The sequence below is a fragment of the Nocardioides sp. F233 genome, assembly GCF_057813895.1.
Genome location: NZ_JBVASH010000008.1, coordinates 53,967 through 111,637, shown reverse-complemented (window position 1 = coordinate 111,637; position 57,671 = coordinate 53,967). Strand labels below are relative to the sequence as shown.

At 71.6% G+C, this 57,671-nt stretch carries 54 protein-coding genes (2 of these 54 cut by a window edge); 46 read left to right on the top strand and 8 right to left on the bottom strand.

Going from position 1 to position 57,671, the window contains the following annotated elements; all coding sequences use genetic code 11:
* From ACZYRU_RS24970 to lon, 3 genes are all read left to right on the top strand, one after another.
* Positions 1-406: the 3' end of a DUF2786 domain-containing protein gene (locus tag ACZYRU_RS24970; RefSeq protein WP_488959812.1), read on the top strand. It extends 809 nt beyond the left edge of the window; 406 of the gene's 1,215 nt are visible here — the last part of the coding sequence; its start codon lies off the left edge, out of view; it ends in the stop codon at positions 404-406.
* 18 nt (positions 407-424) lie between these two features.
* Positions 425-964 carry a Uma2 family endonuclease gene (locus ACZYRU_RS24965; protein ID WP_488959811.1) on the top strand — a complete coding sequence of 180 codons (540 nt, stop codon included), beginning with the start codon at positions 425-427 and terminating at the stop codon, positions 962-964.
* An 80-nt stretch (positions 965-1,044) separates the two neighbouring features.
* Entirely contained in the window at positions 1,045-3,381 is a 2,337-nt protein-coding gene (lon, locus tag ACZYRU_RS24960; RefSeq protein ID WP_488959810.1) for an endopeptidase La, read from the top strand.
* Positions 3,382-3,459: 78 nt separating this feature from the next.
* Here the strand turns inward: lon and ACZYRU_RS24955 are convergent, their stop codons facing one another.
* Positions 3,460-5,118, bottom strand: coding sequence for a DNA repair helicase XPB (locus tag ACZYRU_RS24955; protein WP_488959809.1), 1,659 nt, complete (start codon positions 5,116-5,118; stop codon positions 3,460-3,462).
* Positions 5,119-5,250: 132 nt separating this feature from the next.
* The gene (locus tag ACZYRU_RS24950) at positions 5,251-7,539 is read right to left on the bottom strand and encodes a helicase-associated domain-containing protein (protein ID WP_488959808.1); all 2,289 of its coding nucleotides are present in this window, start codon (positions 7,537-7,539) and stop codon (positions 5,251-5,253) included.
* Positions 7,540-7,560: 21 nt separating this feature from the next.
* Between ACZYRU_RS24950 and ACZYRU_RS24945 the strand changes: the two genes are divergently transcribed.
* The 3 genes from ACZYRU_RS24945 to ACZYRU_RS24935 all read left to right on the top strand — a co-directional run bounded on the left by ACZYRU_RS24945 (position 7,561) and on the right by ACZYRU_RS24935 (position 11,229).
* Positions 7,561-8,400, top strand: coding sequence for a PP2C family protein-serine/threonine phosphatase (locus ACZYRU_RS24945; RefSeq protein WP_488959807.1), 840 nt, complete (start codon positions 7,561-7,563; stop codon positions 8,398-8,400).
* The gene (locus ACZYRU_RS24940; protein WP_488959806.1) at positions 8,397-9,887 is read left to right on the top strand and encodes an FHA domain-containing protein; all 1,491 of its coding nucleotides are present in this window, start codon (positions 8,397-8,399) and stop codon (positions 9,885-9,887) included. The genes ACZYRU_RS24945 and ACZYRU_RS24940 overlap by 4 nt, the downstream gene beginning before the upstream one ends.
* 187 nt (positions 9,888-10,074) lie before the next feature.
* Positions 10,075-11,229, top strand: coding sequence for an RDD family protein (locus ACZYRU_RS24935; RefSeq protein ID WP_488959805.1), 1,155 nt, complete (start codon positions 10,075-10,077; stop codon positions 11,227-11,229).
* A gap of 10 nt (positions 11,230-11,239) precedes the next feature.
* On the opposite strand, the gene ACZYRU_RS24930 is transcribed toward ACZYRU_RS24935, so the two are convergent.
* Positions 11,240-11,836, bottom strand: a complete 597-nt coding sequence (locus tag ACZYRU_RS24930) for a GNAT family N-acetyltransferase (RefSeq protein ID WP_488959804.1) — start codon at positions 11,834-11,836, stop codon at positions 11,240-11,242.
* Between the two features lie 96 nt (positions 11,837-11,932).
* Between ACZYRU_RS24930 and ACZYRU_RS24925 the strand changes: the two genes are divergently transcribed.
* Positions 11,933-12,328, top strand: coding sequence for a cold-shock protein (locus ACZYRU_RS24925; RefSeq protein WP_139624783.1), 396 nt, complete (start codon positions 11,933-11,935; stop codon positions 12,326-12,328).
* A gap of 19 nt (positions 12,329-12,347) precedes the next feature.
* Here ACZYRU_RS24925 and ACZYRU_RS24920 read toward each other — a convergent pair whose 3' ends face one another.
* Positions 12,348-13,793, bottom strand: a complete 1,446-nt coding sequence (locus ACZYRU_RS24920) for an MFS transporter (RefSeq protein WP_488959803.1) — start codon at positions 13,791-13,793, stop codon at positions 12,348-12,350.
* A 59-nt stretch (positions 13,794-13,852) separates the two neighbouring features.
* Here ACZYRU_RS24920 and ACZYRU_RS24915 point away from each other — a divergent pair, with 59 nt between their 5' ends.
* The gene (locus ACZYRU_RS24915) at positions 13,853-14,629 is read left to right on the top strand and encodes a DUF3027 domain-containing protein (RefSeq protein WP_488959802.1); all 777 of its coding nucleotides are present in this window, start codon (positions 13,853-13,855) and stop codon (positions 14,627-14,629) included.
* Positions 14,630-14,849: 220 nt separating this feature from the next.
* On the opposite strand, the gene ACZYRU_RS24910 is transcribed toward ACZYRU_RS24915, so the two are convergent.
* Positions 14,850-15,476: a class I SAM-dependent methyltransferase gene (locus tag ACZYRU_RS24910; RefSeq protein ID WP_488959801.1), complete on the bottom strand. Its 627-nt coding sequence runs from the start codon at positions 15,474-15,476 to the stop codon at positions 14,850-14,852.
* The gene (locus tag ACZYRU_RS24905; RefSeq protein WP_488959800.1) at positions 15,469-15,780 is read right to left on the bottom strand and encodes a DUF2530 domain-containing protein; all 312 of its coding nucleotides are present in this window, start codon (positions 15,778-15,780) and stop codon (positions 15,469-15,471) included. The genes ACZYRU_RS24910 and ACZYRU_RS24905 overlap by 8 nt, the downstream gene beginning before the upstream one ends.
* A gap of 58 nt (positions 15,781-15,838) precedes the next feature.
* On the opposite strand from ACZYRU_RS24905, the gene ACZYRU_RS24900 reads away from it, so the two are divergent.
* The 15 genes from ACZYRU_RS24900 (at position 15,839) to ACZYRU_RS24830 (ending at position 33,964) form a co-directional block, all read left to right on the top strand.
* Positions 15,839-16,288: a MarR family winged helix-turn-helix transcriptional regulator gene (locus ACZYRU_RS24900; protein WP_488959799.1), complete on the top strand. Its 450-nt coding sequence runs from the start codon at positions 15,839-15,841 to the stop codon at positions 16,286-16,288.
* Positions 16,289-16,334: 46 nt separating this feature from the next.
* Positions 16,335-17,585, top strand: a complete 1,251-nt coding sequence (locus tag ACZYRU_RS24895; RefSeq protein WP_488959850.1) for an MFS transporter — start codon at positions 16,335-16,337, stop codon at positions 17,583-17,585.
* On the top strand, positions 17,582-19,039 hold the full coding sequence (locus ACZYRU_RS24890; RefSeq protein ID WP_488959798.1) for an NCS2 family permease: 1,458 nt from the start codon (positions 17,582-17,584) through the stop codon (positions 19,037-19,039). Before ACZYRU_RS24895 ends, ACZYRU_RS24890 begins: the two co-directional genes overlap by 4 nt.
* A gap of 224 nt (positions 19,040-19,263) precedes the next feature.
* Positions 19,264-19,638, top strand: coding sequence for a 30S ribosomal protein S12 (rpsL, locus tag ACZYRU_RS24885; RefSeq protein ID WP_038677267.1), 375 nt, complete (start codon positions 19,264-19,266; stop codon positions 19,636-19,638).
* 1 nt (position 19,639) lies between these two features.
* Positions 19,640-20,110, top strand: coding sequence for a 30S ribosomal protein S7 (rpsG, locus tag ACZYRU_RS24880; RefSeq protein ID WP_141800194.1), 471 nt, complete (start codon positions 19,640-19,642; stop codon positions 20,108-20,110).
* 134 nt (positions 20,111-20,244) lie between these two features.
* The gene (gene fusA, locus ACZYRU_RS24875) at positions 20,245-22,317 is read left to right on the top strand and encodes an elongation factor G (protein ID WP_488959849.1); all 2,073 of its coding nucleotides are present in this window, start codon (positions 20,245-20,247) and stop codon (positions 22,315-22,317) included.
* Between the two features lie 86 nt (positions 22,318-22,403).
* The gene (gene tuf, locus ACZYRU_RS24870; RefSeq protein ID WP_488959797.1) at positions 22,404-23,597 is read left to right on the top strand and encodes an elongation factor Tu; all 1,194 of its coding nucleotides are present in this window, start codon (positions 22,404-22,406) and stop codon (positions 23,595-23,597) included.
* 107 nt (positions 23,598-23,704) lie between these two features.
* A complete protein-coding gene (gene trmB, locus ACZYRU_RS24865; protein WP_488959796.1) occupies positions 23,705-24,430 on the top strand; it encodes a tRNA (guanosine(46)-N7)-methyltransferase TrmB in 726 nt (241 codons plus the stop codon).
* Between the two features lie 195 nt (positions 24,431-24,625).
* Positions 24,626-25,957 carry an RNA 5'-3' helicase PhoH2 gene (gene phoH2 / locus ACZYRU_RS24860; protein WP_488959795.1) on the top strand — a complete coding sequence of 444 codons (1,332 nt, stop codon included), beginning with the start codon at positions 24,626-24,628 and terminating at the stop codon, positions 25,955-25,957.
* 276 nt (positions 25,958-26,233) lie between these two features.
* Positions 26,234-26,896 carry an aggregation-promoting factor C-terminal-like domain-containing protein gene (locus tag ACZYRU_RS24855; protein ID WP_488959794.1) on the top strand — a complete coding sequence of 221 codons (663 nt, stop codon included), beginning with the start codon at positions 26,234-26,236 and terminating at the stop codon, positions 26,894-26,896.
* 755 nt (positions 26,897-27,651) lie between these two features.
* Entirely contained in the window at positions 27,652-28,686 is a 1,035-nt protein-coding gene (locus ACZYRU_RS24850) for an ABC transporter permease (protein WP_488959793.1), read from the top strand.
* Positions 28,687-28,727: 41 nt separating this feature from the next.
* A complete protein-coding gene (locus ACZYRU_RS24845) occupies positions 28,728-29,861 on the top strand; it encodes a sugar ABC transporter substrate-binding protein (RefSeq protein ID WP_488959792.1) in 1,134 nt (377 codons plus the stop codon).
* Positions 29,858-31,366 (top strand): sugar ABC transporter ATP-binding protein, encoded by a 1,509-nt coding sequence (locus ACZYRU_RS24840; protein WP_488959791.1) that lies wholly within the window; start codon positions 29,858-29,860, stop codon positions 31,364-31,366. Before ACZYRU_RS24845 ends, ACZYRU_RS24840 begins: the two co-directional genes overlap by 4 nt.
* Positions 31,367-31,386: 20 nt before the next feature.
* Complete coding sequence (locus ACZYRU_RS24835; RefSeq protein WP_488959790.1) at positions 31,387-32,529, top strand: M24 family metallopeptidase; 1,143 nt, start codon at positions 31,387-31,389, stop codon at positions 32,527-32,529.
* 16 nt (positions 32,530-32,545) lie between these two features.
* On the top strand, positions 32,546-33,964 hold the full coding sequence (locus ACZYRU_RS24830; RefSeq protein ID WP_488959789.1) for an amidase: 1,419 nt from the start codon (positions 32,546-32,548) through the stop codon (positions 33,962-33,964).
* A 9-nt stretch (positions 33,965-33,973) separates the two neighbouring features.
* Here ACZYRU_RS24830 and ACZYRU_RS24825 read toward each other — a convergent pair whose 3' ends face one another.
* On the bottom strand, positions 33,974-34,756 hold the full coding sequence (locus tag ACZYRU_RS24825) for an IclR family transcriptional regulator (RefSeq protein WP_488959788.1): 783 nt from the start codon (positions 34,754-34,756) through the stop codon (positions 33,974-33,976).
* Positions 34,753-35,784: an acetamidase/formamidase family protein gene (locus ACZYRU_RS24820; RefSeq protein ID WP_488959787.1), complete on the bottom strand. Its 1,032-nt coding sequence runs from the start codon at positions 35,782-35,784 to the stop codon at positions 34,753-34,755. Before ACZYRU_RS24820 ends, ACZYRU_RS24825 begins: the two co-directional genes overlap by 4 nt.
* A gap of 308 nt (positions 35,785-36,092) precedes the next feature.
* On the opposite strand from ACZYRU_RS24820, the gene ACZYRU_RS24815 reads away from it, so the two are divergent.
* The 23 genes from ACZYRU_RS24815 to ACZYRU_RS24705 form a co-directional block, all read left to right on the top strand.
* A complete protein-coding gene (locus tag ACZYRU_RS24815) occupies positions 36,093-37,409 on the top strand; it encodes an NADH-ubiquinone oxidoreductase-F iron-sulfur binding region domain-containing protein (protein ID WP_488959786.1) in 1,317 nt (438 codons plus the stop codon).
* On the top strand, positions 37,406-37,600 hold the full coding sequence (locus ACZYRU_RS24810) for a ferredoxin (RefSeq protein WP_488959785.1): 195 nt from the start codon (positions 37,406-37,408) through the stop codon (positions 37,598-37,600). The genes ACZYRU_RS24815 and ACZYRU_RS24810 overlap by 4 nt, the downstream gene beginning before the upstream one ends.
* Before the next feature lie 42 nt (positions 37,601-37,642).
* On the top strand, positions 37,643-38,665 hold the full coding sequence (locus ACZYRU_RS24805; RefSeq protein WP_488959784.1) for a dihydrodipicolinate synthase family protein: 1,023 nt from the start codon (positions 37,643-37,645) through the stop codon (positions 38,663-38,665).
* Complete coding sequence (locus tag ACZYRU_RS24800) at positions 38,662-39,648, top strand: ornithine cyclodeaminase (RefSeq protein ID WP_488959783.1); 987 nt, start codon at positions 38,662-38,664, stop codon at positions 39,646-39,648. Before ACZYRU_RS24805 ends, ACZYRU_RS24800 begins: the two co-directional genes overlap by 4 nt.
* Entirely contained in the window at positions 39,645-41,120 is a 1,476-nt protein-coding gene (locus ACZYRU_RS24795; RefSeq protein WP_488959782.1) for an NAD-dependent succinate-semialdehyde dehydrogenase, read from the top strand. Before ACZYRU_RS24800 ends, ACZYRU_RS24795 begins: the two co-directional genes overlap by 4 nt.
* 16 nt (positions 41,121-41,136) lie before the next feature.
* The gene (locus ACZYRU_RS24790) at positions 41,137-42,054 is read left to right on the top strand and encodes a VOC family protein (RefSeq protein WP_488959781.1); all 918 of its coding nucleotides are present in this window, start codon (positions 41,137-41,139) and stop codon (positions 42,052-42,054) included.
* Complete coding sequence (locus ACZYRU_RS24785) at positions 42,048-42,815, top strand: SDR family oxidoreductase (protein WP_488959780.1); 768 nt, start codon at positions 42,048-42,050, stop codon at positions 42,813-42,815. Before ACZYRU_RS24790 ends, ACZYRU_RS24785 begins: the two co-directional genes overlap by 7 nt.
* Positions 42,816-42,940: 125 nt before the next feature.
* Positions 42,941-44,242, top strand: a complete 1,302-nt coding sequence (locus ACZYRU_RS24780; protein ID WP_488959779.1) for an aromatic ring-hydroxylating oxygenase subunit alpha — start codon at positions 42,941-42,943, stop codon at positions 44,240-44,242.
* Entirely contained in the window at positions 44,239-44,733 is a 495-nt protein-coding gene (locus tag ACZYRU_RS24775; RefSeq protein WP_488959778.1) for an aromatic-ring-hydroxylating dioxygenase subunit beta, read from the top strand. The genes ACZYRU_RS24780 and ACZYRU_RS24775 overlap by 4 nt, the downstream gene beginning before the upstream one ends.
* Before the next feature lie 11 nt (positions 44,734-44,744).
* Positions 44,745-44,993, top strand: coding sequence for a hypothetical protein (locus ACZYRU_RS24770; RefSeq protein ID WP_488959777.1), 249 nt, complete (start codon positions 44,745-44,747; stop codon positions 44,991-44,993).
* Positions 44,990-45,853 carry an FAD binding domain-containing protein gene (locus ACZYRU_RS24765; protein WP_488959776.1) on the top strand — a complete coding sequence of 288 codons (864 nt, stop codon included), beginning with the start codon at positions 44,990-44,992 and terminating at the stop codon, positions 45,851-45,853. The genes ACZYRU_RS24770 and ACZYRU_RS24765 overlap by 4 nt, the downstream gene beginning before the upstream one ends.
* Positions 45,850-46,311 (top strand): (2Fe-2S)-binding protein, encoded by a 462-nt coding sequence (locus ACZYRU_RS24760; protein WP_488959775.1) that lies wholly within the window; start codon positions 45,850-45,852, stop codon positions 46,309-46,311. Before ACZYRU_RS24765 ends, ACZYRU_RS24760 begins: the two co-directional genes overlap by 4 nt.
* On the top strand, positions 46,308-48,575 hold the full coding sequence (locus tag ACZYRU_RS24755; protein WP_488959774.1) for a xanthine dehydrogenase family protein molybdopterin-binding subunit: 2,268 nt from the start codon (positions 46,308-46,310) through the stop codon (positions 48,573-48,575). Before ACZYRU_RS24760 ends, ACZYRU_RS24755 begins: the two co-directional genes overlap by 4 nt.
* Before the next feature lie 6 nt (positions 48,576-48,581).
* Positions 48,582-49,130, top strand: a complete 549-nt coding sequence (locus tag ACZYRU_RS24750; RefSeq protein WP_488959773.1) for a hypothetical protein — start codon at positions 48,582-48,584, stop codon at positions 49,128-49,130.
* On the top strand, positions 49,127-49,741 hold the full coding sequence (locus tag ACZYRU_RS24745) for a thiamine pyrophosphate-dependent enzyme (protein WP_488959772.1): 615 nt from the start codon (positions 49,127-49,129) through the stop codon (positions 49,739-49,741). The genes ACZYRU_RS24750 and ACZYRU_RS24745 overlap by 4 nt, the downstream gene beginning before the upstream one ends.
* 145 nt (positions 49,742-49,886) lie before the next feature.
* Positions 49,887-50,921 carry an ABC transporter substrate-binding protein gene (locus ACZYRU_RS24740; protein ID WP_488959771.1) on the top strand — a complete coding sequence of 345 codons (1,035 nt, stop codon included), beginning with the start codon at positions 49,887-49,889 and terminating at the stop codon, positions 50,919-50,921.
* Positions 50,918-51,694 (top strand): ABC transporter ATP-binding protein, encoded by a 777-nt coding sequence (locus tag ACZYRU_RS24735; protein ID WP_488959770.1) that lies wholly within the window; start codon positions 50,918-50,920, stop codon positions 51,692-51,694. Before ACZYRU_RS24740 ends, ACZYRU_RS24735 begins: the two co-directional genes overlap by 4 nt.
* On the top strand, positions 51,687-52,472 hold the full coding sequence (locus ACZYRU_RS24730; RefSeq protein ID WP_488959769.1) for an ABC transporter permease: 786 nt from the start codon (positions 51,687-51,689) through the stop codon (positions 52,470-52,472). Before ACZYRU_RS24735 ends, ACZYRU_RS24730 begins: the two co-directional genes overlap by 8 nt.
* Positions 52,473-52,599: 127 nt before the next feature.
* Positions 52,600-53,883 (top strand): aromatic ring-hydroxylating oxygenase subunit alpha, encoded by a 1,284-nt coding sequence (locus tag ACZYRU_RS24725; protein ID WP_488959768.1) that lies wholly within the window; start codon positions 52,600-52,602, stop codon positions 53,881-53,883.
* A complete protein-coding gene (locus ACZYRU_RS24720) occupies positions 53,880-54,425 on the top strand; it encodes an aromatic-ring-hydroxylating dioxygenase subunit beta (protein WP_488959767.1) in 546 nt (181 codons plus the stop codon). The genes ACZYRU_RS24725 and ACZYRU_RS24720 overlap by 4 nt, the downstream gene beginning before the upstream one ends.
* Complete coding sequence (locus tag ACZYRU_RS24715; RefSeq protein WP_488959766.1) at positions 54,425-54,652, top strand: hypothetical protein; 228 nt, start codon at positions 54,425-54,427, stop codon at positions 54,650-54,652. Before ACZYRU_RS24720 ends, ACZYRU_RS24715 begins: the two co-directional genes overlap by 1 nt.
* 145 nt (positions 54,653-54,797) lie before the next feature.
* Complete coding sequence (locus ACZYRU_RS24710) at positions 54,798-55,838, top strand: fumarylacetoacetate hydrolase family protein (protein WP_488959765.1); 1,041 nt, start codon at positions 54,798-54,800, stop codon at positions 55,836-55,838.
* 12 nt (positions 55,839-55,850) lie between these two features.
* Positions 55,851-57,671, top strand: the 5' portion of a protein-coding gene (locus ACZYRU_RS24705; RefSeq protein WP_488959764.1) for a molybdopterin cofactor-binding domain-containing protein. 1,536 nt of this gene lie beyond the right edge of the window; the window shows 1,821 of its 3,357 coding nt (coding positions 1-1,821); the start codon lies at positions 55,851-55,853; the stop codon falls past the right edge of the window.

The window sequence follows — 57,671 nt, the reverse complement described above, 5'->3', positions numbered from 1 at the left end:
GGCTGCCGTCGTCGGGCACGCGGAGGACCTCGCCACGGTCGAGATCCTGTTCACCTCCCTGCTCGTCCAGGCGGGCAACGCACTCGCCGCTGCTGCCCACGGTGCAGGCAGCGGGGAACGCACCCGATCGGCCGCCTACCGGCAGTCATTCCACCTCGGCTTCGCGGCCCGAGTCCGGGAGCGGCTGCTCGCCGTCGAGGCCGAGGTGCTCGCCGAGCCGGGATCCTCCGGCGCTCTCCCGGTCCTGCGCTCGCGCGTCGCCGCCGTCGAGGACGAGTTCGACCGGCTGTTCGCCGGACGCCTGCGTGATCGCAACGTCGGCGGCCGTTACGACGCCCTCGGTGCGGCGCAGGGCCGCTCCGCGGCCGACCGAGCCCGGTTGCACGCTGGCGAGCTCTCCGCATGAGGAGGCACGATGAGACGTATGACGACCCCGACCCTCGGCCCTGGGCACACCCGGGACGACCTCGACCGGATGCCCGACGACGGCAACCGCTACGAGCTGCTCGAGGGTGAGATCGTCATGTCACCGGCACCCTCCTACGACCACCAGCGGATGTCAGGAGCCCTGCACGTCGCACTGCACCTGGCCCGACCCGAGGGACTCGTCGTCCTTGCCGCACCCTTCGACGTGCAGCTGGAGGAGCTGTCGGTGGTCGAGCCCGACCTGCTGGTCGTGGAGCGGGACCGTCCCGAGCAGCGAGGGTTGACCGGCGCCCCGCCCCTGGTCGTCGAGATCCTCTCGCCGACCAGTCGTGGCCGTGACCAGGTGCGCAAGAAGCGGATCTACGAGCGGGCCGGCGTCGCGTCGTACTGGATCCTCGATCCCGAGGTGCCGAGCCTCACCGCGTGGGAGCTGCGGGACGGCCGCTACGAGGTGGCCGCACTGGTCGCCGGCGACGAGGAGTGGACCGCGGCCGCGCCGTACGACCTCACCCTCGTCCCGGCGCGACTGCTGGACTGAACGCAGACCGTCGGAGAGTTCCCCAGTTCGCCCACCGCGAACACCGGAACACCGCAGCCCCGGAAGGCATTGGAAGGGGCATGACGAACCCGATCCAGCTTCCGGTGCTGTTCCTCTCCGATGTGGTGGTGCTCCCCGGGATGGTGGTCCGGGTCGAGCTCGACGAGCCCGCCCGAGCCGCCATCGACGCCGCTCAGCTTGCCTCGCGGGAGTCCGGTGAGGTCGCTCAGGTCCTGGTCGCTCCGCGCCTCGAGGACCGCTACGCGTCGTACGGCGTCGTGGCCAGCGTCGAGAAGGTCGGCCGGTTCTCCGGTGGTGAGCCGGCGGCCGTGCTCAAGGCCGGCGGGCGTGCCCGCATCGGCAGCGGCGTGACCGGTCCCGGCGCGGCCCTGTGGGTCGAGGTCGAGCCGGTCGACGGCGGGGTCGTGGACGACGACGTCCGCGCGCTCGCCGAGGACTACCGCAAGCTCGTCGTGGGCCTGCTGCAGCGTCGCGAGGCCTGGCAGGTCGCCGACCAGGTGACCCGGATCGACGACCCGGCGGCGCTGGCCGACACGGCCGGCTACGCGCCGTACCTCTCCGACGACCGCAAGCGCCAGCTCCTCGAGACCCCCGAGGTCGCCGAGCGGCTCCGGCTGCTCGTGGAGTGGACCCGCGACTTCGTCGCGGAGTCCGAGGTCAGCGACAAGATCGACGCCGACGTGCGCGAGTCGTTGGAGAAGAACCAGCGCGAGTTCCTGCTGCGCCAGCAGCTCGCCGCGATCCGCAAGGAGCTCGGCGAGGGCGACCCCGAGGGTGGCGACGACTACCGTGCCCGCGTCGAGGCCGCCGACGTCCCCGACAGCGTCCGCGAGGCGCTGCTGCGCGAGGTCGACAAGCTCGAGCGCTCCAGCGACCAGAACCCCGAGGCCGGCTGGATCCGCACGTGGCTCGACACCGTCCTCGACCTGCCGTGGAACGTCACGACCGAGGACGACACCGACGTCGTCGCGGCGCGTGCCGTCCTCGACGCCGACCACCACGGGCTCGACGAGGTGAAGGACCGGATCACCGAGTACCTCGCCGTCCGGGCCCGCCGTGCCGAGCGCGGCCTCGAGGTCGTCGGCGGTCGCGGCTCCGGCGCCGTCGTGCTGCTGGCCGGGCCTCCGGGCGTCGGCAAGACGTCGCTCGGCGAGTCCGTCGCGCGGGCCCTCGGGCGGAAGTTCGTCCGGGTCGCCCTCGGTGGTGTCCGTGACGAGGCGGAGATCCGCGGTCACCGGCGCACGTACGTCGGCGCGCTGCCCGGTCGCGTCGTGCGGGCGATCAAGGAGGCCGGCTCGATGAACCCGGTCGTGCTGCTCGACGAGGTCGACAAGGTCGGCTCCGACTACCGGGGCGACCCGGCTGCCGCCCTGCTCGAGGTCCTCGACCCGGCGCAGAACCACACCTTCCGCGACCACTACCTCGAGCTCGACCTCGACCTGTCCGACGTGCTGTTCATCGCGACGGCCAACGACATCGGCTCGATCCCGGCCGCCCTGCTCGACCGGATGGAGCTGGTCTCCATCGACGGCTACACCGAGGAGGACAAGGTGGCGATCGCCCGCGACTTCCTGGTCCCGCGGCAGCTCGAGCGGGCCGCCCTGTCCGCCGACGAGGTGAGCATCAGCGACGAGGCGCTGCGCGAGATCGCGGCGAACTACACCCGCGAGGCGGGCGTCCGCCAGGTCGAGCGACTCCTCGCCAAGGCGTTCCGCAAGGCCACGGCCCGGCTCGCGTCGGGCTCGGTGGACCGCGTCGACATCGGCGTCGACTCACTGGTGGAGCTGATCGGACGGCCGCGGTTCACCCCGGACGTCGAGGAGCGTACGTCGGTCCCCGGCGTCGCCACCGGGCTCGCCGTGACCGGCATGGGCGGTGACGTGCTGTACGTCGAGACCTCGGTCGCTCCGGGGGAGACGGGGCTGACCGTGACCGGTCAGCTGGGCGACGTGATGAAGGAGTCGGCACGGATCGCGCTCTCGTGGGTGCGCTCGCACGCCGCCGAGCTCGCCATCCCGGCCGAGGCCTTCGAGAAGTCGATCCACGTGCACTTCCCCGCGGGCGCCGTACCCAAGGACGGCCCGTCCGCGGGCGTCACCATGGTCACCGCGCTGGTCTCGCTGCTCACCGGTCGCCCGGTCCGCTCGGACATCGCGATGACCGGCGAGGTCACGCTGTCCGGCCGGGTGCTCCCGATCGGCGGCGTGAAGCAGAAGCTGCTCGCCGCCCAGCGTGCCGGCGTCACCGAGGTGTTCATCCCCGAGCGCAACCGGCCCGACCTGGACGACGTCCCGGCCGAGATCCTCGCGGCGCTGACGGTCACCCCCGTCGGTGCGGTCACCGAGATCCTGGAGCGGGCGCTCGTCGTCACGGAGGCCTCGACGGTCGCGGCCTGATCTGTGTGCGTCGCAACGACCGGATTTGTCGTCGGACCGCCCGGCTGGCGACGAATTCGGTCGTTGCGACGTCCACACTCAGGCGCCGGCGAGGTCCTCGGCATCGATGATCCGGTACGCGTAGCCCTGCTCGGCCAGGAAGCGCTGCCGGTTCTGGGCGAACTCGGCGTCGACGGTGTCGCGGGCGACGATCGTGTAGAAGTGCGCGACCTTCCGCTCGCCGTCCGGTCCGGGCTCGCCGGGGCGGAGCAGGCGGCCCAGCCGCTGCGCCTCCTCCTGCCGGGACCCGAACGACCCCGACACCTGGATCGCGACCTCCGCCGAGGGCAGGTCGATGGAGAAGTTCGCGACCTTCGACACCACCAGCAGCCCGATCTCGCCGGACCGGAAGCCCTCGAACAGCCGCTGCCGCTCCTTGACCGTCGTCTGCCCGGTGATGACCGGCGCGTCCAGCGCGGTCGCGAGCTCGTCGAGCTGCTCGAGGTACTGCCCGATGACCAGCGTCGGCTGCCCTGCGTGCTTCGTCACGAGGTCGCGTACGACGCCCAGCTTCTCCGGGGTGCACGCCGCCAGCCGGTAGCGCTCCTCCGGGTCCGCGGTCGCGTACGACATCCGTGACGCGTCCGGCAGCGAGACCCGGACCTCGATGCAGTCGGCGGGCGCGATCCAGCCCTGCGCCTCGATGTCCTTCCACGGGGCGTCGTACCGCTTGGGGCCGATCAGCGAGAACACGTCGCCCTCGCGACCGTCCTCGCGCACGAGCGTCGCGGTCAGCCCGATCCGGCGGCGCGCCTGCAGGTCCGCGGTCATCCGGAAGATCGGCGCCGGGAGGAGGTGCACCTCGTCGTACACGATCAGGCCCCAGTCGCGCGCGTCGAACAGCTCGAGGTGCGGGTAGACACCCTTCCGCTTGGTCGTGACGACCTGGTACGTCGCGATGGTGACCGGTCGGATCTCCTTGACGGTGCCGGAGTACTCGCCGATCTCGTCCTCCGTCAGGGAGGTACGACGTACGAGCTCGTCCTTCCACTGCCGGGCGCTCACCGTGTTGGTGACCAGGATCAGCGTGGTCGCCTGTGCGTGCGCCATGGCCGCGGCACCCACCAGCGTCTTGCCGGCGCCGCAGGGGAGGACGACGACGCCGGACCCGCCGTGCCAGAACGACTCGGCCGCGTCGCGCTGGTAGTCGCGCAGCGTCCAGTCCTCCTCGGCCAGAGCGATCGGGTGCGCCTCGCCGTCGACGTAGCCGGCGTAGTCCTCGGCCGGCCAGCCGATCTTGAGCAGCGCCTGCTTGAGGTTGCCGCGCTCGGAGGGGTGAACCGCGACGGTGTCGTCGTCGATCCGCGCGCCGAGCATGCCGGCGATCTTCTTGGCGCGCAGCACCTCCTCGAGCACCGGCCGGTCGCTGGAGGCCAGCACCAGCCCGTGCACGGGGTGCTTCTCGAGCCGCAGCCGGCCGTAGCGCGCCATCGTCTCGGCGACGTCGACCAGCAAGGCATGGGGGACCGGGTAGCGCGACCAGGTCAGCAGCGTGTCGACGACCTGCTCCGCGTCGTGGCCCGCGGCCCGCGCGTTCCACAGCCCCAGCGGGGTCAGCCGGTAGGTGTGGATGTGCTCGGGGGAGCGCTCCAACTCGGCGAACGGTGCGATCGCCTTGCGGCACTCCGCGGCCTGCGGGTGGTCGACCTCCAGCAGCAGCGACTTGTCCGACTGCACGATCAGGGGTCCGTCTGTCACCGCACGAGTTTACTGGGCGTCGGTGGGCGCGGCTTCATCACGGGATGTAGCCGAAGCGGAGGTTCTGTAGCGGAACTCCGCTACAGAACCGACCACTCACCTACATCCCGTGATGAAGCCGAGGTCGGCAGGTCACCCCACAGGGATGACCCGGCTGATCCGGTGCACGGCGTACCGGCGCTCGGCGTCGGGGTCGTCCTCGTCCGCGTCGGCGTCGAACGCGGTCAGCTGGCCGCCCTCCACGACGAGCGGGCGTACGGCCCGCTCGGACACCACGCCCTGGTTGTCGGTGAACCCGATGAGCACGGCGCCGCCGCGCTCGATCGCTTCACGCAGCGCCGACAGCACGCCGCCGCCAGCGGCGGTCGCCGTCGCCGGACGCGACCGGGCGGCCTCGTCGCCCTCGCGCAGCGTCGCGACCGCGGACACGACCTGGGCGGCCTGCCGGGCCGTCGCCCGGGCCGCGTCGGCGCTCTCCCGGGTCCGCGGAGTGCGGGCACGCAGCGAGTCGGGGGTGCCGACCCGGACCACGCCGTCGGGTCCCTCGACCACCGGCGCCAGGCCGAGCTCGCGCAGCCGCGGGAGCAGGACGTCGATCGGCAGCGTCGAGACCACCACGGTCGGCGCGATCCGCTGCAGCCCGAGTCCCGCGGCCTTCGGGTGGTTGACCAGCGCCGCCAGCGCGGCCTCGTCCTCGGAGCGCACGAAGGACGACGCCAACCCGACGCGCAGCCGGCCGAAGGACCGGACCACGTCGTCGATCAGGTAGCTGAGCGGCTGGGGGACCGGTGTGCGCGACGCGGCGAGCACGAAGGCGTGCAGCTCGGCCGCGGTCCAGCCGGAGTCCAGCGCGCGTCGTACGGAGTCGGTGGTGAAGCGGTAGACCGTCGCGGCGCCGTGCGAGTCGACGTCGGCGACCTGCTGCAGCTGCCGAGCCAGGTCCGGCTCGAGCGGGCCGGGCGCGACAGCGGTCAGGTCGGCCTGGATCAGCACGTGGTCGACCGGCGGCGGCAGCAGCTCGGCCAGCGCGGGTGCCGGGTCCTCGCCGGCCAGCAGCAGTCGGGCGTACGACGCCAGCACGTCCGCGCCCGTCAGGCCGAGGACCGCCGCCTCGGCGACCGCCCACGCCACCAGGTCGGGACGCGTCCGGGGCCGGCGCGGACGTTCCCACGCGACTCGCGCGACCACGGACGGCAGGCCGGTGCCGGCAGAGAGACCGTGCCCCTCGGGCAGGCCGGCCAGGACCGCGAGCGCCATCGCCTTCGCCTCCGGCATCCCGGCAGCCGACAGCTCGGGGGTCAGCGCGTTCCACGGCTTCTGGTCCGGTCCGCGCTCGCCGACCAGCGACGGCAGCCGCGGGCTCGACAGCCAGGCCCGCGCCAGCACGGTCCACCGCTCGGCGACCGGCCGCTCGGCCCACTCGTCGAACGCCGACGTCGGCACCCACACCGGGTTGCCGTCCGCGTCCGCACGCGTGCCGGCCAGCCCGGCCTCGTGCGCGAGCTCGACGATCAGCGCCGCCTCGGGCTCCGACACCTGCAGCTGGGTCGCGGCCGCCTTGAGCTCACGGACCCCGAGGCCGGTGGTGCGCAGCGCGGCCGCCGGGCGGGTGCCCCACCACTCGAGGAGCAGCCCGACGCGTCGTACGACGTCCGTGGCGGCGCCCAGGGCGGCACTCGCCGCCAGCCGCGGCGACCGCTCCTCCGACGCGACCGCCGGCGCGACGTCGACCGGCTCGGTCGTCGTGCGGCCCTCGCGGACCGCGAGTCCGACCTCGCCGGGCACGACCAGCAGCCCGGGCAGGAAGGACCCGCCGGGGACCAGCAGCCGGTGCGCGACGAGCAGCTCGGCGGGCGTCTCCGCGTCCTCGGGGCGCAGCCCGACCCGCACCGACCCGGACTTCGCCGTACCGCCTTCCGCGATGACGTGGTCGAGCAGCGCGCGGGCGCCCGACGGCAGCGCCGCCAGCGCCTCCGCGATCTCCTCGGGCGGACGCGGGGCCGCCGTCCTCGGCCGCAGCCCGCTGACCCCGGCGTCCGGTCCGCCGACCATCGCGTCGGCCACGCCGCTCAGCGCCCGCAGCCCCTCGGGGGAGTCCCAGGCGACCGCGAGATCGCGCAGCCGGGCGAGCGTCGCGGCGACGTACGCCGGCTCGGCGCGGACGATCGCGGCGACTTCCGGATCGGTGGTTTGGCCGGCGACGACGAGGGCATCCAGTACCGAGAGCTCGCCTCGGGTGAGGCTGTCGAGCGCGCGAGCGATCGAGTTCCTCACCGCAGCGCGGGACGCAAGTTGTCCGAAGTCGTGAGGGGCAGGGGTGGCCAGGTCGGGACGAGCGGTGAGCAGGCGCTGGAGCCGATCGTCGGGCCACGACCGCAGCTGGTCGGCCAACGACCGGTGTCCGCTCGGTCCCGCTCCCACGGGGCCAACGCTAGGGCACGCATGAACCGCGTCGAGCTGCAGCACGGTGCCGCGACCGACGTCGGGCGGGTCCGGAAGGTCAACGAGGACGCCTTCCTCGCCGATCCGCCCGTCTTCGTGGTGGCCGACGGCATGGGCGGGCACGACCGCGGTGACGTCGCCAGCAGGTACGCCGTCGAGGAGCTCGCGCGCCTGTCCCGCCGCAGCTACGAGCTCGAGGACGGGACCACGGCCGTCGACGCCGCGCTCCAGGCCGCCCAGGACCGCCTCCTCGCCTACGACGAGGAGCAGCGCGCCGCCGGCGCCGGTGACGACTTCGCGGCCGGGACGACCGTCGTGCTCGCCCTGCTCGTGGAGTCCGTGGACGGGCCCCACTGGTTGCTGGCCAACGTCGGCGACTCCCGGATCTACCGGTGGAACGAGGGCGAGCTCGAGCAGGTCAGCGTCGACCACAGCCTGGTCCAGGAGCTCGTCGACGCCGGCCGGATCTCACCCGACGACGCGGCCGTGCACCCGAACCGCAACGTCATCACCCGCGCCCTCGGCGGAGCGGCGATGCCGGGCGCCGTCAGCGGCGCCGCCGACTACTACCTGCTGCCCCTCGCCGCCGCCGAACGCCTGCTGCTGTGCTCCGACGGGGTCAGTGGCATGGTGGACGACGTGACCATCGCCTCGATCCTCGCGGAGCACGACGACCCGCGCGACGCCGCGGACGCCCTCGTCGCCGCTGCGGTCACCGCGGGCGGGTACGACAACGCCACGGCGGTCGTGGTCGATGTGGTGGGATTGGCACACGTTGACCCGTACGACTCGCGCACGCAGCGGCTGAGTCTGGAGCAGAAGTTGGGGGCACTCCCATGACCGAGAGCGGCACTGCCACTGCCTGGTCGTACCGCAGCGGTGCGTGGTTCGCGGTCTTCGGGCCCGAGGCCGCCATCGTGCTGCCGGAGTCGCAGAAGGACCAGGTCGTCGCTCTCTGGGCGATGGTCGACGGCGGCGCCGGCTTCGACGACGTCCTCGACGGGCTGCTCGCCTCGGGGCTGAGCCGGATCCCCGGCTTCGTGCTGGTCAGCACCGACCAGGGCCCGACCCGCTTCCTGCTGCGCGGCGCCGACGTGGTCGCCACCGTCACCGCCGCCGGTGAGACCGTGACCGTCGACGGCGGCGCCAGCCACACCTGGGTCGAGCGCAGCCTCGACGACGTCACCGCGTTGAGCATCAGCCTCCCGGCTGGTGAGGGCGAGGTCGACGACACCGACTTCCCGATCCTCACCGGACTGGTCCGGGTGGGCCGGATCGACCGTCCCGCGGTGGTGGCCGCCGTCGCTGCTCCCGAGCCGGTCGTCGAGCCGGAGGCGGCAGCTGAGCCGGAGCCGGTCGCTGAGCCGGAGCCGGTCGTCGAGCCCGAGCCGGAGCCCGTGCCCTCGTTGGGTGGCGCGCACCTCGCCCTCGACGAGCCCAGCCCCCTCGACGAGGGCGGAGCGGCGGTGACCGAGGCGGCATACCTCGACGACGGCCCCGCCACCGAGGTGATGGACGTCGTCGACGAGTCGATGGACGAGCCGCTCGCCGAGGCGCCCCAGGAGCCCGCGCCCGACGGCTGGGTGACCCCGTGGGACACCCCGGCCGCCGACGACGCAGCCGACGACGCCGACACTGCGGCCGAGCCCGCCGACGGTGACCCGCTCGACGAGGCGCCGACGCCCGCCGTACCCGCGCCGTCGTTCCCGCCGCTGGGCGGTCCGACCGAGGTCGCGCCGCCGGGCTGGGTGCCGCCCCCGCCGCCGGGACCGCCCGCGCCCCCCGCCCCGGGTGCGCCCGAGCTGCCCGACGCACCTCCGCTGCCGGTCGGCTCGTGGGAGCCGGTGGGCGGGGTCTCCGCACCGCCCGGACCCGGCATCGAGCACGACGGCTTCACCGTCGCGGGTGCCGGCGAGCCGCCGGCGCCGCTGGTCCCGCCCGTGCCCGGTACCCCGGCCGCGCCGCCGGTCACCCAGCCGGTCGCCAAGCTCCTCGTCTCCGACGGTCAGTCGATCATCGTCGACCGCGCGGTCCTGATCGGCCGGGCGCCGGAGGCCCGCCGGTTCACCTCGACCGAGCAGCCGACGCTCGTCACGGTGCCCAGCCGGCTCCACGAGATCTCCTCCACGCACGTCGAGGTCCGTCCCGGCACCGGCGCCGATCTCGGCACGGCCGTGGTGACCGACATGGGCTCGACCAACGGCACCGTCCTGGTGCAGCCGGGCCTGGGCCCGGAGGACCTCAAGCCCGGTATCGCCGTCCAGCTGATCCCCGGCGCCACCATCAACCTCGGTGACGGGATCACGATCCAGGTCACCCGTCCCTGACCTAGATGATGGACGACGAGGACTCGCGCGCTACGCAGCGCTCACCACGCACGCTGGCGGCGTTGCCGATGCTCGAAAGACGATCAGTCTGCCGTCGCCTCGGCGCCTTGCCATCGCACGCGTTGAGCGCCGCTCGCCTGCCCGATTCCTCGTCGTCCATCATCTGCCGCTACTCGGAGCGCTGAGCATGTCGCACGTCCCCACCCCGCCGCCCCTCGCCGCCGGTGACCTCCGTCCGGCGGAGATGGAGCGACGGTTCACCGCCTTCGTCATCGACCGGGCGGTGGGCTGGGGCATCGGCGCCGCGGCCGCCGTCGGCGTGTGGAAGCTGGTCGACCCCGACAACGGTGCGGTCGTCGTGCTCACCTTCGTGGGCGTCGCGGCCCTGGTCGGGCTGGTGCTCGCCGTCCTCGTCGGTACGACGGGCCTGACCCCGGGCAAGGCCGCCACCGGCCTGCGCGTGCTGCGGCGTACGACGGGCCGCCCGATCGGCGTCGGCGCCGCGCTGGTGCGGGCGATCGTGCTCGGTGTCGCCGGGCTGCCGACGGCCGGGCTCGGCCTGGCCACCTTCGCCTGGACCGCCGCGATGGACCCCGCACGCCAGCGCCGCGGGCTGCACGACCGGATCGGCGACGCGATGGTCGTCGACGTCCGGCCGCTCGAGGTCGAGGCGGCACCGGTGGTCGAGCGGCCGCAGCAGATCGTGAACCTCACCGCGATGCGGCTGCTGCCCTCGCCGGTCGAGGAGCACCCCACGCCGATCCCGGAGCCGACGCCCACCCCGACGCCGGTACCCGCCCCGGTTGCGGCACCAGCGCCGGTTCTCGCGCCCGTCCCGGCTCCCGCGCCCGCCCCGGCTCCGCAGGCCCGCCCGACCCCGCCGCCCCCGCCGACCCCGCCGCCGGCCGCACCCGCGGCGCCCGCAGGTCCCCGGGTCCCGGTCGAGCAGACCCGGGTCCGCCCCGAGCCCGGCAGCGACCCGGCGGCGGTGCCGCCGAGCCCCGCGACCGTGCGGTGGCGGGTGGCGTTCGACACCGGGGAGGCGTTCGTCGTCGAGGGCCTCGCGCTCGTCGGCCGGCGCCCGGAGCCCCGGCCGGGGGAGGAGGCGCGGCACGTCGTACCCCTGCGCTCCTCCGACATGTCGCTCTCGAAGACCCACGCCCAGTTCCAGGTCGCCGCGGACGGCGCGCTCGTGGTGATGGACCGCGGGTCGACCAACGGCTCCTACGTCATCCGCAAGGGCATGTCCCGCTCGCTGTCGCCCGGTCGGCCGAGCACGCTGCTCGCCGGCGACGAGGTCCGCTTCGGCGACCGCACGATGCGGGTCGAGCGCGAGGCCTGACTCCCGGCGCTCAGGCCGCGGCCCACTCCCGGCGCAGCAGCCCGTAGACCGCGGTGTCGCTCCACGTCCCGTCGCGGTCGGCGTAGTCCTCGCGGGTGTGTGCCTCGTGGCGCATGCCGAGCCGCTCGCACAGTCGCGCCGAGGCGAGGTTGCGCGGGTCGAGCCGCGCCATCAGCCGGTGCAGCGGGTAGTGCGTGAACGCCAGGTCCACCAGCGCCCGGGCCGCCTCGGTCGCGAACCCGCGGCCGGCGTGCTCCGGCGCGAACACCCAGCCCAGCTCGCCGATCCCCGGCGGGTCGCACTCGCCGTGCCGGTCGGTGAAGCGCAGCATCAGGTCGCCGACGAGCACGCCCTCGTGGACCGCGGCCAGCGCCAGGATCTCGCCGGGCACCGACGGCGCCGTACCGGCCACCAGTCGTTCCATCCGGCCGGCCAGGCCCTCGGCGTCGAGCGCGGGGAACGGCAGGTAGCGGGTCACCTCGGGATCGGAGCAGTACGCGCCGATCGCCGCGCTGTCCGAGGGCACGACGGTCCGCAGCACCAGCCGCTCGGTCGTGAGGGGCAGGGGCGGTGCCGGCAGCACGGGGGCCGTCAATTCGGTTGCCACGTCGGTGAGAATAGGTGGCGGCACGGACACTACGATGTGCCGCGCGTGCGCCCGACCGGTGCGCACGCCTGCGATGACGAGAGGTTGGGCGGACCCGTGCCGACTGGCAAGGTGAAGTGGTACGACGCGGAGAAGGGCTTCGGCTTCCTCTCCCAGCAGGGCGGCGAGGACGTCTACGTCCGCGCCGACGCACTGCCCGAGGGCGTGACCACCCTCAAGGCGGGCACCCGCGTCGAGTTCGGCATCGCCCAGGGGCGTCGCGGCGAGCAGGCCCTCCAGGTCCGCGTCCTCGACGCGCCCGCCTCGGTCTCGCGCAACCAGCAGCAGGCCAAGCGCAAGAAGCCGGAGGAGATGGTCCCGATCGTCGAGGACCTGATCCGCCTGCTCGACGGCGTCGGCGAGGCCTACCGTCACGGGCGTCACCCCGACCGTCGTACGGCGCAGCCGGTGGCCAAGCTGCTGCGCGCGCTGGCCGACGAGCTGGAGTCCTGAGCCCGAGCGCTGAGCTCGGTCAGGCAGCCCGCGCCGGCTTCGGTGCGGGACGCTGGGGCCGGCTTCGCAGCACGAAGACCGCCCAGGCCGTCAGCAGCACGGCGGCGAACGCCAGCCCGACCCCGTTGACGGCGGGGTAGGACATCACGACGCCGAGGAAGCCGCCGAACACCCACGCCAGCTGCAGGGTGGTGTCGCCCTTGGCGAACGCGCTGGCGTGCGCGCGCACGGGGACGCCGCTCTGGATCGTGGAGTCCAGGGACACCTTCGCGAGGTACTGCATCAGCCCGACCGTCAGGCCCAGCGCCAGCAGGGGGAGCAGGCCGTAGAACACCGTCGCCAGCACCAGCGCGACGATGTCGGCGACGAGGGCGACCACGACCATCACGGCCGGGTTGATCCTGCGGGCGAGCGAGGCGACCACGATCCCGATCGTGTTGCCGAGCCCGGCGGCACCGATCACCAGGCCGACGAGCAGCGTGGATCGGGTCTTGGTCTCCCAGCCGTCGAGCGGCTCGGTGGCCAGCACGAACGTCATGAACATGGTCAGGAAGCCCGACAGCAGCCGGGGCCCGCAATTGGCGCGCAGGGCGAACGCGACCTTCGGGGGCAGGCCGCTGCGTCGTACGCCGGCCCCCGGCCCACCGAGGGACTCCTCGCCGGACGAGGCGTCGACCCGGTTGGGCAGCAGGATCGCGGCGATCGTGCCGACCGTGAACACCACGAAGGCGTAGCGGCAGGCCCACTCCGGACCGATCCAGTACGCCGCGCCGGCGAGCGGCCCCGACACGCAGGCACCGACCACGCCGGCGAGGGCCACCCGGCCGTTGGCCTTGACCAGGGTGATCTCGCTGGGGAGCAGGCGGGGGACCGCGGCGGCCTTCGCGACGCCGTACGCCTTGGAGGAGACGAGGACGCCGAGCGCGGCGACGTAGAACCAGGGCGAGCCGTCGCCCAGGGTGCCGGCCAGCACCCAGCACAGGAATGCACGCAGCGCGAAGGTGGCGCCGATCGCCCAGCGGCGGCCGTGGCTGAACCGGTCGAGGAAGGGTCCGATCAGCGGCGCCACGATCGCGAACGGGACCATGGTGAGGCCGAGGAACAGCAGCACCGGGCCGCGTTCGCCGCTGGTCGCGCCGGCGAAGAAGACGGTGCCGGCGAGCGCGATCGCGAACGCCGAGTCGCCGGCCGCGTTGGCGGCGTGCAGCTCGATCAGCCGGTTCAACCCGGAGCGCTCGGCACCCTGCGCGCCGGCGGCCTTGCGGGCCTGGCGCACGGTCGCCCGGCTGGCCCGACCGGTCACCGCAGCGAATCCCCTGAGCCCGCGAGCGGTCGCCTTGGCGCCGCTGCCGATGCTGGAGCCCACGGCCCGCATCGAGCCGGTCTCGGTGAGCTCGGGGCTCGGTCCGCTCCCGGCGCCCGGTGGGCTGGCCGGCGGGCGCTGGTCCGGACCGTGCGTGCTCACGGTCCTATCTTGCCTGCCCCGACGTGACGATCGCCGGTGGCATGGGGGATGCTGTGCCGGTGTCCACCCTGGAGCGCAAGCTGACCGACGCCGCCACCGCCGATGCCGTGGACGCGGCGCGCGCTGCGCTGCTCGAGGAGGTCGACGCCTCCGACGTGGGTGAGCACACCGGCCACCAGGTCGACGGGCTCCGGGTCGTCACCCACCTCTTCGAGTGCTCCCGCAAGGGCTACCGCGGCTGGCACTGGGCGGTCACGCTCACCCGGGCCTCCCGTCAGCGCAAGGTGACCGTGGTCGAGGTCGTGCTGCTGCCCGGCCCCGACGCGATCGTCGCCCCCGCCTGGGTGCCCTACCGCGACCGCCTGCGCCCCGGCGACATGTCGCCCGGCGACCTGCTGCCCGTCTCCGACGACGACGCGCGCCTGGTGCCGACGTACTCCTTCGGTGACGACGCGCTCGACACCGACGAGAAGACCCAGGTCCGTGCGGTCGCCAAGGACCTCGGCCTCGGCCGGGTCCGCGTCCTGTCCCCGGAGGGCCGCGACGCCGCCGCCGAGCGCTGGTACGACGGCGAGGCCGGCCCCGATGCCCCGATCGCCAAGTCCGCGCCGCACCACTGCTACTCCTGTGGCTTCCTGGTCCGCCTCAACGGCCCGCTGTCCGAGCTGTTCGGCGTGTGCGCCAACGGCGACGCCAACGACGACGGTCGCGTCGTCGCGCTCCAGCACGGCTGCGGTGGGCACTCCGAGGTGCGCCTGACCAAGCGGCAGCAGCCCCAGCCGCCCGCTCCGCCGGTCATCGACACGATCTCGCTGGACGACCTCGAGAAGTTCTGAGCCGCGCCCGCGCTTGTAACTAAGTGTTACAGCGCGAAAACCGGTACAACAACGCCCGGGTTGTGGTCCTAACACCCGGGTAGATGCCGCGGATTGGCTGTGCGGCCCGAATCTGGGCGTCGGCGTACGTCGAACACGCCTACCCGGGTGCAGTTGCTAGTTCCCGGGTGCTGTGGCACCGAAAACCGTTCTGTAACCCTTAGTTACAAGGCGGCGCGCGTCAGCCGGGGGTCAGGATGGCCACCGAGTAGAGGTCGTCGACCGGGCGCAGGTCGTAACCACCGAACCGGTGCTGCACGACCAGCCCGGCAGCCGCGACGTCGGCGGCGAACTCCTCCGGTGCGTACGCCCGCGCGGTGGCAGGCCCCTGCTGCAGGTGGAAGCCGACCAGGATCCGGCCGCCCGGCGCGAGCAGTGAGGCGAGGCGGCGGAGCACGGCGACCTCGGTGTCCTCGGCGACGAACGTGAGCACGTTGCCGACGCAGACGACCAGGTCGTAGGCGACGGGTGCGCCGGCGGCGGCGAGTGCCTCGGGGGAGAGCGCGAGGATCTCCAGGGGCACGACCGGCAGCTCGGGGAACGTACGACGCGACTGCTCGACGAGCACCGGGTCGGGCTCGGCGGCGGTGACCCGGTGACCCAGGGAGAGCAGGTGGGCGCCGATCCGGCCCATGCCGGAGCCGGCGTCGAGGATCGTGGCGCCGCGCTCGACGAGGGTGTCGGCCAGCCGCGCCTCGCCGACCACGTCGGCGCCGTCGGCGATCAGCTCGGCGAACCGCTCGCCGTACCCCGACGTCCTCGCGCCGCCCAGCGCCCACCGGGTGGGCGGCAGGGGAGCGTCACTCATCGACGTCGACGTCGCCGTCGACAGCGAGCTCGCGCTCGGCGCGGACCTGGCGCCGGCGCTTGCAGTACTCCGAGCCGAGCAGGCCGAGGCCGACCCCGGTCAGGCACATCCACAGCAGCCAGGTGCGGCCGTCCTCCTCGAGCCGGCCGTAGAACGGCAGCAGGCCGATGAAGGCGACGAGGAACAGCACGGTGCCGACCTGGACCGTTCGTACGCCGTCGACGTCGAGCGGCTCGACGGGGGCGATCAGGTAGGTCCGGTTGCCGAACTCGTGCTGGGTCGGCTGGTCGTCGCGGAGCTCCACGGAGATCACTCTACTCCCGGCGGAATGATTACCGAAGGTAATGACTTATGCTAACGACATGCCGACTCTGGAGAAGCACGTGCGCAGCAATGCGGGGCTCGCCACCGAGCTCCGGTTCGCGGTCATGCGCCTGCGGCGCCGGCTCGCCCGCGAGCGGCACCCCGACAACGACCTCAGCGTCTCGTCGATGGCGGTGCTCTTCGCGCTCACCAGGCACGGCGACCTCACCGTCGGCGCGCTGGCTGCGCGCGAGCAGGTGCAGCCGCCGAGCATGACCCGCACCGTCACCGCGCTCGCCGACATCGGCCTGGTCGAGCGGTGCGCCCACCCGACCGACGGCCGGCAGGTCGTCGTACGCGTCACCGACGAGGGCCGTGCCGTCGTCGCCGCCGACCTCACCCGTCGCGACCGGTGGCTCTCGCGCCGCCTCGAGGACCTGACCGCCGAGGAGCGCGACGTGCTGCGCCGCGCCGCCCCCATCCTGCAGCGCCTGGCCGAAGCCGACTGACGCCGACCGACCCGAAGGAGATCCCACGAGCCCCCGATTCCGCTCCCTGTCCCACCCCAACTACCGGCTGTACTTCGCCGGCAGTCTGGTTTCCAACGTCGGCACGTGGATGCAGCGCGTCGCCCAGGACTGGCTGGTCCTGACCATCCCCGGCAACGGCGGCGCCGCGCTCGGCATCACGACCGGCCTCCAGTTCCTGCCGGTCCTGCTGCTCTCGCCGTACGCCGGCGTCCTCGCCGACCGCATCTCCAAGCGGGTCCTGCTCCAGGTCACCCAGGCGATGATGGCCCTCGCCTCGCTCGCGCTCGGCCTGATCGCGGTGCTCGGCGTCGCCGAGACCTGGCACGTCTACGTCATCGCGTTCGTCTTCGGCATCGGCGCGGCCTTCGACGCGCCCGCCCGGCAGGCGTTCGTGTCCGAGATGGTCGGCGCCGACGACCTGACCAACGCCGTCAGCCTCAACTCCGCCGCGTTCAACGCCGCGCGGCTGATCGGCCCCGGTCTGGCCGGCCTGCTGATCGGCCTCGGCGGGGGCGGGATGCGCGCGACGGGCTGGGTCATCCTCGCCAACGCGCTGTCCTACCTGGCGGTGATCGCCCAGCTGCGCCGGATGGACGCCTCGGCGCTCCACTCGCCGCGCCCCGCCGCCCGCACTCCCGGCATGCTGCGCGAGGGCGTCACCTACCTGCGCGGCCAGCCGAAGATGCTGATGATCCTGGTCCTCGTCTTCTTCATCGGCACCTTCGGGATGAACTTCCAGATCACCTCGGCGCTGATGGCCACCGAGGTCTTCGGCAAGGGAGCCAGGGAGTACGGCGTGCTCGGCTCCGCCCTCGCCATCGGCTCGCTCACCGGCGCCCTGGTCGCGGCCGGCCGGTCCCAGGTCCGGGTCCGGCTGCTCATGGGTGCTGCCGTCGCGTTCGGGGTGCTCGAGATCGCGGCCGGCCTGGTCCCGACGTACCTCACCTTCGTGCTGCTGTGCCCCCTGCTCGGCTTCTCGGTGATCACGGTCCTCAACTCCTGCAACGCGCTGCTGCAGACCGAGTCCGAGCCGGCGCTGCGCGGTCGGGTGATGGCGATCTATATGACCATCGTGATGGGCGGCACTCCGCTGGGCTCGCCGGTCATCGGCTGGATCGGCGACCAGTTCGGTGCGCGGTGGACCCTGGTCGTCGGTGGGGCCCTGGTGCTGGCCGGCGTGGGGCTCGCGGTCGTCGTACGCCGGGCTGCCGTGGCACGCCTCGAGCCGACCACCTGCTCGACCCCGGTCGTGGCGCCTGCCATGCTTCGGCCGTGAACTCGGCCGAATCCTTCGCCCCCGCGAACCCGATCGACCGCTTCTTCCGCATCTCCGAACGGGGCTCCAGCCTCGGCCAGGAGCTCCGCGGAGGCGTGGTCACCTTCTTCACGATGGCCTACATCGTGGTGCTCAACCCGCTGATCCTCGGGTACGCGACCGACATCGACGGCAAGTACCTCGGCGGCGGCAGCGCCCCGAACCTCGCGGCCATCGCCGCCGGTACGGCGCTGGTGGCGGGCGTGCTGACGATCCTGATGGGCGTCGTCGCCAACTACCCGCTCGCGCTGGCCACGGGCCTGGGCCTCAACGCCTTCCTCGCGTTCGCCGTCGCCAGCCAGATGACCTGGGCCGACGCGATGGGTCTGGTGGTGATCGAGGGTGTGCTGATCCTGGTCCTCGTCCTCACCGGGTTCCGTACGGCGGTCTTCCGGGCCGTCCCCGCGCAGCTCAAGGTGGCGATCTCGGTCGGTATCGGCCTGTTCATCGCGCTGATCGGCTTCGTCGACGCCGGCGTGGTGAAGCGGATCCCCGACGCTGCCAAGACGACCGTGCCTGTCCAGCTGGGCGCCGACGGCAGCCTGAGCGGCTGGCCGGTCCTGGTCTTCGTGGTCGGCCTGCTGCTGATGCTGGCCCTGTGGGTGCGCAAGGTCCGCGGGTCGATCCTGATCTCGATCGTCGTGATGACGGTGGTCGCGATGGTCGTGGAGGCGATCGGCGACCTCGGCCGGGCCTCGGAGAAGGCCGGCGGCTGGGCGCTCACCGTCCCCGCGTGGACCGGCGACTTCCATGCGCCCGACTTCGGCACCCTGGGCGAGTTCAACCTGTTCGGCTCGTGGGACAAGGTCGGCGTCGTCACCGTCCTGCTGCTCGTCTTCTCGCTGATGCTCGCCGACTTCTTCGACACCATGGGCACGATGACCGCCATCGGCGCGGAGGCCAACCTCCTCGACGAGGAGGGCATGCCGCCCCACGCCGACCGGATCCTGGTCGTCGACTCGGTCGCCGCGATCGCCGGCGGTGCGGCCGGCGTCTCGTCGAACACGTCCTACATCGAGTCGGCCTCGGGCGTCGGCGAGGGTGCCCGCACGGGCCTGGCGTCCGTGGTCACCGGTGCGCTCTTCCTGGTGACGATCTTCGGCGCGCCGCTGGTCGCGATGATCCCGTCCGAGGCCGCGGTCCCGGCCCTGGTCCTGGTCGGCTTCCTGATGATGCAGCAGATCACCGGCATCTCCTGGGACGACGTCGAGATCGCGATCCCGGCCTTCCTGACCATCGTCCTGATGCCGTTCACGTACTCGATCTCGGTCGGCATCGGCGCCGGATTCGTGTCCTACGCGTTCCTCAAGGTGGTCCGCGGGAAGGCCCGCGAACTGCACCCGCTGCTGTGGGTCGTGGCCGGCCTGTTCGTCATCTACTTCGCGATCGACCCGATCACCCGGTGGTTGACCTGAGCTCACCCCGCTCAGGCGTGCGCCCCGGGTTTTGACCCGCCTTCGGGGCGGCCGGTAATCTCGAATCTCGTGTCTGGGGCCACCCGGCACGTCGAGCCTGCCCTCAGTCCCCCGCCCTCACCGGCGTGGCGAGCGGGGGAGCGCTCCGGCACTCCGCATCAACGCTTCACCCCGAGCCCGGCACCGTGCCAGGCCGTGACCAGAAACGGAAAGGGAACCACCAGGTGCCCACCATCAATCAGTTGGTCCGCAAGGGCCGCCAGGACAAGGTGTCGAAGACCAAGACGCCTGCCCTGAAGGGTTCGCCCCAGCGACGCGGTGTGTGCACCCGCGTCTACACCACCACCCCCAAGAAGCCGAACTCCGCCCTCCGGAAGGTCGCCCGCGTGCGCCTCTCCAGCGGCGTCGAGGTCACCGCCTACATCCCGGGTGAGGGTCACAACCTGCAGGAGCACTCGATCGTGCTCGTCCGCGGCGGTCGTGTGAAGGACCTGCCCGGTGTTCGCTACAAGGTCATCCGCGGCGCTCTGGACACCCAGGCCGTGAAGAACCGTAAGCAGGCTCGCAGCCGCTACGGCGCCAAGAAGGAGAAGAGCTGACATGCCGCGCAAGGGCCCCGCGCCGAAGCGCCCGATCGACGTCGACCCGGTCTACGGTTCGCAGCTGGTGACCCAGCTGGTGTCGAAGGTGCTCCAGGACGGCAAGAAGCAGGTCGCTCAGCGGATCGTCTACTCCGCTCTCGAGGGCACCCGCGAGAAGACGGGCGTCGACCCGGTCATCACCCTCAAGCGTGCGCTCGACAACGTGCGCCCCGCGCTCGAGGTCAAGTCCCGCCGCGTCGGTGGCGCGACCTACCAGGTCCCGATCGAGGTCAAGGGCAACCGCGGCACCACGCTGTCGCTGCGCTGGCTCGTCGGCTACGCCCAGGAGCGTCGCGAGAAGACCATGGCCGAGCGCCTCCAGAACGAGATCCTCGACGCTGCCAACGGCCTCGGTGCCGCGGTGAAGAAGCGCGAGGACACCCACAAGATGGCCGAGTCCAACAAGGCCTTCGCTCACTACCGCTGGTGATCTTCGTCGGAGCGGGCCCGTCGCCACGGTGCCCGCTCCGACACCACCGGCTCCATCCCCATACCTAAGGAACGCTGACTCACGTGGCAGTCGACATCACGACGGACCTGAACGTCGTCCGCAACATCGGCATCATGGCGCACATCGACGCCGGCAAGACCACCACCACCGAGCGCATCCTGTTCTACACCGGCATCACCTACAAGATCGGTGAGGTCCACGATGGCGGCGCCACGATGGACTGGATGGAGCAGGAGCAGGAGCGCGGCATCACGATCACGTCGGCCGCGACGACCTGCTGGTGGAAGAAGCACCAGATCAACATCATCGACACCCCCGGACACGTGGACTTCACGGTCGAGGTCGAGCGCTCGCTGCGCGTCCTCGACGGTGCCGTCGCGGTGTTCGACGGTGTGGCCGGCGTGGAGCCGCAGACCATGACGGTGTGGCGCCAGGCCAACAAGTACGCCGTCCCGCGGATGTGCTTCGTCAACAAGCTCGACCGGACCGGCGCGGACTTCTACCGCGTCGTCGACTCGATCGTGCAGAAGCTCAACTCCACCCCGTTGGTGCTGCAGCTCCCGATCGGCGCCGAGGGCGACTTCATCGGCATCGTCGACCTGGTCGAGATGAACGCCAAGGTGTGGCGTGGCGAGACCGAGCAGGGCGAGGACTACGTCGTCGAGGAGATCCCCGCCGACCTGGCGGACAAGGCTGCGGAGTACCGCGAGAAGCTCGTCGAGACCCTCGCCGAGGCCGACGACGAGATCATGGAGGTCTACCTCGAGGACGGCGACACGTTCGACGTGCCGACCCTCAAGGCCGCCATCCGTCGCGCGACCCTGGCCGACAAGGTCAACCCGATCCTCACCGGCACCGCGTTCAAGAACAAGGGCGTCCAGCCCCTGCTCGACGCGATCGTCGACTACCTCCCCTCGCCGCTCGACGTGGACGGCATCGTCGGTCACAAGCCGGGCGCGGAGGAGACCGAGGAGAACGAGGTCGTTCGCAAGCCCTCGTCCGAGGAGCCCCTCGCTGCGCTGGCGTTCAAGATCGCCGCTGACCCGCACCTGGGCAAGCTGACCTTCGTCCGCGTCTACTCGGGCAAGCTCGAGGCCGGCGGCACCGTGCTCAACACGAGCAACGGCCGCAAGGAGCGGATCGGCAAGGTCTACCAGATGCACGCCAACAAGCGTGAGGAGATCGCCTCGGTCGGCGCCGGCCAGATCGTCGCCGTCATGGGCCTCAAGGACACCCGGACCGGGCACACGCTCTCCGACAACGCCAAGCCGGTGGTGCTGGAGTCGATGACCTTCCCGGCCCCGGTGATCTCGGTCGCCATCGAGCCGAAGACCAAGGCCGACCAGGAGAAGCTCGGTGTCGCGATCGGTCGTCTGGCCGAGGAGGACCCCACCTTCGTCGTCAAGACCGACGAGGAGACCGGCCAGACCATCATCTCCGGCATGGGCGAGCTCCACCTGGAGATCCTCGTCGACCGGATGAAGCGCGAGTTCAAGGTCGAGGCCACCGTCGGCAAGCCGCAGGTCGCCTACCGCGAGACCATCCGCGGCACCGTCTCGAACCACAGCTACACCCACAAGAAGCAGACCGGTGGTTCGGGTCAGTTCGCCAAGGTCGTCATCTCGATCGAGCCGAACATCGACCCCGAGACCGGTCTCGGTGCGGGCTACGAGTTCGTCAACAATGTCTCGGGTGGCCGCGTGCCGCGCGAGTACATCCCGTCGGTCGACAACGGCGGCCAGGAGGCCATGGAGTTCGGCGTCCTCGCCGGGTACCCGATGGTCGACGTCAAGTTCTCGCTCGAGGACGGCGCCTACCACGACGTCGACTCCTCCGAGCTCGCGTTCAAGATCGCCGGCATCCAGTCCTTCAAGGAGGCCGCTCGCAAGGCGAACCCGTGCCTCCTCGAGCCGGTGTTCGCCGTCGAGGTGACCACGCCCGAGGACTACCTCGGCACGGTCATCGGCGACATCAACAGCCGTCGCGGTCAGATCCGCGCGCAGGAGGAGCGTCACGGCGACATCGTCGTGGCTGCCCTCGTGCCGCTGTCCGAGATGTTCGGGTACGTTGGCGACCTGAGGTCCAAGACCTCCGGTCAGGCGTCGTACTCGATGGAGTTCGACTCGTACGCCGAGGTTCCCACGAACATCGCCGACGAGATCATCAAGAAGGCGCGCGGCGAGTAGTCCCCACCCGGGACTGCTCGACGCAGACCCTCGGCGCACCACCCCTTTAGTACGAGTCAAGTAACAACACACCAGGAGGAGCCCCAGTGGCTAAGGCGAAGTTCGAGCGGACCAAGCCGCACGTCAACATCGGCACGATCGGTCACATCGACCACGGCAAGACCACGCTGACGGCGGCCATTTCGAAGGTCCTGCACGACGCGTACCCGGACCTCAACGAGGCCTCGCCGTTCGACCAGATCGACAAGGCTCCCGAGGAGCGCCAGCGCGGTATCACGATCTCGATCGCGCACATCGAGTACCAGACCGAGGCGCGCCACTACGCGCACGTCGACTGCCCCGGTCACGCGGACTACATCAAGAACATGATCACCGGTGCCGCCCAGATGGACGGCGCGATCCTCGTGGTTGCCGCGACCGACGGTCCGATGCCGCAGACCCGTGAGCACGTGCTGCTCGCGCGCCAGGTCGGCGTCCCCGCCCTGGTCGTCGCGCTCAACAAGTGCGACATGGTCGACGACGACGAGCTCATCGAGCTCGTCGAGATGGAGGTGCGCGAGCTCCTCTCCGAGTACGAGTACCCGGGCGACGACGTTCCGGTCGTGCGCGTTGCTGCCTTCCCGGCGCTCAACGGCGACGAGAAGTGGGGCAAGTCGGTCCTCGAGCTCATGTCGGCCGTCGACGAGTACATCCCGCAGCCCGAGCGTGAGGTCGACAAGCCGTTCCTCATGCCCGTCGAGGACGTCTTCACGATCACCGGTCGTGGCACCGTCATCACCGGTCGTATCGAGCGCGGCATCGTCAAGGTCAACGAGGAGGTCGAGATCATCGGCATCCGCGAGGCCTCGATCAAGTCGACCGTCACCGGTGTCGAGATGTTCCGCAAGCTGCTCGACGAGGGCCAGGCCGGTGAGAACGTCGGTCTGCTCCTCCGTGGCACCAAGCGCGAGGACGTCGAGCGCGGCATGGTCGTGGTGAAGCCGGGTACCACCACCCCGCACACTAACTTCGAGGCCAGCGTCTACATCCTCTCGAAGGAGGAGGGCGGCCGTCACACGCCGTTCTTCAACAACTACCGTCCGCAGTTCTACTTCCGGACCACCGACGTGACCGGCGTCGTGACCCTTCCCGAGGGCACCGAGATGGTCATGCCGGGCGACAACACGGACATGACGGTCGAGCTCATCCAGCCGATCGCCATGGACGAGGGTCTGAAGTTCGCGATCCGTGAGGGTGGCCGCACCGTCGGCGCCGGCCGGGTCACGAAGATCACCAAGTGATCTGACCTGCTTCGGGGAAGCCCCCGCTGCCTTCGGGCAGCGGGGGCTTCCTGCATTTCGCGGCACCTGATTTCTGGGCGCGGGCACCGAGCCGGGAGAATGGCTGCGTGAACGAGGGAGTACGGCCGGCACGACCGCACCACAAGGAGACCGACGACGGTCGGCGGATGCGTGAGGTGCTCACCTACACCCGCCGTGGCAGCCGGCTGTCCCCGAAGCAGCAGACCGCGTGGGACACGTACGCCCAGCAGTGGGTGATCCCCGACGAGGCGGTCGACCTACCGGACTTCTCCTTGGCCGAGTGGTTCGGCCGTGAGGCGCCGCTCGTCGTCGAGATCGGCGGCGGTGTCGGCGAGGCGACCGCGGCGCTCGCGGCGACCCGTCCCGAGGTCAACGTCCTCGCGCTGGAGGTCTGGGGCCCCGGAGTCGCCGAGGGCCTGGGCCGGGTGGGGGAGGCCGGCGCCACCAACGTCCGGTTCAGCAGCGTCGACGCCGTGTGGACCCTCGAGCACCTCATCGCGCCCGACTCGATCAGCGAGCTGTGGACCTTCTTCCCCGACCCATGGCACAAGAAGCGGCACCACAAGCGACGCCTGGTCAATCCCGAGTACGCCGCGATGATCGCCTCGCGGCTCGCGCCCGGAGGGCTGTGGCGCCTGGCCACCGACTGGGCCGACTACGCCGAGCAGATGGTCGAGGTGCTCGACGCCGAGCCGAGGCTGGAGGGCGGCGTCGTCGAGCGCTGGGCCGAGCGGCCGGTCACGAAGTTCGAGCGCAAGGGCATCGCGAAGGACCGCGTGATCACCGACCTGACGTACCGACGCGTCACCTGACATTAACGTCGCCGACGCGGCGTGGCGCCCGAAACCGACCTCCCCCCGGCGTACTTTCCGTGGCAGTGGCAGGTGGGGAAGCCGGCCACATCGGGAGGCCGGACGTGAAGATCCACGAACGCGCAGCCCGGTCCGTCTACCAGGGATAGGGCCGGGCAGCCCCTGGCGGGCGCGTGCGGTCCGGTGAGGTGAGTCGTGGAAACCAGTCACGATGGGGCACAGACCAGCGCGCAGCGCCGTACGTACGTCCTCGACACCAGCGTGCTGCTGGCCGATCCGGGCGCGCTGCGCCGGTTCGCCGAGCACGAGGTCGTCCTTCCGGTGGTCGTGATCACCGAGCTCGAGGGCAAGCGGCACCACCCCGAGCTGGGCTACTTCGCGCGCAGCGCGCTGCGGGCGCTCGATGAGATGCGGGTCAGCCACGGCCGGCTCGACACTCCTGTCCCGGTCGGGGAGGAGGGCGGCAGCGTCCGGGTCGAGCTCAACCACACGGACGCGGCTTCGCTGCCGTCGGGCTTCCGCCTCGGCGACAACGACACCCGGATCCTCGCGGTCGCGCGCAACCTCGCCGACGAGGGGCACGACGTCACGCTGGTCTCCAAGGACCTGCCGATGCGGATCAAGGCCTCGGCCGTCGGCCTGGCGGCCGAGGAGTACCGCGGCGAGACGATCAGCGACTCCGACACCGGCTACTCCGGCATGGCCGAGATGGAGGTGAGCGCCGACGACCTCGACGAGCTGTACGACGACGCCACCCTCGACCTCGCCGACGCCCGCGAGCTGCCCTGCCACACCGGCCTGGTGCTGCTCTCCGAGCGAGGCACCGCCCTGGGCCGGGTCGGGCCCGACAAGCAGGTCCACCTGGTCCGCGGCGACCGGGAGGCCTTTGGCATCCACGGTCGCAGCGCCGAGCAGCGGGTCGCCCTCGACCTGCTGCTCGACCCCGAGGTCGGCATCGTCTCCCTCGGTGGGCGCGCGGGCACCGGCAAGTCGGCGCTCGCCCTGTGTGCCGGCCTCGAGGCGGTGATGGAGCGTCAGCAGCACAAGAAGGTCGTCGTCTTCCGCCCGCTGTTCGCCGTCGGCGGCCAGGAACTCGGCTATCTGCCCGGCTCGGAGTCGGAGAAGATGTCGCCCTGGGGCCAGGCGGTCTTCGACACCCTCGGCGCCCTGACCTCCAAGGACGTGGTCGACGAGATCCTCGACCGCGGCATGCTCGAGGTGCTCCCGCTGACCCACATCCGCGGCCGCTCGCTGCACGACTCGTTCGTGATCGTCGACGAGGCGCAGTCGCTCGAGCGCAACGTCCTCCTCACCGTGCTCTCGCGCATCGGCGCCAACTCGAAGGTCGTGCTCACCCACGACGTCGCCCAGCGCGACAACCTGCGCGTGGGCCGTCACGACGGCGTGGTCGCGGTCGTCGAGAAGCTCAAGGGCCACCCACTCTTCGCCCACGTCACGCTCACCCGGTCCGAGCGCTCGCCGATCGCGGCGCTGGTCACCGAGATGCTGGAGAACGTCGCCGTGTGACCGGTCCGAGGTCGTTGCGGCCCGCTCGGCGTCGTCCCGTGCCCGGGGCGGCGCCGAGCGTCGTACGGGACCTGGTCCCGATCCTGAGGCCCCTGTGACTCGTGTGAACGATGGGTCGACGGGTTCCTGAGAAGGGCTGGGGAAAACGGCCGTTCGGTTTGCCTGAGCCCTCCCCGTCAGGCATGGTGGTCGCTGGCCGCTGGCGGTGATGACAGCGAAGTCGAGCCGGATCGGGCGGTGGCCGCCCCCCATGCAGTCGAGCCTGAATACGAGCACTTGTCGAATCACGCGAAGCCGGCGCCCAAGCACCGCGGTGCGCCGAAGCACGCCCACATCGCACACGCGCCCCGCAAGGCCGCTCGCAATGTCGTGGTCCTCTCGTCGGTCGCAGTCGCCGTCACGGGTGTCTCCGTCGCCGCCGGCCTGGCCGGTCAGCAGGCCACCCCGCCCGCCGCGAGTGCCGCTGACGTCGACGCCTTCACCAACGTGGGTGCCAGCGCGCTGCCGACCGACACCACCGAGCGTCGTGAGCCCGTCATCTCGCGCGACGACCGCCGGCCCGAGGCCGTCCCGGCCAAGTCGATCGACCTCGCCGGCTCCCGCACCGCCGCGATGACCGACAGCCGCGAGCTCTCCGACTCCGACCCCCGTGACATCGCGCGGGCCCTGCTCGGCGAGTTCGGCTTCTCGTCGGGCCAGTTCGGCTGCCTCGACTCGCTGTGGACCCGTGAGTCCAACTGGCGGGTCAACGCCGACAACCCGAGCTCGAGCGCGTACGGCATCCCGCAGGCGCTCCCCGGCTCCAAGATGTCCACCGCCGGCCCCGACTGGGCGCACAACGCGGAGACCCAGATCCGCTGGGGCCTCGGCTACATCAAGTCCCGCTACGGCAGCCCCTGCGGCGCCTGGGGCCACTCGGAGTCGCACGGCTGGTACTGAGCTGATGGCGCGAGCGCGTCGTCGCTTCGCTCCGCCGCGCTGCCGCGCTCGCGGTTGGCTTTCGTAGGGTCCTCGTTCGCGTGGCGGCCAGCCGGCGGCACGGCGGGAAGCGCCGTCCTCGTCGGCTCCGGTCGCTCCTTCGTCGCTCCCTGCGCCTCCTCGTACGGCGTTCCCGCCGCTGGCCGCTGCCGAGCTGGGGAGGCGCGAGCGCGTCGTCGCTTCGCTCCGCCGCGCTGCCGCGCTCGCGGTTGGCTTTCGTAGGGTCCTCGTTCGCGTGGCGGCCAGCCGGCGGCACCGCGGGAAGCGCCGTCCTCGTCGGCTCCGGTCGCTCCTTCGTCGCTCCCTGCGCCTCCTCGTACGGCGTTCCCGCCGCTGGCCGCTGCCGAGCTCGGGCGGCGCGAGCGCGTTGCTCGTGCCTCGCGCCGCGCTGCCGCGCGCGCAGTCGAGTTCTGTAGGGGACTGGTTCGCTCGGCGGCCACACGGCGGCACGGCGGGAAGCGCCGGCCTCGTCGGCTCCGGTCGCTCCTTCGTCGCTCCCTGCGCCTCCTCGTACGGCGTTCCCGCCGCTGGCCGCTGCCGAGCTCGGGCAGCGCGAGCGCGTCGTCGTCGCTTCGCTCCGCTGGATGGTGCGAATGCGTCCTCGTTGAGGCCTGCGGTTCCGGCTAGAGGAATTTCACGGCCTGCTCATCCCCTCCCGCATTCTTCTCGCTCGATTCTTTCCCCACATCCACGATGCGGGGAAAGAGGAGGATCGAGTGGCTTCCGATGCGACGACGCTGGCGAGTACCACCACACCGGAGCGGTCTGAGCCCGGTCACTCCCGCTCGCGCACCTCGGTCCGGACCTGGTGGTCGGGGGCGGTGCGGTCGGGGTCGCTCGCCGTACCGCTGGGGCTGATCGGGCTGACCGTCCTGTTCTCGGCGCTGCGGCCGCTGACCTTCGGTACGACGGCCAACTTCCAGTCCCTGCTGACCACCCAGGCCGTGCTGGTCATCCTCGCCTTCGGGCTGACGGTGCTGAGTGCGGCCGGCGAGTTCGACCTGTCCGCGGCCGCCGTGCTCGGCCTGTGTGCGGGGGTCGTGGCCATGCTGACCACGAAGCACGAGATGAACGTGCTCCTGGCGTTCGCGATCGCACTCGGTCTCGCGGCGGTCGTGGGGCTGGTCAACGCGCTCTTCGTGGTGGTGTTCGGAGTCGACTCGCTCGTGACGACGCTCGGGATGGCCACGGTCGTGACGGGAGTCGCGCTCGGCTCCGTCGGTCCGACGACGATCGGCGGGCTGCCGGAGTCGGTGACCCGGATCGGCCAGACCACGGTGCTCGGGATCGGGCTGCCGTTCTACTACGCCGTCGTCCTGCTCGTGATCCTCTGGTTCGTCCTGCAGCGGACCGCGACGGGACGCCACATCTACTTCGTCGGCGAGGCACAGACCGCGGCGCGACTGGTCGGCCTCAACGTCGACCGGATCCGGGTCGGCGCGTTCCTGACCGCATCGATCGGTGCAGGTCTCGCCGGGGTGGTGCTGGTCGCGCAGACCGGCGCCGCGTCGACGTCGTACGGCGGGCCGTACCTGCTGCCCGCCTACGCGGCGACCTTCCTCGGGGCCACGGTCCACCGTGGGCGCTTCGGCGTCGTCGGCACCTTCCTGGCCGTCTACCTGCTGACGGTCGGGACCCAGGGACTGCAGATGCTCGGCTCGCCGGACTGGGTCACCCAGGTGTTCAGCGGCGGCGTGCTGGTCATCGCGGTCACCGTGGCCAAGCTCAGCAGGCGGACCGGCTCACGGTGAGCACCTCGGGCGGATCCCACTCCTCGATGAAAGGAAATCGAATGCGCTCCAAGCTGGTGGTACCCGTCGTGGCCCTGGTGCTCGCGCTGCTCCTCGCCGCGTGCGGACAGGAGGGCGGAGGTGCGTCCGGCAAGGGCGACGCCAAGGCCGTCGAGGCCGCCAAGGCCGAGATCGACGCCGCGTCAGCAGCGCTGACGTTCAAGGCGCCGGGCCCTCCGCTCGATGCCTCCCAGGCACGCGGCAAGTCGATCCACATCGTCGCGGTCAACCTCGCCGTCCCGATCCTGGCCCACGTCGCGTCGTACATCGAGGACCTCGGCAAGGAGCTCGGCATCGACGTGACCGTGTCGAACGCCGAGGACCAGGTGACCGGCATGCAGCAGGGGATCCAGGTCGCGATCAACAACAAGACCGACGTGCTGCTCATCCTCGGCGTGCCGACCGACCTCGTGCGGGACAAGCTCAAGGACGCCAAGGCGGCGGGGATCCCCGTCATCAACGTGCTCAACAACCCGATCGACCTCAACGCCCCCGGGCAGGGGGCGGGTGAGGAGTTCTGGGCCTCGGTCGGTACCGACCTCGAGCTCGGCGGGCGACTGATCGCGCGCAAGGCCGTGCTCGACACCGACGGCAAGGCCAATGTGTTGTACGTCGACTCGGAGGGCCTCGCGCCGCAGCCGCCGGTGGTCAAGGGCATCACGGAGGTGCTCGACGCGTGCAGCGGCTGCACCCTGGAGACCAAGAACGTGCCCCTGGCCGACTGGGGCACCCAGATCACACCGCTGGTCGCGACGGCGATCCGGGCCAACCCCAACCTCGACTACATCATCACGCTCTTCGACGGCATGGCGATCTTCGCCACCGCGGGCGTGCAGCAGGCCGGCGCGACGGGCAAGGTCCACGTCGTCAGCCACAACGGCGGCTCGGCCGGCCTGGCGCTGGTCAAGCAGGGGGACATCTTCACCGCTGACCCCGGCGTCTCCGAGGAGTGGTCGGCCTGGGCGTCGGTCGACCAGTCGATGCGGGCGATGCTCGGGATGGAGCCCGCCGACCCGCTCGTGCCGTACCTCTACCTGGACACCGCGGCGGTGAAGGACATCGACGTCACCAACGAGCGCGACGTGTACGGCGACAGCTTCATCGCGGGCTTCCGCACGCTCTGGGGCCTGCAGTGAGCACGGTCGGCGTGCCGGCTCTCGACGTCGCCGGCCTGAGCAAGTCGTTCGGCCCGGTCACCGTCCTCCGGCACGTCGACCTCACCCTGCGCTCCGGCGAGATCCACGGCCTGCTGGGCATCAACGGGTCGGGGAAGTCCACGCTGATCAAGGTCCTCTCCGGGCTGCACCGCCTCGACGGCGGTGCGGTCCGGGTGGACGGCGAGGAGCTGGCAGCGTCGGCGTCCGCCCGCGAGCGGCACCGGATCGGCCTGCGCTTCATGCACCAGGACCTCGGCCTGTGCCCGACGATGAGCGTCGCCGAGAACATCTTCGTCGGGCACCAGCTGCGCCGCTGGGGCTGGTGGATCGACCGCGCCGGGATGCACCGGACGGCGGGCGAGCTGCTCGCCCGCCTCGGCGCGGGCCACGTCGACCCGGCCACCACGGTCGCCGACCTCGGGCCCGGCGAGCGGGCGGTCGTCGGGATGGTCCGGGCGCTCGGCACGGCCGACGGCTCGCGCCCACGGGTGATCGTGCTCGACGAGCCGACCACCTCGTTGACGATGAGCGAGACCGAGCGCCTCTTCGACGCCGTACGACGGGCCGCCAGCGAGGGCGTCGCCTTCCTCTTCGTCACCCACGACATGGAGGAGATCCTGCGGCTCACCGACCGGGTCACCGTGCTCCGCGACGGCTACGTCGCGGACAGCCGGGAGACGGCCGGCCTCGAGGTCGACGACCTGGTCCGGATGGTCGTCGGCGACGACTTCGAGCGTGCGGAGCTGGACGCCACGAGTGCCCCCGGGCCCGTGGCGCTCGACGTGCGCGGCCTGTGCGGAGGCGTCATCGACGACCTCTCCTTCGACGTACGTCAGGGCGAGGTGGTCGGCCTGACCGGCCTGGTGGGTGCCGGCCACGAGGAGGTGCCGTACCTGCTCGTCGGTGCCCGCCCGGCCACCCGGATCACGCTCGATGCCGGAGGTCGGACCACGACCCGCCCGCACCCACGCTGGGCCCGTGCCGCCGGGATCACCCTGCTCGCCGCCGACCGGCTCGGCCAGAGCGCGGTGCCCAACGCGAGCGTCCGGGAGAACGCCACCCTCGGCAACCTGCGCTCGTTGCGCCGCTGGACCGGTGTCGACCGGGGCGCCGAGGAGCGGCAGTCCGCCGGCATCGTGCGTCGGTACGACGTCGCGTGCGCCAGCGACCTCGCGCCCCTGCGCAACCTCAGCGGCGGCAACCAGCAGAAGGTGCTGCTCGGCCGCGTCGAGACCGCCGGCGGGTCGGTCGTGCTGCTGCACGCACCGACCCAGGGCGTCGACGTCGGTTCCCGTCAGCGGATCCTGCGTGCGGTCCGCGAGCTGGCCGAGGCCGGCGCCGGCGTCCTGGTGGTGTCCAGCGACCACGAGGAGCTCGAGGGCCTGTGCGACCGGGTGCTCGTGATGCGCCGCGGACGCCTGGTCCAGTCCCTGCGGGGGGCCGACAACACCCGGCGGCGGATCCTCGCCGCCGCAGCGTCCTGACCACGACCCGAGGAGGAACCGTGACCGCACTGCCCGAGGTGAGTGCCGCCGAACGTGCCGACCGGCGTGCAGCCCTGCTCCGTCGCTGCCGCGACGAGGGGCTCGACGGGATGGTCGTGTGGGCCAAGGGTGGCCACTCCGACTCCGCGTCGGACGTCTTCTACCTGGCCGGCTTCTACCCGCGCTTCAACCGCTCCCAGGCCGCCCTGGTGCTGCCGTTGGACGGCGACCCGATCCTGTTCGTCGACATCCTCGACCCGCGCCGCGACCTGGTCGACGTGGCCGACATCCGGTTCGCCTTCGACATCCCCGCCGCCGTCGCGGAGGCGCTCGACGACTTCGGCGCACGCGCCAGGTTCGGCCTGGTGGGTGGTGCCGCGCTGCTCGCGCAGTCCTACCGCGACCTGGTCGCGCGGAGCGGGCCGGACCGGTTCGTGCCCCTGGACGAGGCGGTCGTCGACCTGCGCGTGATCAAGTCACCGGCCGAGATCGCGCTGCTGCGTGCGGCAGCGGAGATCGGCAGGGGAGCGATGGACGCCCTCACCTCGACGGCCCTGAAGCCCGGCAGCACCGAGGCGCAGGCGGTCGCGGCGGCGTACGCGTTCGGGATCGAGCAGGGCACCGTCCCGATCGACGCGCTGCTCGCGTCGGGCCCGTCCAGCGACTACTACTGCGCCGGGCAGGTACCCCGCTGGGAGGGACGCACGCTCGAGACCGGCGACCTCTTCCACGTCGACCATGCGGGGTACGTCGGCGGCTACATGTTCGACATCGCCCGCAGCCTGGTCACCGGCGGCTCGGCCGATGCTGCTCAGGCCGACCTGCTGGAGGCCGCGATCGCCGCCGTCGACGCGGGGATCGCCGCGGTCCGGCCCGGCGTCACCGGCGCCGAGCTGTACGACGTCGTCGAGGACGTGCTGCTCGACGCGGGCGTGCGGACGCCCCAGAGCGAGATCTTCGGGCACGGGCACGGGATCGGGTTGGGCTTCGAGTGGCCCTTCGTCCTGCCGTTCGAGCAGCGCAGGTTCGAGGCCGGGATGACCATCTCGGTCGAGACCATGGCCGCCCGGCCCGGGGTCGGGGCGGTGTACTTCGAGCAGAACCTCCTGGTTACCGCAGAGGGTGCCGAGCTGCTCAGCAACAGCGATGTCCGCTACTGGTGACCTGCGAGGAGTCCCGATGACCACGACCACCACCGACCTGAACGACCTGACCGCCACCGAGATCGCGGGTGCCGTGCGTGCCGGCGAGCTGTCGCCCGTCGAGGTGGCCGAGGCGGTGATCGCCGCGGTCGAGGCGCTCAACCCCACGCTCAACGCGTTCTGCATCCTCGACCACGAGCAGCTCCGCGCCCATGCCCGGGCGCTCGCGGACCGCCAGGTCGCGGGGGAGGAGCTCGGCCTGCTGGCCGGCGTCCCCCTCGCGGTCAAGGACCTGATCTTCGTCAAGGACCTGCCGATGGTCGCCGGCAGCCATGCGTTCCGCGACTTCCACCCGGACCAGGACGACGTCGTCGTCGAGCGGGCGCGGGCGGCAGGGGCGCTGATCGTGGGCAAGACGAACACGCCCGAGCTGGGGTTCGCCGGCAACGGCACCAACCCGGTGTTCGGTGCCACCCGCAACCCGTGGAACACGGCGCTCACGTCGGGCGGGTCGAGTGCGGGATCGGCGGCCGCGGTCGCAGCACGCATGTCGCCGCTGGCGCTGGGCAGCGACGCTGCCGGCTCGGTCCGCGCGCCGGCGTCCTTCTGCGGGATCTACGGGCTCAAGGCCACCATGGGCCGGATCCCGCTCTACCCGGGGTGCCGGGTCGACACCTACCCGGGCCTGTCGAGCTTCGAGTCGGTCGAGCACATCGGTCCGATGAGCCGGACGGTGCAGGACAGCGCCCTGATGATGGCCGCGGTCAGCGGGCCGCACCCGCGCGACCGGCACTCGTTGCCGGCCGCCGACTTCGACTGGCTGAGTGCGACCCGGGGCGGCATCCGGGGCCTGCGCGTCGCGTTCTCGCCGGACCTCGGGTACGCCGAGGTCGACCCGAGGGTCGCGGCTGTCGTACGCCGGTCGGTCGAGGTGTTCGAGCGCGACCTGGGCTGCGTGGTCGACGAGGTGGTCGCGCCCTGGCCGGACCCGTACGACGACTTCTGGGCGATGCTCGTCGCGGAGACCGACATGGAGGGCATGCGCCGCCTGGTCGCCGAGAACCCGGGCCTGATCTCGCCGCACATCGTCGGCATGCTCGAGGCACCCTGGACCGTCGACCAGCTGACCCGCTCGGGGATGATGCGCAAGCGCGTGGTCAACGCGATGGCCGACCTGATGGAGACCCACGACCTGCTGCTCACCCCGACGATCGCGGTGCTGCCCTGGCCGGCCGAGGACCACGCCCCGGCGACGCCGAAGGACTCCTCGCCGTTCGTGCTCCCGATGAACCTGACCGGCCAGCCGTCGGCGTCGATCCCGGCCGGCTTCACCGACGACGGGCTGCCGGTCGGGCTGATGATCAGCGGGCGCCGGCTCGAGGACGACGTGGTGCTGCGGGCGTCGGCGGCCTTCGAGGCCGCGGCGCCCTGGCTGGGCCGCCGACCGGTGCTGTGACGCGCGCGGTCAGCGGGCGAAGTACTCGGCGGTGATCGCGGCCCGGGTACGACGCAGGTCGCGCACGAGGCCGGGCACCCGTGCCTTGGGCAGTCGGACGGCCGGTGCCGCGATGGCGAGCGCTGCTATCGGGTGGTCGTTGAGGTCGAGCACGGGCACCGCGACGGCGTGCACGCCGTCCTCCCGTTCGCCGAGGTTGGTGGCGAAGCCGGCCGTGCGGACCTGGTTCATCTCGGCCTCGAAGTCGTCGGGGTCGACGATGGTGTGGGAGGTGATCGACGGGAGTCCGTGCTCGGCGTACAGCGCCTGCCGGGCGGTGAGCGGCATCGCCGCGAGCAGGACCTTGCCGGCGGCTGAGGCGTGCGCGGCGACCCTGCGACCCGCGATCCGCTTCACGTGCAGGTCGTGCCGGTCCTCGACGACGGCGTCGAGGCAGAGCACCTCGTGCCCGACCAGGATCTGCAGGTTGACGGCCTCGTCGACGAGCCGGCACAGCGAGACCAGGTGGGGCCGGGCCAGCCGCTCCAGGCTGTTCTGGGAGCTGAAGTGCCGGGCGAGACGGAGCAGCTCGGGACCGACGCTGTAGCGCTTGGAGGTCCGTGCCTGCTGCACGAAGCCCTCCTCCTTCAGGCAGGTCAGCAGCCGGTGCGACGTCGACGGCGCGATGCCGAGCTGCCGGGAGACGTCGACGACACGCAGCTCGGGCTGCGAGGAGAGCATCGAGAGCAGGCGCAGCGCGTTGGCGACCGACGCGAGTCCGGAGCTCGGCGGCTCGACGATGTCGTTCGTCATGACGGAACGATACCCGTCGGATCTTCCGCACTGCGGGAGATCGTCGACCAGCCCGATCCGTCGCCGAACCACGGGAGCGGCGTCGTGAAGATGTCCTTGGGCAGGCTGGCCTGGACTCCCGACTCGGCATTGACGGCCTGGCTGACCTTGAGGTCGAGCGCCATCGACGCCACGGCGTACGCGTCGGCCGGTGAGAGTCCGGGGTGCTGGCGCGCCAGCTCGTGGACCAGGTCGCGAGCCGCGTCCCGGGCCGCGCGGTCCAGGGAGGCGGCGAAGGCGAGGGAGAGGTACTCGGCCGGGGTCTCGGCGCGGGGACTGATCAGCGGCGGCCCGCCGCGCAGGACGGTGAAGCGCAGCACGGCCTCCTCGACGGAGGCCTCCAGCGCGGTCAGGTTGATCTCACCCAGGCCCTGGGCGGCATGCGCGTCACCGGCGCAGAAGAGCGCACCGTCGGCCCACACGGGCAGGTAGAGGCTGGTGCCCACGACGAGGTCCGGAACGTCGATGTTGCCACCGTGCGGCCCCGGCGGGATCGAGCTGTGCGGGCCGGAGTCCCGGGGGGCGACCCCCTGGTAGCCGAGGAACGGCCGGACCGGGACCTCGATGCCCGGGACGATCTCGACCCGGGTGCCGGCGCCCGATCCGGTGAGCTGGAAGTGCCGCACCTGGCCCTCGGCGAAGTCCTCGGGCAGCAGACCGATGCCGAGGTGCCCCGGCAGGCTGAGGTTGAAGACGTGCGGACGCAGCCGCAGGTCGACGAGGTCGACCCGGAGCACGTCGCCCGGCCGGGCGCCGTGCACGGCGATCGGGCCGGTCAGGTCGTGCGGACCGGCGCCGCCTGCCTCGCCGAAGAAGCGACCGACGTCCTCGATCGTCATGCTCGGCGTCACCTTGTTGCCCCAGGCGTTCCAGGTGTCGAGGCTGACCGTGTCGCCGGACTCGATCGTGAGCACCGGCTCGTCGGTGCGGTCCACGACGCCGAGACGCACCGTCTCGGTGGACGCGCGAAGCTCGTGGTGCCTGGTCATGACGCCTCCTTGGTGTTGCTCGCTCGAGGCCCGCCCGGACGGGTGCGGCGACTATAGGGACGCCGTTCCGGGCCGGACTCCTCGCCCCGCCCGACATTCCGCGGAGAGGAAAACCGGCCCGGAAAGACCGGGCCGGGTCTCCGCCTCCCGGTGCCCGCTCCGGGGAATGCGGGGAGGCGAAGGACCGGCGGGGTTTTCCCCCATGCGAAATCTCTGGACATCTGCGTGGAACGCCGTTGCATCCGGAAGCGAGAGTCGCTGCCATGCAGTGGGCCGACCCGGTCCGCGGCTCGCCAAGGAGGATCGCGATGGACGGCACGACCCTGGACCGGTGGGGCGGCCTCGGCCCGCTGCCGGCAGGTGCGCGTCTCCACGTCGGAGTCTGGCCGGGTCTGGACGCCGACGCGAGCCTGCTGGGCGGCGGCTGGCGCAGCGTGGCGCGACCTGCGCCGGCCACCGTCCCGCTCCCGCGGCTCGCCGCGATCGCCGCCGCCGCGCGGCTGCGTGGGCGCGGCGGCGCGGGATTCCCCTTCGACATCAAGCTGCGCGCTGTCGACGAACAGGCGCGGACCACCGGGCGCGGCGCCGTCGTCGTGCTCAACGGCGAGGAGGGCGAGCCGGCCAGCGCCAAGGACCGACTCCTGATGACGCTGCGTCCGGACCTGCCGCTGCGTGGCCTCGGCGTGACGGCGGGCGCACTGGGCACCGACCAGACCTATGCCTGGGTCAGCGACCCGATCGCCCGCGACCGGCTCGCCGACGAGGCCGGCTCGACGCAGCCCGTCCCCCGGATCGTGGCCGCCCCGCCGGGCTATGTCAGTGGCGAGGAGTCGGCCGTCGTACGGGCGCTGTCCGGAGGACCGGCCAAGCCCACCCACAAGCCGCCCCGGGCCTTCGAGTCCGGGGTCGACGGGCAGCCGACACTGGTCAGCAACGTCGAGACCCTCGCGCACCTCGCCCGCCTGGCGGACGACCCCGGGTACCAGCCGACCACGTTGCTCACCCTCAACAGCGACCGTGGGCTGCACAGCGTCGTGGAGGTTCCCGACGCCGTCACCCTGCGCGAGGTGCTGGCCTGGCAGGGGCTGGACCCCGCCGGTGAGCGGTACGACGTGTTCCTCGGCGGCTTCTTCGGCCGGTTCGTGAAGCCCCGCACGCTGTGGCGTTCGGTGCACGACCTGTCCTCGCGCCAGCACGCCGACGTGCTGGGATGCGGCGTCGTCCTGGTCCTGCACGACACCTGCCCGGTCACCTTGGTCGCCGAGGTGCTGCACTACCTGGACCGGGAGAACGCCCAGCAGTGCGGACCGTGCTTCAAGGGCATCCCGTCGATGGCCTCCGTCGTCGACGAGCTCGCGCACGGCCGCGCCGTCCGTGAGGACCTGGTGCGGCTCGCCGGCTGGGGGACCAGCCTGCGGGGGCGCGGCGCCTGCGGCACCCTCGACGCCGCCTGCGGCGTCGTCACCAGCCTCCTCGAGCGTCGGGGCGAGCTGGTCGTGAGCCACCTGAACCGTCCCTGCCGTCGGTGTGCCGAGCACCCCGAGCGGCCCCCGGCCACGTCGTTCGCAGTGCCGTGGCCGGCCGAGATCACCGCCGACACGGCCGACAGCAAGGAGGAGTCATGAGAGCCCAGGTCGACATGAGCAAGTGCCAGGCCTACGGAATGTGCGCCGACGAGGCGCCGGACGTCTTCGAGCTCGACGAGTGGGGCTATCCCGTGCTCGTCGACGACGGCGCGGTCCCGGCCGACCAGGAGCCACGCGTGCAGCGAGCCGTCGGCGCCTGCCCCGCGCAGGCGATCCGGGCCACCAGCTGAACCAGCCGCGGCACCGCGGATTCGAGAGGAGAGGACCAGACGATGGCCAAGTTCGAGCCGGGCACAGCCCGCACCTGGGCGATGGAGAGCATGCGCGGCGTGAGCGGCTGCATCCTGCCGTCGTTCACCACCGACCAGAGCGGTCTCCACGAGGAGGCGATCCGTCACGACATCCGCCGGGAGCGTGAGCTCGGATTCACCGGCTTCCTCATCGTGGGGGAGTGCGGCACCACGAGCGCCGAGTTCGAGCGGTTCGTCGAGATCGCCGTCGAGGAGGCCGGCGACGACATGATGACCATCGTCCAGGCCGCGGCCGGCACGCTCGCCGAGAACGTCGCGATCACCCAGATGGCCGCCGCGAAGGGCGTCGACCTGGTGATGCCGTCGTACCCGATCGCGTTCTACCCGCAGCACCACAAGGAGATCGTCGAGTACACCCGGGCAATCGCAGAGGCCGCGGACCTCGGCGTGATCGTCTTCGCGATGAACCTGTGGAACTTCATGCGGCTGCACCCGTCCGGGTTCGCGCCGGCCTGGCTGGAGGAGATGGTCGAGACCATCCCCAACGTGGTGGCGATCAAGAACGAGATCGGCGACCCCGGCGTGGCCGGCCTGGCCGAGGTGTTCCGCCGGTTCAGCGACCGGGTGATCGTCGCCGACCCGCTGGAGATGAACGCCCCGGCCTGGATCACGACGTACGGCATGCCGTGGATGGGCACCTCCAACTACGAGTACTTCGGCGACGTCGTGCCCCGCATCCACGCGCTCGCCCAGGACCCCGAGCGGTACGACGACGCGATGGAGCTCTACTGGCAGGTGCAGCCGGCCCGGGCGGCGACGGGCGCGCTCATGCGCGAGGCGAACGCGGGGACGTCCTTCGTGCACCGCCTGCTGTGGAAGTACCAGGGCTGGCTCCAGGGCTTCCACGGGGGCCCGGTCCGCAGCCCGCACACCCGCCTGCACGACCGTCAGATGAAGCAGCTGCGCGCGGCCGCGATCGAGTCCGGCCTCTCGATCACCGACGAGCCGGACGCCCTGTTCTTCGAGGGGCGGGTGCCGCGATGAAGCTCTCGCCCGACCCGCAGCCGCTGCACATCAGCTCCGCCGACATCGAGGCACACGTCGACTTCGACCTCGCCATCAAGGCCGCCGACGACGCCGCCCGCGCCGTGGCCGCCGGGGCGGTGACCACCCGTCGTACCCAGGTGTCGTTCGAGGGCGGCTGGATGCGGGTGATGGTCGCCGACGTCTCGTCGCTGGGCATCTTCGGCTACAAGGAGTTCCACCTCGCCGGCGGCAACCTGGTCCGCTACTGCGTGCACGTCTTCGAGGAGGCCACCGGTCGTCCGCTCGGCATCGTCGACGCCGCTCGCATCACGACGCTGCGCACGGCGGCAACAGCCGCCGTCGCCGTACGGCACCTGCTGGGTCAGCGCCCGTCGGTGCGGCTCGGCGTGGTCGGCACCGGCGCGGAGGCACTCGCCGGGGTGCAGGCGCTGAGTCGGGTGGTGGCGCTCGACGAGATCCGGGCGACGAGCCGCAACCCGGTCAACCGCGAGCACTTCGCCCGCGCAGTCGCGGCGAGCACCGGCCACGTCGTCACGGTGTCGGACGAGCTGGAGAAGGTGCTCGACGGTGTCGACCTCGGGTACGTCGCCACCGCGTCGGGGGGCCACGTCGTGCTCCGGCACGCCGATGTCGCCCAGGTCGGGCTGATCGCCGCCATCGGCTCGACGCTGCCGATCCAGCGCGAGCTCGCCGGGGACGTCCTGGCCGGCGCGGACCGCGTCGTCGTCGACACGATGGACGTGCTCGAGGAGTCCGGCGACGCGATCGAGGCGCTCGACACCGGCTGGGGGGCCGACGTCCAGATGCTCGGCGCCGCCCTCGGCGCGCCGCACCCGCCCGCCGGCGAGCGGGTCGTCTACAAGTCGATCGGGTCGCCCGAGCAGGACCTCGTCCTCGCGCACCGGATCATCCAGCACGCGGCCGAGCACGGCTACGGCCGCCGCATCGATGCCCTCACGGCCGTCAAGGAGAACCTGTGAGCACCACGCTGACCCCCGCTGTCTCCCGGCGCGAGCTCGCCTCGGGCCAGGCCTTCTCGCTCGTCGACGGCCAGTGGCTGCCGGGCACCGGCGGTCCCCGACCGGTGCTCGACCCGGCAACGGGCGAGGTCCTCGCCGAGCTCTCGACCCTGACCGATGCCGAGTGCGACGCCGCTGTCGACGCGGCTTCCCTCGCCCAGCCGGCCTGGGCGGCGCGGCCCGCACGCGAACGCGGCGAGCTGCTGCGTCGGGTCCACGAGGTGCTCGTCGCCGAGCAGGAGGACCTGGCCCGGCTGATCAGCCTCGAGAACGGCAAGTCCCTCACCGACGCGCGCGGCGAGGCGGCGTACGCCGCGGAGTTCTTCCGTTGGTTCGCCGAGGAGGCAGTCCGCACGCCGGGAGACATGCGGCGCTCGCCGTCCGGGCGCAACTGGATCCTCGTCTCGCACGAGCCGGTCGGCGTCGCGCTCCTCGTCACCCCCTGGAACTTCCCGGCCGCGATGGCCACCCGCAAGATCGCGCCCGCGCTCGCGGCCGGCTGCGCCGTCGTCCTCAAGCCGGCGACGGAGACCCCGCTCGCGGCCCTGTACGTCGCCGACGTGATCCGCGAGGTCGGCATTCCCGGCGGCGTGGTCAACGTCGTGCTGCCGGCCCGGACCGGGTCCTCCGTGGCCCGGATGATGGCCGACCGTCGGGTGCGCGCGATCTCGTTCACCGGCTCGACCGAGGTCGGCAAGGTCCTGCTCGAGCAGGCGGCCGGCTCGGTGATGCGCTCGTCGATGGAGCTCGGCGGCAACGCGCCGTTCGTCGTGCTCGACGACGCCGACCTCGATGCCGCAGCCGACGGCTTCATGCTGGCGAAGTTCCGCAACGGCGGCAGCGCCTGCACGGCGGCGAACCGGATCCTCGTGCAGGACGCCGTCGCCGACGACTTCGTCGGGCGGGTCCGGGAGCGGATCGCGGCGCTGCGGGTCGGGCCCGGCCTCGACGAGGGCGTCGAGATCGGCGCGCTCGTCTCGGTGGTCGAGCGGGACCGGGTCGCGGGCCTGGTCGACCGCGCGGTGGCCGCCGGTGCCGAGGTCCTGGTCGGTGGCACGGCCCCCGAGGGCCCGGGCTGCTTCTACCCTCCGACGCTGCTCGACCGCGTGGCCCCCGACAGCGAGCTCGCGCAGACCGAGATCTTCGGGCCGGTCGCTGCGGTGACCCGGTTCCGGACCCTCGACGAGGGGCTCGCGCTCGCGAACGACTCCGAGGCCGGACTGATCTCCTACGTCTACACGGCGGGCCTGGAACGCGCGCTCGCGGTCAGCCGGAGACTCGAGTCCGGGATGGTCGGTCTCAACTGCGGGCTCGTCTCGGACCCCGCAGCACCGTTCGGTGGTACGAAGGAGAGCGGCCTCGGCCGCGAGGGCGCCCACGAGGGCATGCTCGAGTTCATGGAGACCAAGTACGTCGCAACGCCGTACTCCTAGTGGTGCAAGGAAGACGATGGTCATCACACATGTCAGGAGTGTCGGGATCGCGGTGCAGGACCTGCGCCAGGCCCGCGAGTTCTACTCCCGCTGCTGGGGTCTCGAGGAGGTCGACCGCGACGACGAGCGCCTGTACCTCGGCTCCGGCTGCCCGGAGTCCTACGTGCTGCGCCTGCGCCAGGCGGCCCAGCCGCGTGTCGACGCGGTCAGCCTCGCCGTCGAGACGGCGAGCGAGGTCGAGCAGTACGCCGCCCGCGTCGCCGGGCACCCGCAGGCAAGCATGATCGACGAGCCCGGCCCGCGTCAGGACCGCGGTGCGGGCTACGGCTTCCGGTTCTTCGACTGCGACGGCCGCACCGTCGAGATCTCGGCCGACCTCGACCTGCGGGCCTACCGCGAGGTCGAGGAGGGCGAACCGCGGCCGCGCAAGATCAGTCACGTCGTGTTCAACACCCAGGACCTCGACCAGACCCGGCTCTTCTACCAGGAGGCGCTCGGCTTCAAGGTCTCCGACTGGGTGGAGGACTTCTTCTGCTTCATGCGCACGAGCGGCACGCACCACCTGCTCGCCTTCGCCCGCTCGGAGCAGACCTCGCTCAACCACGTGTCCTTCGAGATGCGCGGCCTCGACGAGTTCATGCGGGCCACCGGCGCGATGCTGCGCCAGGGCCACCACCTGCTGTGGGGGCCCGGCCGGCACGGGGCCGGTGACAACACCTTCTCCTACTTCCAGGACCCGAGCACCAGGTACGTCATGGAGTACACGACGGCGCTGCAGGTGATCGACGAGGAGCACGGCTGGACGCCGAAGGTCTACACGACCAGCCCCGAGGACACCGACCAGTGGGGGACGTCGAACGCCTTCGACGAGGTGATCCTGAAGGAGATGCACGGGCACACCGACCCCGGGCTCTGGACGCCCGCGCCGTGGTGACCGCGCGCGGGGTCCTGGTCACCGGCGGCTGCTCGGGCATCGGTCTGGCCGTTGCCCGGGCCCACGCCCGGGCGGGCGACACGGTCGTCGTGCTCGACCGCACCGACGGCGACGACCTCGGCGACGGGATCCACCGGGTCGTCGGCGACGTCACCAGCCCTGAGGACAACGAGCGCGCGGTCGCTCGGGTGCTCGACGTCGCCGGTCGGCTCGACCACTTCGTCGGCAACGCCGGCATCCACGACGGCGGCCTGCGGCTGGCCGGGGTCGACGCCGTCACGCTGCGCGACGTCCTGCGCCGGGTGCTCGATGTCGACGTCGTCGGCTACGCACTGGGAGCCCACGCGAGCCACGCCGCGCTGACGGAGACCGGCGGCTGCATGACGTTCACGCTCTCCGACGCATCCTTCGAGGTGCAGGGCGTCGGCGCCGGCCTCGCCTACGCGACCGCCAAGCATGCTGCCGTCGGTCTGGTACGACGCCTCGCGGTCGAGCTCGCACCGACGGTGCGGGTCAACGCAGTCGCCCCGGGTGGCGTGATCACCGGCCTCAGCGCGGCCGCCGCCGGCTCCGCCGAGACCCCGTTGTTCGCGGATCCGGACGCGGTCCGCGACATCGTCTCCCACCTGAACCCGCTGCACGTGATGCTCGACGCCGACGAGCTGGCGGAGCTCTACCTGTTCCTCGCCTCGCCGGCCGCCCGCGGCATGACCGGCCAGGTGCTGAGGCCCGACGGCGGGCTCTCGGTGGGCCGGGGCTGAGTGCCGCGCCACCGTCAGTTCCGCTGGGAGGAACATTCCCTGATCCGCCTGTCCCTGTTGTCCCGCGGGCAGGGACGATGTGCGTCGTCCCCACTCCCGTGAGCCCGTCCGAAGGAACCCCCACCATGGCACCTCACGAGCTGACCGCCGTCGCCGAGAGCGACCGGTTCGACGTCCCGCGCGCCTACTTCGCCGACGCCGACACCTGGCGCCAGGAGCTCGACACCGTGTTCCGGCACTCCTGGTTGCTGGTCGGGCACGAGTCGGAGGTGCCGGCGCCGGGGGACTACGTGACCCGGCGGATGGGGACCGACGAGGTGATCATGGCGCGCTCCGAGACGGGCCCGGTCCACGTCCTGCTCAACTCCTGCACCCACCGCGGCACGCTGCTCTGCAAGGCCGACGTCGGCAACACCTCGCACTTCCGGTGCGGCTATCACGGCTGGACGTTCGCCAACGACGGCACGCTGCGCGGCGTCCCGCGGGGCCGGGAGCTCTACGGCAAGGACTTCGACCGTTCGTCGCTCGGCCTGCGCGCGGCCCGGGTCGGCGTCTTCCACGGCCTGGTGTTCGCGACCTTCGACCAGGAGCTGTGCTCGCTCGAGGAGTACCTCGGGCCGATGGCGTTCTACCTGGAGTGCATGCTCGGCGTCTCGCCGGCCGGCACCGACGCGCCGTACGGCTCGTTCCGGTTCACCCACCTCGGCAACTGGAAGCTGGAGGCCGACAACCTCGCCGGCGACGGGTACCACCTGCGGCACGCCCACCGGGCCGGCTTCGAGATGGGCCTGATGGGCGCCCAAGCGGGTGCTGTCGAGGGCGTGTGCGTCCAGTTCCCGCACGGCCACGCGCTGCGGGCGCAGCGGACGGCCGGCCAGACCGAGCCGGCCTTCCCGGGCTACCCCGAGGAGCGCTGGCCCGAGATCGCCGAGCAGCTCAGCCCCGAGCAGGTGCGGATGTTCGCGCACTCGACCGTCGTGCACGGCCTGGTCTTCCCGAACATGGCGTTCGTGCACACCCCGCGTGCCGGCGGCTTCGATCCCGGTGAGGTCGACGCAGCGATGCTGCAGGTGCGCCTGTTCAACCCGCTCGGTGTCGACGAGACCGAGGAGCTGAACTGGCTGGTCACGCCGGCCGACTACCCGGCGCAGTGGAAGGAGTCGGCGTTCAAGACGATGCAGCGCCAGCACGGCGCGACGGCCTTCTTCGAGAGCGACGACCTGGAGAACTTCCGGCGGATGGTGCAGGTCAACGGGGGCCGCGAGACGCACCGTTCGGTGCCCGCCAACTTCGACCTCGCCCGCGACTCGGCACCCTTCACGCCCTGGTTCGACGGACCCGGCTCGGTGGTCGGCTCCGACGTCAGCGAGGTGAACCAGCGCTGGTTCTACCGGCACTACCTCGAGGCGATGGGAGCGGGTGCGTGAGCGACCTGGTCGAGCAGGCGACCGAGTTCGTCCGGCACGAGACCCACCTCCTCAACGCGGAGCGGTACGACGAGTGGCTGGCGCTGCTCGCCGACGACTTCGACTACCGGATGCCCCAGCCGGTGCTGCGCGACGACCCGACGCTGCCGCGCTACAGCGACGTCTCGCTGCTCGCCTGGGAGTCGTTCGCGTCGCTGACCCTGCGCTTCGAGCGGATCCTCACCGACTTCGCCTGGGCCGACCGGCCACCGGCCTTCCACCGCCGGCACCTGACAGCGATCCGGGTCGGCCCGGTCGACGACCCGGCGAACGTGACGGTGTCCGCCGACGAGATCGTCTTCCGTTCCCGTACCCCGGAGGGCGCGACGGTCACGTCGGCGCTGCGCGAGGACGTGGTCGACCTGAGCGGCGAGTCGCCGCGGCTGCGGCGCCGTACGGTGCTGATCGACACCGACCGGCCGGACCTGGCGCAGATCGCGCTGCTCTACTGAGGAGGCGAAGGATGCCCGAGAACGAGGAGCTCGCCCGGCTCGTCAACGAGTACACCGCCGTCCGGATCACCCTCGACCGCAGTGGCGCGAGCCCGCGGCTGCGGATCTCCAGCGACCGGACCGGCGACGCGATCTCGCTCGACGCGACGGCGCTCGAGGCGATCGCCTCGCTCGACCCGGGCAAGGTCGGGTTGCTGGTCGGAGCATTCAGCGAGACCGGCGACGCAACCGACGCCCTCGGCGACGAGTCGTCCGGATGAGCGGAACCGAGATCGCGCGGCCGGACACCGTCGAGGACCTGGTCGCGTTGCGTGCCGCGCACCCCGCGTGGACGCTCGTCGCCGGCGGCACCGACATCATGGTCGCGGTGAACTTCGGGCGGCTGCGCCCGACCGGGGTGATCGACCTCGGACGTGTCGCTGCGCTGCGCGAGCACGAGGTGAGCGGCGATGTGCTGCGGATCGGCGCGGGGGTGACCTTCGGCCGGATCGAGAACGAGCTGGTGGGCGTCGTACCCGCGTTGGTCGCGGCCGCCCGTGGTGTCGGATCACCCCAGATCCGTGCGGCCGCCACGATCGGGGGGAACCTCGGCACCGCGTCGCCGGCCGGCGACGCGCACCCTGCGCTGATCGCGCTGGACGCCGAGGTGGAGCTGGCGTCGGTCGAGGGCACGCGCGTCGTCCCGGTCGAGCGCTACTTCCTCGGCCCCGGGCGCAGCGTGCGCACCGCGAAGGAGGTCGTGACCGCGATCCGGATCCCGGTCGGGCCGGGGGCGCGCCAGGAGTTCGCCAAGGTCGGCACCCGCAATGCCATGGTGATCGCCGTCGCTGCGGTCGGCGTGGTCGTCGACCTCGAGCGGCGTCGCGTCGGAGTCGGGCTCGGAGCCGTCGGGCCGACGCCGATCCGCGCGACCAGCGCGGAGGAGCTGCTCGCCGCCGAGCTGTGGCCGGGGGACCGCTTCGTCGCGCCGTCGGCCTCGGTGCTGGCAGCCTTCGCCGAGGAGGCCCGCCGCTGCGCGCGCCCGATCGACGACATCCGCGGGACGGCTGTCTACCGGGCGCACGCCGTCCAGGTGATGGCGCGACGGTGTGCGACCTGGTGCCTGGAGGAGGCCGGATGAGGCTCGAGCTCGAGGTGAACGGACGGGTCCGCCACGTCGACGACGTACCGGTGTGGGAGAGCCTGCTGACCGTGCTGCGCGACCGGCTCTCGCTGTACGGCGCCAAGAACGCCTGCGAGCAGGGTGAGTGCGGCTCGTGCTCGGTGCTCCTCGACGGCGCTGTCGTGTGTGCCTGCCTGGTGCTGGCCGGGCAGGCCGAAGGGCGCAGCGTGGTCACCGTCGAGGGTCTGGACGAGGACCCGGTGGCCGAGCTGGTCCGCTGCGCGATCGTCGACGGCGGCGGCGTGCAGTGCGGCTTCTGCACGCCGGGCTTCGTGGTCACCGCCACCGGGTTGCTCACGCACGAGCCGGAGGTCGCCGACGACGACCTCCGGGAGCGCCTGGCCGGCAACCTGTGCCGGTGCACCGGCTACAGCAAGATCGTGGAGGCCGTCGCCCGCGCGAGGGACGCACGGTGATCGGCGACTCGGCGGTTCGGCCCGACGGTGATGCGAAGGTCCGCGGACGGTTCACCTTCTCCTCGGACCTGTGCGCTCCCGGGATGCTCTGGGCGCAGACCGTCCGCAGCCCCCACGCGTCGGCGCGGATCGACCGGATCGACACGACCCGCGCCCGGGCCGCGGACGGCGTCGTCGCGGTGCTGACCGCGGCCGACGTGCCCGGACGCAACGCCTTCGGCCTGGTCGTCGACGACCAGCCGGTGCTGGCCGCCGACGTCGTGAGGTACGTCGGCGAGCCGGTCGCGCTGGTCGCGGCGACGACCCTCGAGCAGGCGCGCCGCGCGGCGGCCCTCGTCGAGGTGACCTACACCGAGCTCGACCCGATCAGCACGGTGGCGGACGCGTTGGCACCGGATGCGCCGGCGCTGCACGCGGACGGCAACCTGGTCCGCGCGATCGACATCCGGCGCGGCGACCCGGGCCGGCACCGGGCCGACGTCGTGGTCCGGGGCAGCTACGCCGTCGGCATGCAGGACCAGGCGCCGCTCGGCACCGAGTCCGGGCTGGCCCTGCCCGTGGGTGACGGCGTCCGGCTGCTGGTCAACAGCCAGTGGATCCATGCCGACCGCAACCAGCTGGCCGCGGTGCTCGACCTGCCGCCCGCCGACATCGAGGTCACGCTCGCCGGCGTCGGCGGGGCGTTCGGCGCCCGCGAGGACATCACCCTGCACGCCCACCTCTGCCTGCTCGCGCTCGCCACCGGTCGCCCGGTCAAGATGGTCTACTCGCGCGAGGAGTCGTTCGTCGGGCACGTGCACCGACATCCGGCCGTGCTGCGCTACGAGCACGGCGCTCGCGCCGACGGCACGCTGCTCTACGTGCGCTGTGAGATCGACATGGACGGCGGTGCCTACGCCTCGACCTCGTGGGCGGTGGTCTCCAACGCGGCGGCGTTCGCAGTCGGGCCCTACGTCTGCGAGGACGTCGACATCAGCGCCCGGGTCGTCTACACCAACAACCCGCCGTGCGGTGCGATGCGGGGCTTCGGTGCCGTGCAGGCGGCCGTCGGCCACGAGGCCCAGATGGACCGGCTGGCCGACGCGCTCGGTCTCGACCCGATCGAGCTGCGGTTGCGCAACGCCCTCGCCGAGGGCGACCTGCTGCCGACCGGCCAGCCGTTGCGGGGCGCCGTACCCGTCCGCCGGATCCTCGAGGAGCTGCGCGCCCTGCCCCCGGTCACGGCTGCCCTGGCCGTGCCGGGCGGCACCGGGAACGTCACCCGTGGTGAGGGCGTCGCCCGCGGGGTCGGCCATGGACTCGGCTTCAAGGCCGGCGGCATGCCCGAGGGGATCCGGGACTACTCCACGGCCCGGGTCCGGCTGCTGTACCGAGGCGACGCGGTCGTCGCCGAGGTGCAGACCGCGGCCGCCGAGATCGGGCAGGGTCTGAGCACCGTCGTCCAGCAGGTCGTCCGGGCCGAGCTCGGCATCGCCGACGTGACCGTGCTGTCGGCCGACACCTCGCTCGGCTCGGCCGGCTCGTCCTCCGCCAGCCGGCAGACCTACATGACCGGCGGCGCGGTGCAGGCGGCCTGCCACGCCGTTCGCGACGAGCTGATCGAGCGCGCGCACGAGCAGCACGGCCACCGGTTCGGCTCCCTGCTCGAGCACGGGCACGAGGCCGAGCTCCGTGACGGCATGCTCGTCGTCGCCGGGGAGCCGGTGCTCGCCCTCACCGACCTGGTGCCGTCCGTGGGCCTTGACGTACGGCGCCGCTACGACCACCGCCCGACCACGCCCTACGGCGTCGACGGACAGGGGGAGCCGCACGTCCAGCTCATCTTCGCCGGCCACCGGGCCGTCGCGGACGTCGATGTCGAGACCGGCCTGACCCGGCTGGTGCAGCTCGACGTCGTCCAGGACGTCGGCCGCGCCATCAACCCGGTCGCCGTCGAGGGCCAGATGCAGGGCGGCTCCGCCCAGGGTGTGGGCCTCGCGCTGATGGAGGAGATCCAGGTTGCGCGCGGCCGGATCCTCAACGCGTCCTTCACCGACTACCTGGTGCCGACCGCGCTCGACGTACCCCCGATCACGACCCGGATCCTGGAGCTGCCCGACCCCGAGGCGCCGTACGGCGTCAAGGGGGCGGGCGAGCCGTCGACCATCTCCAGCACCCCGGCCGTCGTCAGCGCCGTACGCCGAGCGACCGGTCGCGACATCACCCGCGTGCCGATCCGGCCGTGGGACCTGATCGCCCTCCCCGACGAACACGAGACGAGCTGAGGAGCCATGGACAACGAGCACGAGCAGTCCCGCGTGACCGACGAGCTGCCGACGTACGCCGTCGCCTTCGTGGAGGCGTTGCGAGCGGCGAACGTCCGCCTGGTCGGCACGCTGCCGGAGTCGCTGCTCAAGTCGGTGTACGTCGGCATCGATCGTGCCGAGGACATCCGACTGGTGCGGGTGAGCAACGAGGCGGACCTGCCCGGCCTGCTGGCCGGCGCCTACATGGGCGGGATGCGGGCACTGATGATCACCGAGAACTCCGGGCTGCGCCAGGCGTGCGAGCCGATCGCCCGCCTCGCCTTCGCCCACCACGTGCCGCTGGTGATGGTCGTCAGCTACCGGGGTGACTTCGGCGAGCCGAACTGGTGGGGGCACAACCACGCCCAGGTGATGGGGCCGCTCCTGGATGCGTTGCGGATCCCGTACCGGATCGTCGACCGGATCGTCGACCTCGCGCCGTCCGTGGAGAAGGCGTTCCTGCACGCGGACGCCAGCCAGTGGCCGGTCTGCCTGGTCATGACCGGTGAGTGCATCGAGGGAGCAGTGGCATGAAGCGCGTCGACGTCGCCCGGGTGCTGGGGGAGGAGACCACCACCGAGGACCTGTTCGTCTCCTCGATCGGCGGCATCCTCGACGACTGGTGGAACCACCGTCCCGGCGGGGAGGACAACACGCTCTCGGTGAGCATCCTCGGCTCGGTCAGCTCCACCGCCCTCGGCCTCGCCATCGCACTCCCGCACCGTCGGGTGGTCGCGATCGAGACCGACGGCTCGATGCTGATGAACCTCGGCATCCTGTGCACCCTCGGCGCGGAGCGTCCGCGCAACCTCACCGTCGTCGTCCTCGACAACGGCCTCTACGAGTGCATCGGCAGTGCCCCGACCCTGACCTCGCGCCATGCCGACCTGCGGAAGATCGCTGACGGTGCCGGGTGCACCCACTGCGTCGACGTCCACGACGAGGACGGCCTGAGGAGCACGTTGCGTAGCGTCCTGACCGACGACGAGCTCGGCGTCGTCGTCGCGAAGATCGAGCCCGGCATGGAGGTGTGGCCGCAGGAGAAGCGCCGCTACACCGACGGTGTCGAGGACAAGTACCGGTTCATCCGCCACGTCGAGCGGCTCGAGGGGATCGTCGTGCACGCGAGCTCGCCGCACGTCTGAGTCGCGGACGAGACGGCTGGAACGCCGCAGCGGCGACGTTCCGGTGCGAGGAATCTTCGGCTCCGGCCGGGCAGGGGCTGCCAGCAGCGCTACTACGTTGCCGAGCACCGCGCGGCGTACCACGCCGCCTCTCCCTGGAGGACTCATGAAGATGCGTCGATCCACGCTCCTGGCAGGCACCGCCGCCCTCACGGCCGTCCTGTCGCTGGCGGCCTGCGGCACCGACTCGGGTGGCTCGTCGGGGGACGGCAACGGCAAGGCGGACGGGTCGGGCGACCACGTCAAGGTGATCCTGGACTTCATCTACAACGGCTCGTACGGGCCGCTCGCCTACGGCACCGACGAGGGATTCTTCGCCGACAACGACGTCGACCTCGAGGTCATCCCCGGTCGCGGTGGTGACCTGGCGATGCAGCAGATCAACCAGGGCAAGGTGGACTTCGCGTTCACCGACCTGTCGAGCTACCTGCGCCAGCGGCTGCAGGACCAGACGGACACCACCGCCGTCTACGTCTGGGTCCCGGACCCGCAGATCTGCATCGCGTCGCTGACCCCGCTCCGCTCGCCGAAGGACATGGCGGGCAAGTCGTTCGCGACGGTCTCGTTCAGCAACGGGCGTACCACGGTGCCCTACGTGCTCAAGGAGAACGGCGTCGACGTCAGCACCGTGGACGTCCAGCTGCTCGACATCTCGGTGCTCATCCCGCAGCTGCTCAGCGGCGCGGTCGACACCGCCGAGTCGGCGATCCCGGACTCCTACGCCGAGAACCAGATCACGGCCGAGCGGGCGGGCAAGGAGCTCAGCTGCACCGCTCTGTCGGAGTGGGGCTACAAGGACTACGGCAAGCTGCTCATCGTCCGCAACGACCTGATCGAGAAGGACCCCGACCTGGTCGAGCGGACCGTCGCCGCGTTCGACAAGTCGATGCAGGACGCGGTCGCCAACGCCTCGGCCGAGGACATCTTCCGGGCGCTGAAGAAGGTCAACCCGCAGACCGACCAGAAGAGCATCGAGGGCGCGTGGCCCACCTTCCAGGACATGGAGAAGGACAACACCGGCGCCATCGACGAGGGCTTCGTGACCTACTCGCTGGACTTCCTCGAGAACACCGAGGACCTCACCACGTCCGACGCGCCCAGCACGTTCTACGACAACTCCTACGCCGAGGCGGCGCGTTGATCGCCGTCGACGATCTCCTCTCGATCCGGGACGTCTCGCACCGCTACCGCCAGTCGGGGCGGGACGTCCCGGCCCTCGAGGGGGTCTCGCTCGACGTGCGCGACGGCGAGTTCCTGGTCCTGGTGGGGGCGAGCGGGTGCGGCAAGTCCACCCTGCTGCGCCTGATCGCCGGCCTGATGGAGCCGACCGCGGGACAGATCGACCGGCAGCAGCGCATCGACGAGCGGGGCGGGATCGGCATGGTCTTCCAGCGCCCGGTGCTGCTGCCCTGGCGCTCGGTGCTGCGCAACGTGCTGGTGCCGACCGAGGTCGTTCCGCGCCCGGACGCCCGCGCGGCCGCGCTCGAGCTCCTCGAGCGGACCGGGCTGGCAGAGTTCGAGCGCGCTTACCCCCACCAGCTCTCCGGCGGCATGCAGCAGCGGGTGGCGATCTGCCGGGCGCTGCTGACCGACCCGCCGCTGCTGCTCATGGACGAGCCCTTCGGTGCGCTCGACGCCATCACCCGCGAGCGCCTCAACCTGCTGCTGCAGCAGATCTGGTCGGACACGCGCAAGACCGTCGTCCTGGTCACCCACAACATCGAGGAGGCGGTCCTGCTCGCGGACCGGATCGTGGTGATGTCGCCCCGGCCGGGACGGATCGTCGAGGTCATCGAGAACAAGCTGCCCCGCCCCCGGGGTGTGCACAGCTACCAGGACCCGGAGTTCGCCGAGCTCGGGGTGCACCTGCGCTCGCTCATCGTCGGCGCCGACCCGGGAGCCGACCATGCCTGAGGGAGCCCTGCGTACGGCGGTCCGCGGCGTGCTCACCACCGTCGTCGTCGCCACTGCGGTGGTGGGCGCGTGGTGGCTGGTGATCCGCGCCTTCGACATCCAGGAGTACGTCGTACCGCCGCCGGACGCGGTCTGGACTGCCTTCGTCGACAGCGCCTCCTTCCTGTGGCCAGCCCTGTGGGTGACGCTCTACGAGTCGCTGGCGGGCTTCGGGATCTCGATCGTGGTCGGCCTCGCGTTGGCGACGACCATGGTCTACTCGCCCTTCCTGCGCGGCGTGATCATGCCGAGCCTGGTCGGCCTCAACGCGACGCCCAAGGTCGCGCTCGCACCCGTCCTCATCCTGTGGCTGGGGCTCGGCATGAACTCCAAGATCGGCATGGCCTTCCTGCTGTCGTTCTTCCCGGTGGTCGTCAACGCCGTCCGTGGTCTCGACGAGGTCGATCCCGAGCTCCTCGACTACTTCCGGCTGCTGCGTGCCGGCCGCCTGCGGACCTTCCTCAAGGTGCGCCTGCCCAACTCGTTGCCGACCATGTTCGACGGCTTCAAGATCGCCCTCCCGATCGCCATCGTCGGCGCCGTCATCGGTGAGTTCGTCGCCTCGCAGGAGGGCATCGGCTACCAGATCATCGTGGCCTACTCGACGTTCAGCACCGGGCTCGTCTTCGCCGCGGTGATCCTGGTCGCCGTCGCCTCGACGGTCCTGTACGGCGGCCTCGTGCTCCTGGAGCGGCTGCTGCTCCGCTGGCGGCCGACCGCCGGCAAGCCGTCCGTGTGACGGGGGTCCGCCTCGGCACCGCCAGAGCGGCGCATACGACACGACTGAACCTTCAGAAGTTCGTTCTTGCAGGTTCACGCGTCCAAAAATAGGTCGTACTATGCATAAATCTGGAAAGGGGAAACGCATGTCGATTGCATCAGGACCTACCGCCGTTCCGAGGTCGTTCTACCGCGACCCCGCGGTCCTCGACCGGGAGCTGGGTGACGTCTTCGGCCGGAGCTGGCTGTTCGTCGCGCACGAGTCGGAGATCCCCGAGGTCGGTGACTACGTCACCCGCCAGATGGGCGGCGACCCGGTGATCGTCTCGCGGACCCGGGGCGGGGAGGTGCGGGTGATGCTGAACTCCTGCACGCACCGCGGAACGCAGGTCTGCAAGGTCGCCCACGGCAACACGACGACCTTCCGCTGCGGCTACCACGGCTGGGTGTTCGGCACCGACGGAGACCTGAAGGGCGTGCCCGGACGGCGTGCGCTCTACGGTCCGGACTTCGACCTGGGCCGGCTCGGGCTGCGCCAGGCGCGCGCCGAGGTCCTGCACGGACTGGTCTTCGCCACCTGGGACGGCGACGCCCCCGACCTGATGACCTCGCTCGGGGAGTTCGGCTGGTACCTCGACGCCTTCTTCGGCCTCTTCCCCGGCGGAATGGAGGTCCACGGCGGGATCCACCGCGTCAACGTCCGGGGCAACTGGAAGATCCACGCAGAGAACTTCTCCGGTGACGGCTACCACCTCCAGGTCGCGCACCGCACGATGTTCGAGCTCGGCGTGATGGGTGACCAGGCGGGCACGGTCGAGGGCTATGTCGTCAACGATCCCAACGGGCACTGCCTGCGCAGCCAGTACCTCGCCGACGAGGGTGTCCCGAGCACCGTCTTCGGCTACGACGACGAGCTGATCGAGCCGGCGCTCGCCGCGGCCGACCCGGAGGTGCGCCGCTTCCGCGAGAAGACCACCGTCATCCACGGACTCGTCTACCCCAACCTGCTGCTCATCACGACCGCGCCTCAGTACTTCGGCGAGGACGCGAGCGGCCCGGTGGCCTTCACCCAGCTGCGGGTGCTCACGCCGATCGACCAGCACCACCACGAGGTCGCCTACTGGAGCCTCGTCCCGCGCGATGCCAGCCCGGAGTGGAAGGCGAAGTCGTACCTCTACGTCACGCGTCAGCACGGCGCGGCGTCGTACTTCGAGGCCGACGACCTCGAGAACTTCCGCCGGATCGACGCGGGACTGGGATCGGTGGCCGGAGGGCGGACGCCCTACAACTACGAGCTCGGTGTGGGTGCCGCCGAGTCGGGAGAGCCGCCGTGGAAGGGGCCGGGCCGGATCGTCCGGCAGGACTTCACCGAGGCCAACCAGCGGACCTTCGTCGCGCGCTACCTCGAGCAGATGGGGGAGCAGGCATGACCGCGGTCGTGGAGCCGGCGTCGTCGTACGCGCTGCGGGCGGAGATCGAGGAGTTCCTGGTCCACGAGGCCGACCTGATGGACTCAGGTCGGTACGCCGAGTGGCTGGACCTGCTGCACACGTCGTTCCTCTACCGGGTACCGGTCCCGCTCGCGCGGGAGGACCCGACCCAGAGTCCGTACGACGACGTGCTCGAGTTCGCCAACGAGTCGAAGAGCTTCCTGGAGATGCGTTTTCGTCGGATCGCCTCCGACTTCGCGTGGGCAGAGCGTCCGGCGGCGATGGTGCGGCACTTCGTGTCGAACTTCCGGATCGAGCCGGCCGGTGACGGGGCGGAGGGAGGCGGGACGGCGGGCGAGGCCTACCGGGTGCGCACCAACGTGCTCGTCGTCCGGGCGCGGCTGCCCGAGGCGCCGGTGATCGCCACGGCGGGCCGGATCGACCGGATCGTGCGGGAGGGCGGCCGGCTGCTGCTCGCCGAGCGGATCGTGCACCTCGACGCCGAGGTGCCGACCGAGAGCCAGCTCGGGGTCATCTTCTGATGGGCGAGCGCTGGCAGGTCCACAACGAGTTCGCGTCGGTCGCGTTGCGGGTCGTCCCGCACGGCCGAGGGACCCGTCTGGAGATCACCTCGGGGCGTCTGGAGGAGGTCGGTCTGATCGATCCGACCGTGCTCGAGGCGCTCACGCAGCTCGACGAGCACGCCCTGATGGCGATCGTCGCCCAGGCCGTCGACGCGGGTCGCGGAACTTCCTCGGAAGAGTATTGACAATCAGTGAGAAATAGGACGTATGCTGCATAAGTCTGGAGATCGGGACCGCCAAAATGGCCGTGACTAGGGCGAATCACTTCCAGATCAAAGATGTATACGACATAAATGTCCGAGATTCACGGCCTCGGTGACAGGAGTGAACGTGTCTTCCAACAGCTTCCGGCTCTGCACCTACGTGACCGGTGGATTCGCCTCGGTCGGCCTGGGCGTCGGGGAGGAGCCGACCGCCGTCATCGACGTCGAGCGCGGCTTCCGCCACCTGCACGCCAGCGGCCGCGGCGACTTCGTCGTCTGGCCCACCCGGCTGGAGATGCTCCAGGTGCTGACCAACTGGGACTACTTCCTGCCGCGGCTGGCCCAGCTCGCCGACGTGGCCGGCAGCCTGCCGGCGAACGCCGACTTCGTGCACGCGGCGGACGCGGTCCGCTACGCCCCTCCGATCACGAACCCGGGCAAGATCCTCAACGCGGGTGCCAACTACTACGACCACATCCGGGAGATGGGCACCCCGGAGATGTCGCCGGAGACCGACATCCCCTACATCTTCCCGAAGACGCCCAACAACGCGCTGATCGGCAACGGCGACTCGATCGTGCTGCCGCGCAAGCGCAACTGGGACGTCGCGCAGTACATCGATTGGGAGGCCGAGCTGGCCGTGGTCATCGGTCGCACCGCCGAGGACGTCACGCCGGAGGAGGCGATCGACCACATCGCCGGCTACACGATCTACCAGGACATCTCCGGGCGCGACAAGATGATCCGCGAGACCGGCCCGTTCTCGTGGGACTGGTACGCCAACAAGTGCAACGACACCTTCGCCCCCCTCGGGCCGTGGATCGTGCCGGCGCAGTTCGTGCCCGACCCGCAGAACCTCTCGATCAAGTCGATCGTCAACGGCGAGGTGCAGCAGGACTCCAACACCAAGGAGATGATCTGGACCGCCGCGGAGATGGTGTCCTACGCGTCCGAGATCACCCGGCTCGAGCCCGGCGACATCGTCGCCACCGGCACCTGCGCGGGCTGCGGCATGGCGCAGGGCATCGACGTGGGCTGGGACGGCATCAAGGACCTCTTCCCGAACATGTACGCCGGCGGCGGCAACTTCCTCAAGCCGGGCGACACCCTGGTGACCGAGATCGAGGGCCTCGGCCGGTTGACGAACCCCGTCGTCGCGGCGAGCTGAGGCATCGAGACGGTGCGAGCCATCGGGCAGGGGGTGCGCCACGTCGACTGGCGCGCCGTCACCACCGGCGCTGCCTCGTACGCCGACGACGTGGCCCATCCCGGCGCCCTCCTCGCCGGTGTGCTGCGCAGCCCGCACCCGTGCGCGCGCATCGTCTCGATCCGGGTCGACCGGGCCCGGGCGGTGCCCGGGGTGCAGGCGGTGCTCACTGCGGCCGACGTGACCGACCGGACCTACCTCGACTACCGGGTCCCCGACCAGGACCGCCGGATCCTCGCTGCAGACCTGGTCCGCCACGTCGGTGAGCCGGTCGCGCTGGTCGCGGCGGACTCGCCGGAAGCGGTGGCGGCCGCACTCGCCGCGATCGAGGTGCGCTACGCGCCCCGCCCCGCACCGACCACCGTCGAGGCGGCGCTCTCGCCCCGAGCCGTGGTGCTGCACCCGGAACGCGGTGACACCAACGTCGCGGGGACCGTGACCCGGTCGCTGGGCAGCGACCCGGCGGTATCTGCGCCCGGCGGGCACCGCGTCCGCCGGCGGTACCGGTCGTCGTACCAGAGCCACGTGACCATGGAGCCGCACACCGTCGTGGCCCACTGGCGCGGCGAGGAAGGACGGCTCCACGTCTGGGCACCCTCGCAGAACCCGCGGCTGATCCAGCGCGACCTCGCCCAGCTGTTCGGGATCGCCGTGCCGGACGTCCACCTCCACGAGCTGGCTGTCGGTGGCGACTTCGGTGGCCGGACGCAGATCTCCAGCACCGAAGCACTCGTGTGCGCGCTGACCATCGCGACCGGACGTCCGGTCAAGCTGCGCCAGACCCGGGCGGAGGAGTTCGCGACCACGAAGTACCGGGTGCCGTGGGACATCTCCCTCGACGTCGCCTGCGACGACGACGGCCGGGTCACCACGCTGCAGGCGAGCTTCGACATCGACAACGGCGCCTACAACCAGGCGGCCCCGGGGGAGATGGCGTACGGCGCGACGGCCCTCGCCTCGTCGTACCGGTGGCAGGGCTATCGCGCCGAGGGCCGCTGCGTCTACACCGCCCGGACGCCGAGCTCGTCCTTCCGCGGTGCTGGTGGGTACGCCGTCACCTGGGCCCTGGAGTGCGCCGTCGACGAGCTGGCCGAGAAGGCAGGCTGGGACCCGATCGACTTCCGGCTGCGCAACGCGGTGCAGGACCCGGGCGAGGTCTCGTTGACCGGCTGGCAGGTGAAGTCCTCGACGCTGGCACCGTGCCTGGAGACCGTGCGCCGCGAGATCGACTGGGACCGCAAGCGCCGCACCGGTGGCAGCGGCAGGGGCGTCGGTGTGGCGTGCACGATCCACGTCACGGCGCTCGCGCGCGACTACATGCTGCGATCGTCGGGGGCACTCGACATCGACGCCGACGGCCACGTGCACCTGCGCTTCGGCTGCGGCGATGCGGGCACCGGCCAGAAGACCCTGCTGTGCCAGGCGGTCGCGGAGGACCTGGGCGTCAGCCCGGACCGGGTCTCGATCGAGACCACGGACACCGACCGCACCCCGCACGACGCCGGCGCCGGCGCCTCGCGCGGCAGCTTCGTCTCGGTCAGCGCAGCGCGGGCGCTGGCCGCACAGGCACGTGCCCGGCTGGCGGAGGTCGCGGCTGCCAAGCTGCACGTCCCGCCCGGAGACCTCCACTGGGACGGTGGTGACGCGACCGTCGGGCCGGACTCGATCCCCCTGGGCGACCTGGCCGTGCTGGCTGCGGGCGATGCCGGGGTGTTCAGCGTGGAGAGCGAGTGGGTCGGTGACGCGCACGACCCGGCGCCTGACGGGTACGAGGACATCGCACCGACGTACTCC

Coding starts and splice junctions, on each gene's coding strand:
- ACZYRU_RS24760 (WP_488959775.1), top strand. CDS start 45,850: ATGAGGCTCGAGCTCGAGGTGAACGGACGGGTCCGCCACGTCGACGAC.
- ACZYRU_RS24765 (WP_488959776.1), top strand. CDS start 44,990: ATGAGCGGAACCGAGATCGCGCGGCCGGACACCGTCGAGGACCTGGTC.
- ACZYRU_RS24720 (WP_488959767.1), top strand. CDS start 53,880: ATGACCGCGGTCGTGGAGCCGGCGTCGTCGTACGCGCTGCGGGCGGAG.
- ACZYRU_RS24805 (WP_488959784.1), top strand. CDS start 37,643: ATGGCCAAGTTCGAGCCGGGCACAGCCCGCACCTGGGCGATGGAGAGC.
- rpsG (WP_141800194.1), top strand. CDS start 19,640: ATGCCGCGCAAGGGCCCCGCGCCGAAGCGCCCGATCGACGTCGACCCG.
- ACZYRU_RS24900 (WP_488959799.1), top strand. CDS start 15,839: ATGCCGACTCTGGAGAAGCACGTGCGCAGCAATGCGGGGCTCGCCACC.
- ACZYRU_RS24845 (WP_488959792.1), top strand. CDS start 28,728: ATGCGCTCCAAGCTGGTGGTACCCGTCGTGGCCCTGGTGCTCGCGCTG.
- ACZYRU_RS24780 (WP_488959779.1), top strand. CDS start 42,941: ATGGCACCTCACGAGCTGACCGCCGTCGCCGAGAGCGACCGGTTCGAC.
- ACZYRU_RS24820 (WP_488959787.1), bottom strand. CDS start 35,784: ATGACCAGGCACCACGAGCTTCGCGCGTCCACCGAGACGGTGCGTCTC.
- ACZYRU_RS24715 (WP_488959766.1), top strand. CDS start 54,425: ATGGGCGAGCGCTGGCAGGTCCACAACGAGTTCGCGTCGGTCGCGTTG.
- ACZYRU_RS24730 (WP_488959769.1), top strand. CDS start 51,687: ATGCCTGAGGGAGCCCTGCGTACGGCGGTCCGCGGCGTGCTCACCACC.
- ACZYRU_RS24945 (WP_488959807.1), top strand. CDS start 7,561: ATGAACCGCGTCGAGCTGCAGCACGGTGCCGCGACCGACGTCGGGCGG.
- ACZYRU_RS24810 (WP_488959785.1), top strand. CDS start 37,406: ATGAGAGCCCAGGTCGACATGAGCAAGTGCCAGGCCTACGGAATGTGC.
- ACZYRU_RS24750 (WP_488959773.1), top strand. CDS start 48,582: ATGGACAACGAGCACGAGCAGTCCCGCGTGACCGACGAGCTGCCGACG.
- ACZYRU_RS24770 (WP_488959777.1), top strand. CDS start 44,745: ATGCCCGAGAACGAGGAGCTCGCCCGGCTCGTCAACGAGTACACCGCC.
- fusA (WP_488959849.1), top strand. CDS start 20,245: ATGGCGCACATCGACGCCGGCAAGACCACCACCACCGAGCGCATCCTG.
- ACZYRU_RS24725 (WP_488959768.1), top strand. CDS start 52,600: ATGTCGATTGCATCAGGACCTACCGCCGTTCCGAGGTCGTTCTACCGC.
- ACZYRU_RS24745 (WP_488959772.1), top strand. CDS start 49,127: ATGAAGCGCGTCGACGTCGCCCGGGTGCTGGGGGAGGAGACCACCACC.
- ACZYRU_RS24830 (WP_488959789.1), top strand. CDS start 32,546: ATGACCACGACCACCACCGACCTGAACGACCTGACCGCCACCGAGATC.
- ACZYRU_RS24825 (WP_488959788.1), bottom strand. CDS start 34,756: ATGACGAACGACATCGTCGAGCCGCCGAGCTCCGGACTCGCGTCGGTC.
- ACZYRU_RS24790 (WP_488959781.1), top strand. CDS start 41,137: ATGGTCATCACACATGTCAGGAGTGTCGGGATCGCGGTGCAGGACCTG.
- ACZYRU_RS24740 (WP_488959771.1), top strand. CDS start 49,887: ATGAAGATGCGTCGATCCACGCTCCTGGCAGGCACCGCCGCCCTCACG.
- ACZYRU_RS24815 (WP_488959786.1), top strand. CDS start 36,093: ATGGACGGCACGACCCTGGACCGGTGGGGCGGCCTCGGCCCGCTGCCG.
- ACZYRU_RS24935 (WP_488959805.1), top strand. CDS start 10,075: ATGTCGCACGTCCCCACCCCGCCGCCCCTCGCCGCCGGTGACCTCCGT.
- ACZYRU_RS24965 (WP_488959811.1), top strand. CDS start 425: ATGACGACCCCGACCCTCGGCCCTGGGCACACCCGGGACGACCTCGAC.
- lon (WP_488959810.1), top strand. CDS start 1,045: ATGACGAACCCGATCCAGCTTCCGGTGCTGTTCCTCTCCGATGTGGTG.
- ACZYRU_RS24940 (WP_488959806.1), top strand. CDS start 8,397: ATGACCGAGAGCGGCACTGCCACTGCCTGGTCGTACCGCAGCGGTGCG.
- ACZYRU_RS24800 (WP_488959783.1), top strand. CDS start 38,662: ATGAAGCTCTCGCCCGACCCGCAGCCGCTGCACATCAGCTCCGCCGAC.
- ACZYRU_RS24910 (WP_488959801.1), bottom strand. CDS start 15,476: ATGAGTGACGCTCCCCTGCCGCCCACCCGGTGGGCGCTGGGCGGCGCG.